General features: G+C 42.9%; 39 protein-coding genes and 1 pseudogene (1 of these 40 cut by a window edge). 22 read left to right on the forward strand and 18 right to left on the reverse strand.

Going from position 1 to position 42,885, the window contains the following annotated elements:
* From ACED59_RS14520 to ACED59_RS14530, 3 genes are all read right to left on the reverse strand, one after another.
* Positions 1-665, reverse strand: partial view of a protein-disulfide reductase DsbD gene (locus tag ACED59_RS14520; RefSeq protein WP_032499583.1) — the beginning only. Its footprint begins 1,399 nt before the window's first position; only the first 665 of its 2,064 coding nucleotides appear in the window; the start codon lies at positions 663-665; its stop codon lies beyond the left edge, outside the window.
* A gap of 95 nt (positions 666-760) precedes the next feature.
* The gene (locus ACED59_RS14525; protein ID WP_158008831.1) at positions 761-1,237 is read right to left on the reverse strand and encodes a hypothetical protein; all 477 of its coding nucleotides are present in this window, start codon (positions 1,235-1,237) and stop codon (positions 761-763) included.
* Positions 1,238-1,579: 342 nt separating this feature from the next.
* Positions 1,580-1,828 (reverse strand): hypothetical protein, encoded by a 249-nt coding sequence (locus tag ACED59_RS14530; protein ID WP_009844760.1) that lies wholly within the window; start codon positions 1,826-1,828, stop codon positions 1,580-1,582.
* A gap of 252 nt (positions 1,829-2,080) precedes the next feature.
* On the opposite strand from ACED59_RS14530, the gene ACED59_RS14535 reads away from it, so the two are divergent.
* Together ACED59_RS14535 and ACED59_RS14540 are read left to right on the forward strand one after the other, a co-directional pair.
* Positions 2,081-3,685: a mechanosensitive ion channel family protein gene (locus ACED59_RS14535; protein WP_371705016.1), complete on the forward strand. Its 1,605-nt coding sequence runs from the start codon at positions 2,081-2,083 to the stop codon at positions 3,683-3,685.
* A 376-nt stretch (positions 3,686-4,061) separates the two neighbouring features.
* Complete coding sequence (locus ACED59_RS14540) at positions 4,062-4,895, forward strand: RecX family transcriptional regulator (RefSeq protein ID WP_017098578.1); 834 nt, start codon at positions 4,062-4,064, stop codon at positions 4,893-4,895.
* A 110-nt stretch (positions 4,896-5,005) separates the two neighbouring features.
* Here ACED59_RS14540 and ACED59_RS14545 read toward each other — a convergent pair whose 3' ends face one another.
* Positions 5,006-5,800 carry a response regulator transcription factor gene (locus ACED59_RS14545; protein WP_017098579.1) on the reverse strand — a complete coding sequence of 265 codons (795 nt, stop codon included), beginning with the start codon at positions 5,798-5,800 and terminating at the stop codon, positions 5,006-5,008.
* 318 nt (positions 5,801-6,118) lie between these two features.
* On the opposite strand from ACED59_RS14545, the pseudogene ACED59_RS14550 reads away from it, so the two are divergent.
* From ACED59_RS14550 to ACED59_RS14560, 3 genes and pseudogenes are all read left to right on the forward strand, one after another.
* Positions 6,119-6,208: pseudogene (locus ACED59_RS14550) on the forward strand (DUF3187 family protein); the annotation flags it as partial.
* A gap of 155 nt (positions 6,209-6,363) precedes the next feature.
* Positions 6,364-7,404: a hypothetical protein gene (locus ACED59_RS14555; protein ID WP_009844765.1), complete on the forward strand. Its 1,041-nt coding sequence runs from the start codon at positions 6,364-6,366 to the stop codon at positions 7,402-7,404.
* Positions 7,405-7,568: 164 nt separating this feature from the next.
* On the forward strand, positions 7,569-7,880 hold the full coding sequence (locus tag ACED59_RS14560) for a hypothetical protein (protein WP_029222827.1): 312 nt from the start codon (positions 7,569-7,571) through the stop codon (positions 7,878-7,880).
* Positions 7,881-7,974: 94 nt separating this feature from the next.
* On the opposite strand, the gene ACED59_RS14565 is transcribed toward ACED59_RS14560, so the two are convergent.
* Positions 7,975-9,822 carry a M3 family metallopeptidase gene (locus ACED59_RS14565; protein WP_017098581.1) on the reverse strand — a complete coding sequence of 616 codons (1,848 nt, stop codon included), beginning with the start codon at positions 9,820-9,822 and terminating at the stop codon, positions 7,975-7,977.
* 221 nt (positions 9,823-10,043) lie between these two features.
* On the opposite strand from ACED59_RS14565, the gene ACED59_RS14570 reads away from it, so the two are divergent.
* The 3 genes from ACED59_RS14570 (at position 10,044) to dbpA (ending at position 13,291) form a co-directional block, all read left to right on the forward strand.
* Positions 10,044-10,637, forward strand: a complete 594-nt coding sequence (locus ACED59_RS14570; RefSeq protein ID WP_017098582.1) for a hypothetical protein — start codon at positions 10,044-10,046, stop codon at positions 10,635-10,637.
* A gap of 217 nt (positions 10,638-10,854) precedes the next feature.
* A complete protein-coding gene (locus ACED59_RS14575; protein ID WP_017098583.1) occupies positions 10,855-11,763 on the forward strand; it encodes an aldo/keto reductase family oxidoreductase in 909 nt (302 codons plus the stop codon).
* 148 nt (positions 11,764-11,911) lie between these two features.
* On the forward strand, positions 11,912-13,291 hold the full coding sequence (gene dbpA, locus ACED59_RS14580) for an ATP-dependent RNA helicase DbpA (protein WP_009844770.1): 1,380 nt from the start codon (positions 11,912-11,914) through the stop codon (positions 13,289-13,291).
* 140 nt (positions 13,292-13,431) lie between these two features.
* Here dbpA and ACED59_RS14585 read toward each other — a convergent pair whose 3' ends face one another.
* Positions 13,432-13,605: a hypothetical protein gene (locus tag ACED59_RS14585; RefSeq protein WP_009844771.1), complete on the reverse strand. Its 174-nt coding sequence runs from the start codon at positions 13,603-13,605 to the stop codon at positions 13,432-13,434.
* Positions 13,606-13,866: 261 nt separating this feature from the next.
* On the opposite strand from ACED59_RS14585, the gene ACED59_RS14590 reads away from it, so the two are divergent.
* Positions 13,867-14,703, forward strand: coding sequence for a DUF6279 family lipoprotein (locus ACED59_RS14590; protein WP_371705015.1), 837 nt, complete (start codon positions 13,867-13,869; stop codon positions 14,701-14,703).
* An 82-nt stretch (positions 14,704-14,785) separates the two neighbouring features.
* On the opposite strand, the gene ACED59_RS14595 is transcribed toward ACED59_RS14590, so the two are convergent.
* From ACED59_RS14595 to ACED59_RS14605, 3 genes are all read right to left on the reverse strand, one after another.
* Positions 14,786-15,409, reverse strand: coding sequence for a PolC-type DNA polymerase III (locus ACED59_RS14595; RefSeq protein WP_017098680.1), 624 nt, complete (start codon positions 15,407-15,409; stop codon positions 14,786-14,788).
* A 70-nt stretch (positions 15,410-15,479) separates the two neighbouring features.
* Positions 15,480-15,881, reverse strand: coding sequence for a PPC domain-containing DNA-binding protein (locus tag ACED59_RS14600; RefSeq protein WP_017098681.1), 402 nt, complete (start codon positions 15,879-15,881; stop codon positions 15,480-15,482).
* Between the two features lie 111 nt (positions 15,882-15,992).
* The gene (locus ACED59_RS14605) at positions 15,993-17,189 is read right to left on the reverse strand and encodes a DEAD/DEAH box helicase (protein WP_010431064.1); all 1,197 of its coding nucleotides are present in this window, start codon (positions 17,187-17,189) and stop codon (positions 15,993-15,995) included.
* 167 nt (positions 17,190-17,356) lie between these two features.
* Between ACED59_RS14605 and bluB the strand changes: the two genes are divergently transcribed.
* The 4 genes from bluB to ACED59_RS14625 all read left to right on the forward strand — a co-directional run bounded on the left by bluB (position 17,357) and on the right by ACED59_RS14625 (position 20,970).
* Positions 17,357-18,025 carry a 5,6-dimethylbenzimidazole synthase gene (gene bluB, locus ACED59_RS14610; protein WP_017098682.1) on the forward strand — a complete coding sequence of 223 codons (669 nt, stop codon included), beginning with the start codon at positions 17,357-17,359 and terminating at the stop codon, positions 18,023-18,025.
* A gap of 350 nt (positions 18,026-18,375) precedes the next feature.
* The gene (locus ACED59_RS14615) at positions 18,376-19,494 is read left to right on the forward strand and encodes an AAA family ATPase (RefSeq protein ID WP_029224024.1); all 1,119 of its coding nucleotides are present in this window, start codon (positions 18,376-18,378) and stop codon (positions 19,492-19,494) included.
* Positions 19,495-19,496: 2 nt separating this feature from the next.
* Positions 19,497-20,561, forward strand: coding sequence for a DUF4435 domain-containing protein (locus ACED59_RS14620; protein ID WP_017098684.1), 1,065 nt, complete (start codon positions 19,497-19,499; stop codon positions 20,559-20,561).
* 145 nt (positions 20,562-20,706) lie between these two features.
* Positions 20,707-20,970: a hypothetical protein gene (locus ACED59_RS14625; RefSeq protein WP_198928811.1), complete on the forward strand. Its 264-nt coding sequence runs from the start codon at positions 20,707-20,709 to the stop codon at positions 20,968-20,970.
* Positions 20,971-21,093: 123 nt separating this feature from the next.
* On the opposite strand, the gene ACED59_RS14630 is transcribed toward ACED59_RS14625, so the two are convergent.
* The gene (locus ACED59_RS14630; RefSeq protein ID WP_017098685.1) at positions 21,094-22,725 is read right to left on the reverse strand and encodes an NAD(P)/FAD-dependent oxidoreductase; all 1,632 of its coding nucleotides are present in this window, start codon (positions 22,723-22,725) and stop codon (positions 21,094-21,096) included.
* A 254-nt stretch (positions 22,726-22,979) separates the two neighbouring features.
* Between ACED59_RS14630 and fdxA the strand changes: the two genes are divergently transcribed.
* A complete protein-coding gene (gene fdxA / locus ACED59_RS14635) occupies positions 22,980-23,303 on the forward strand; it encodes a ferredoxin FdxA (protein ID WP_017098686.1) in 324 nt (107 codons plus the stop codon).
* A gap of 97 nt (positions 23,304-23,400) precedes the next feature.
* On the opposite strand, the gene ACED59_RS14640 is transcribed toward fdxA, so the two are convergent.
* From ACED59_RS14640 to ACED59_RS14650, 3 genes are all read right to left on the reverse strand, one after another.
* Positions 23,401-24,135 (reverse strand): RNA methyltransferase, encoded by a 735-nt coding sequence (locus ACED59_RS14640; RefSeq protein ID WP_017098687.1) that lies wholly within the window; start codon positions 24,133-24,135, stop codon positions 23,401-23,403.
* A gap of 191 nt (positions 24,136-24,326) precedes the next feature.
* Positions 24,327-25,379: an aldo/keto reductase gene (locus ACED59_RS14645; RefSeq protein WP_017098688.1), complete on the reverse strand. Its 1,053-nt coding sequence runs from the start codon at positions 25,377-25,379 to the stop codon at positions 24,327-24,329.
* Between the two features lie 348 nt (positions 25,380-25,727).
* Positions 25,728-25,874, reverse strand: a complete 147-nt coding sequence (locus tag ACED59_RS14650; protein ID WP_017098689.1) for a hypothetical protein — start codon at positions 25,872-25,874, stop codon at positions 25,728-25,730.
* A gap of 350 nt (positions 25,875-26,224) precedes the next feature.
* Here ACED59_RS14650 and pepT point away from each other — a divergent pair, with 350 nt between their 5' ends.
* The 3 genes from pepT to ACED59_RS14665 all read left to right on the forward strand — a co-directional run bounded on the left by pepT (position 26,225) and on the right by ACED59_RS14665 (position 29,055).
* A complete protein-coding gene (gene pepT / locus ACED59_RS14655; RefSeq protein WP_017098690.1) occupies positions 26,225-27,457 on the forward strand; it encodes a peptidase T in 1,233 nt (410 codons plus the stop codon).
* A 76-nt stretch (positions 27,458-27,533) separates the two neighbouring features.
* Complete coding sequence (locus tag ACED59_RS14660; RefSeq protein WP_017098691.1) at positions 27,534-28,001, forward strand: DM13 domain-containing protein; 468 nt, start codon at positions 27,534-27,536, stop codon at positions 27,999-28,001.
* A gap of 211 nt (positions 28,002-28,212) precedes the next feature.
* Entirely contained in the window at positions 28,213-29,055 is an 843-nt protein-coding gene (locus ACED59_RS14665; protein WP_009844787.1) for a mechanosensitive ion channel family protein, read from the forward strand.
* 115 nt (positions 29,056-29,170) lie between these two features.
* On the opposite strand, the gene ACED59_RS14670 is transcribed toward ACED59_RS14665, so the two are convergent.
* Positions 29,171-29,614: a dCMP deaminase family protein gene (locus ACED59_RS14670; protein WP_017098692.1), complete on the reverse strand. Its 444-nt coding sequence runs from the start codon at positions 29,612-29,614 to the stop codon at positions 29,171-29,173.
* A 259-nt stretch (positions 29,615-29,873) separates the two neighbouring features.
* Here ACED59_RS14670 and ACED59_RS14675 point away from each other — a divergent pair, with 259 nt between their 5' ends.
* From ACED59_RS14675 to ACED59_RS14685, 3 genes are all read left to right on the forward strand, one after another.
* Positions 29,874-31,010, forward strand: a complete 1,137-nt coding sequence (locus ACED59_RS14675) for an efflux RND transporter periplasmic adaptor subunit (protein ID WP_029224025.1) — start codon at positions 29,874-29,876, stop codon at positions 31,008-31,010.
* Between the two features lie 11 nt (positions 31,011-31,021).
* The gene (locus tag ACED59_RS14680; RefSeq protein WP_017098694.1) at positions 31,022-34,174 is read left to right on the forward strand and encodes an efflux RND transporter permease subunit; all 3,153 of its coding nucleotides are present in this window, start codon (positions 31,022-31,024) and stop codon (positions 34,172-34,174) included.
* 332 nt (positions 34,175-34,506) lie between these two features.
* Positions 34,507-35,193 (forward strand): MaoC family dehydratase, encoded by a 687-nt coding sequence (locus ACED59_RS14685; protein ID WP_009844790.1) that lies wholly within the window; start codon positions 34,507-34,509, stop codon positions 35,191-35,193.
* Between the two features lie 136 nt (positions 35,194-35,329).
* Here the strand turns inward: ACED59_RS14685 and ACED59_RS14690 are convergent, their stop codons facing one another.
* Positions 35,330-36,145 carry a phosphate ABC transporter substrate-binding protein gene (locus ACED59_RS14690; RefSeq protein WP_009844791.1) on the reverse strand — a complete coding sequence of 272 codons (816 nt, stop codon included), beginning with the start codon at positions 36,143-36,145 and terminating at the stop codon, positions 35,330-35,332.
* A 253-nt stretch (positions 36,146-36,398) separates the two neighbouring features.
* Between ACED59_RS14690 and ACED59_RS14695 the strand changes: the two genes are divergently transcribed.
* Positions 36,399-36,761, forward strand: a complete 363-nt coding sequence (locus ACED59_RS14695) for a DUF3024 domain-containing protein (protein WP_012600988.1) — start codon at positions 36,399-36,401, stop codon at positions 36,759-36,761.
* 220 nt (positions 36,762-36,981) lie between these two features.
* On the opposite strand, the gene ACED59_RS14700 is transcribed toward ACED59_RS14695, so the two are convergent.
* Together ACED59_RS14700 and rnb are read right to left on the reverse strand one after the other, a co-directional pair.
* Positions 36,982-37,788: an AraC family transcriptional regulator gene (locus tag ACED59_RS14700; protein WP_017098695.1), complete on the reverse strand. Its 807-nt coding sequence runs from the start codon at positions 37,786-37,788 to the stop codon at positions 36,982-36,984.
* 114 nt (positions 37,789-37,902) lie between these two features.
* On the reverse strand, positions 37,903-39,909 hold the full coding sequence (gene rnb / locus ACED59_RS14705) for an exoribonuclease II (RefSeq protein ID WP_017098696.1): 2,007 nt from the start codon (positions 39,907-39,909) through the stop codon (positions 37,903-37,905).
* 309 nt (positions 39,910-40,218) lie between these two features.
* Between rnb and ACED59_RS14710 the strand changes: the two genes are divergently transcribed.
* Positions 40,219-42,300: a DEAD/DEAH box helicase gene (locus ACED59_RS14710; RefSeq protein ID WP_017098697.1), complete on the forward strand. Its 2,082-nt coding sequence runs from the start codon at positions 40,219-40,221 to the stop codon at positions 42,298-42,300.
* A 367-nt stretch (positions 42,301-42,667) separates the two neighbouring features.
* Here the strand turns inward: ACED59_RS14710 and ACED59_RS14715 are convergent.
* Positions 42,668-42,885: hypothetical protein (locus ACED59_RS14715; protein ID WP_371731366.1), on the reverse strand; the 218-nt coding region annotated here is incomplete at its 5' end.

Here is a 42,885-nt window from a genome sequence, read left to right on the forward strand (position 1 = left end):
ACTTCTTGACCATCAATCAATACCATCGGTTTATCCCAGCCTTCCTTACTTGTTAGCTGAGTAACCAGTTGTTGTTTGCTTTTATCCCAGAACAGGCCGTTCACTGAAGTGCGGTTAGCTTCTCGTGGAGATTGGCTCATGCCTTGATTGAACAAGAACATCGCTTCTTCATCGAGCTCTAATGTTTGCGGATCAATCGGCAGTTCGATGTCGTAATCGGTTAATACACAGATATTGGTGCACGACGGAAAGGTGAACGACGCCTTGAACAGTGCTGGCTTCGTGTTGTCTTTCAGTATCAACGTAACGGGAAAGCTGACGTGTTTTTTGTAGCCTAACGTCATCACGTCAAGTTGTTCGTAGTACTTAGGGATCGGCCAATGCCACTCTACCGACTCTATGTTTGTTGAACCAGACCAGTCCCAACTTGGCGGGATACCACCTTCGCCGGGGCTACGCCAATAGGTTTTCCAATCGCCGTCGAGAACGACATCCAGCACGGTTTGAATCTTAGAACCGTCGTCCGATTGTTCACCCGTCGACATCATTCGCATCTTGACTGGTGGATGTTCAGGCACGCTGAGCCAGCCCGTCGTCTGTGCCAAGGCAGTAAATGACGTCATAACCAAAAGGGCAGTGACTAGCGTTTTCGCGCATGTACGCATGCAGAATGCCAACGAATCGACAAACTTAGTTAGTAGTGTGTTGTACACAAATGTATCTCCAAAAAATAAATAAAAGGGTGTAGTAGCCCGGTTATTTACTCTCTAAATATACAGTGCTTTAGATGTAAGCGGTGTTTTGTAGGTCGAGAAGAGCGATGGTTATCTCTAGACAATCTCGATATGTGCGGTGATAGGCTGTACGCAACAGCAATAAACAGGATAAAAGGAATCAGCCAACCTGTTTTAGGTGTCGCGAATGTGAGCATTTTGGAGCTTAGGCTGCACGCGCTAGAGTTTGGCGCTGACAGAGTTTTAGACGCTTCTGAACCAAAAACGCTGGCATAGAGCTCAGACATTTTATCGAAAGGTGCGACGATTGCTTGTGGGTGGCTGGTTTCTGCGCCGACAAGTATTGATTGTCCAGTTAGGGAAGCTGAAGTGGTTACTTTGTTTGCAGACAGCGTACTCGCCAGACAGATTACGATAACCAGTCCGGTAAGGAACAGCGCCCAAAGCGAATGCTTTTGTCGGCGGTTCTGTGTGGATAAGATAAGTAGCGATGTGTTCAGCAAATCAGTCAGTAATTGAATCAGTTAGTTGTTAATAGTTAATAGTTAATAGTTAAAGCGAGCTCATTGAATTACGGTTAGCTTAAATAAGATCTCTTCGAGTCACAAGTCATGAAATTGTTAAAGTGAAACGATGCATAAACGCGATATACCGTAGATACACGATGCATAAACAACAACTCACGCGAATACGACATTGAGTTCTAGATAAAGTTCACAACAACTGGAAGTTATCGCCAATTTATCCTGTATAGAGTGCTCTATTCATTATCAGGAGATACAAAAAAGCCCAACAGATCGCAGATGGACATATTGGGCTTTAACCATTGGTGCTATTGGAAAGATTTAGTGAGAACGGCGAGGACCGTTGCGCACAAGGTCTTTACCATTTTCAAAGATTTCTTTAGTGATCCAGCGAGCGAGTAAAACCTTGTGACTGCTGTTGAATACTGCAACGAAATGACGACCATCAGAATTATTGGTGGCCATACCTACGCCTTCAACGTCTTCAAGACCTAAGCCCCCTGCTTCTACTGAAATTAGGAATTGCTCTAGCTCTTCTAGAGACTCAATAACATCAAGTTCGTTGTTCATTTTTATGCTCTTTTGCTGTGAGCCAACATAGGATTTAAGGCGATTTAGTACATGCACCTAAATGACGATATTGGCTGTTGTTCTTTGTTGGTTGCGTACTCTACAGGTCATAAGAGGGGATTGGAACTCTCAAATATTAGATACAGGCTGATAATTTGCAAAGTTTTAACACAACATACGTTTAAATGCTTGTTATCCATCTTCTTTTTACTACTATTTATAGGGTCAATTTAGACAATAATAGGAATTAGTATGATGAAGGTTTGGCGTTGTCTATTGTTAATGTTGGCGTTTGTCGCATTTGGAAGTTTTGCGCAAAGCGTCGATAAAATAGCAGAAGTACAAGACCAGCTAATGCTGGACCTCGCTACATTAGAAACAGCGCACGATGCTGAAAAGCCGTTTCTAGAAGACATATTGCGAAGAAAGAACCAAGCACTACGCAAAGAGATATCCTCCCAATTATCATCTGCTAAGAAGCAAGGCTTAGACGCTGTTCTTGCCCAGCAAGTAGAGCTTTTACAGCATTTACTGTCATTGAACGAAGTTAAAATTGTCTCTATGAGCAAAGACAACCGTTCGGCTGAAGGGGATGCAAAAAAGCGTCTTGAATTGTTGATTCAAAAACGTATCGGAATGATGGATGACTACTATCAGCAACTTTCTAAGACCTTAAGTTGGTCAAAAGATCGAGGCGTTGATGTATCGGCTGCGGAAAGTCAGTTAAAAACCGCACTAGTTTCTCGTTCGCAATATCTGACAAATGCGATTCTCTACACAGACACGCAGCGTCAAGATTTAGAGCGCCGTTTGTCTTTTGTGAGTGAAGAAGAAAAGGCGACGATAAAAACTGAATTAATACGTTTCAGAGAACGAACCAGCGTTATGGTTGCCAGCTTAGAGAAAAGTATCTCCATGATGGTGCCATTTGGTGTGGATGTCACCTCGTACAAGCGTATTCTATTAGCGACCACCGGCGACATTAACGCTGATGTATTGGATGTTGATGTTGCACTGGAGTTGTTGGATGGTTGGCTTCGTTCATTCAGTTCATGGGCTTTTGAAAATACCCCTTCATTTATCGTTAAACTCGCGCTTTTCCTCGGTATTTTGTATGTAACTCGCCTTATTGCTAATGTGGCTCGTAAAACCGTTCGTAAGAGTGTTTCGCACTCTAAAATGGACTTCAGTGTATTGATGCAGGACTTCTTTGTATCAATTGCATCTAAAGCGGTCGTGTTTGTTGGTTTGCTGATCGCCCTGTCTCAAATAGGGATTGAGCTAGCACCACTATTAACGGGTTTCGGTGTTGCGGGTGTCATCATTGGTTTTGCATTGCAAGATACGCTGTCTAACTTTGCATCGGGCTTGATGATCTTGATCTACCGTCCGTACGATGTTGGCGACATGGTCAAAGTCGCTGGTGTTCAAGGCACTGTAAAAGACATGAGCTTAGTATCGACAACCGTTCAAACCATCGATAACCAACGCTTGGTGATCCCAAACAACAAGATCTGGGGTGACGTGATCAACAACATCACAGCAGAGCGTGTGAGACGTGTTGATATGGTTTTTGGTATCGGTTACTCAGATGATATCGATAAAGCAAAATCGGTATTGAACGACATCATTCTTGCTCACCCTCTAGTGTTGAAAAAACCAGAGCATATGATCAAGCTTCACACCTTGAATACGTCTTCAGTTGATTTTGTTGTAAGACCTTGGGTTAAGACAGATGACTACTGGGAAGTGTATTGGGATGTGACGGAAACCGTGAAGAAACGCTTCGATGAAGAAGGCATCACGATTCCATTCCCTCAACGAGATGTACATGTTTACAATCACGAAGAGAACTAATCCGGAAAAAGGCTAGTACGAGAATAGCTAATACGGAGAGAACTAAGTACGGCTTAAGGTCGATCTCTTCTTAATGTGATATCAAATGGACGCTGAATAAGCGTCCATTTTTATTGGCTGCCAGTTTATACCAATCACAGTAAGTAAGTGATCAGAAATAGCGCAGGAAAAAGGCTTGAGAACAAGGCAGAAATTTTTGATAAGTAGTTATTCTACAATCAAAAGTTCTAACGCCGTTATCGAGCGTTTTAACCAGCTAGGGTGAACAGTTATTTACTACGATTGGTATTATATTGAGCTTCACTCTTTTAGGTAATTCAACCACCTTAGAATTAAGTTATGATGGGGTAGGCTTAGTTTGGACAGTTGAAATCGAATGGATGATTCACAGCAAAAAACGAATGGTAGAAATACAACGGTAAGAAAAGCGACGCGAATCGAAAGCGTCATGAACTCTGCGATGTGGCATTTAACTCAGAGAGATATGACAGAAAGTGAGTTGGTAGCGAAGCTCAAAGTGAAAACCGACAATCAAGAATGGATCGATGAAACGTTGAATACTTTGAAGGGCTTTGGGTATCTCAAGTCTGACCAAGTGTTTGCTGAACAATTCGTAGAACAAGCGTTCTCAGGTGAATTTGGTTCTCGGTATATTGTTGAAAAATTGAAAAAGAAAGGCCTGATGGATTCAGTGATTTCTGATGCTATCCATAAGGTGTCTTTCGAAAAGTCTATTGATGAACAAACTATCTTGATAGACAGAATCAACCATTACTACACAAGCTTTACCATGAGCCGTGAAAAATTGGTTGCGACGCTGCAAAAGCGTGGCTTTAGCTATCAGCAAGTTAAGGTAGCGATTGACCAGCACCCACAAGCGCATGAACTGAAGAGTAATATTCAAATTAAGGCAGAGAAAGCCGATTTGGAAAAAGAAGTGCTTAAGTATGCTCGTAAAGGCAAAGGCTTGACTGCTATTCAGCAAGAGCTTAGACAGCGACAAATAGACACGAGCGAACTGCCACAATTGGTCGATCGGTTAATTAACGAAGAGCAACTGGATTTTTACTCTTCGTGTTTAGAACAGTTGCAGAAGAAGTCTTATGACCTCAACGATCATAAAGAACGCTCTAAGGCTTACGCGATGCTAAGTCGAAAAGGCTTTTCGTCGGATGAAATTAAATTTGCTCTGAGTGAAGGTAACGAGTAGCCAGTGTCCTTAAACCAAGAAATATAGAGCTTTCATAAATACAGACCCTTCAGATATAAATAGCTGAAGGTCATCGAACACAGAATGATTGACAGGGTTAATAGATTGTTTTAACGCGTTGTGTGCAGGTTTTCTGTAATACCTAACCCATTGCGCAACGCGAACTGAAGGAGGTCATTGTGGTTGTTCAAATCGAGCAACCCAAGCATTCTGTACTTATGCGATTCTATAGTTCGAGAGCTTAGATGGAGCTGTTCCGCACACTCTTTTGCACTTAGGCCTTGAGCAATAAGTGCCAACACTTTGGTCTGCTTCTTGGTGAGTAAGAGTAATTTGTCACTGTCATCTTCTAGCCGATTCTCATTTTGCTTTAATGTTCTGGCTAGTGTTGAGTGCTGCCAATAACAGAGCCAAAGCTCACAGACTAATTTTAAGCGCTGGATGTCTTCGAGATCGAAAGTGGTATCGTTGTCGTGAAAGTTAGTAAAAGACAGTGCTCCCCAGCGTTGGTTAAAGAGTTGCAAAGGAATGATGCAGTGCCATCGCCCCCCTTCTTTGTATAATTGCTTTAATACGTAATTCTGAGTGTTCTCGAGGTCGTCTTTCGAAAACGCGAGATAAGTTTTTTTGGTCTTTAGCAGCTTTAAATAATCAAGATAGTTGCCACCAATGAGACTCTGTTTATTAACCGGAGGTATGTTCGCTTTCGATACTGAAAAAGTCTTGCCGTCTTCGAGTAAGACCATTGAGTTAGGGTAGAGTGTTAAACGATCCATCCCAAACCAATCGAGTACGTCAAAGCTCGCTTCTGACCAAGTAGCTTGAAAACACTTAGGATCGCTATTGATGAGAGTCGTTGATTGCTTCATCAACAATTGTTCAAAATTTAGGTTAGTAGCCGACATACCTTTCCTCTATCAATATATTCATCAGGTTAATATCCCGAAGACTATGCGTTCGTAAAGCACAGTGCAAGATAAGATGTTTACATTTTCGAGAGGTTCTAATTTTCGTTTTTTTATAACTCTTTAATCTAAATGTTAGGATGATAAGCGGTAGATCTACTGCATTAATTGAACGGTGTTTTTTAATAAAATCGGGCATTTATACAACCGAGTAAACACTGTGATACGTTTTAGAGCCTTACTAATCATTTCAGTATCGATGCTGCTCTTTTGTCACCCGATGGTTAGCGCGGATGCATCGCCAATGTTTGTGTATTCGCAGTCGAAGCGCTGATGACAGAGAATATTCGCAATATGGATAACAGCACTGATATTGGGTTTACGATTGGGTTGCGCTTCTCAATATAAAAGCAATATCAACATATCATTATGTAATTAAATTCATCGCAACGATAAAATTCCAGTAGTTTTACGGTATATCCACAACACAAATTTTTGAACAATAGCGCTACTCCAAAAGGCCGGACTAACAAGGCCGAATCAATATATAGGTAGTGGTTATTATGAAAAAGACATTAGTAGCACTTGCGATTGCAAGCATTTCAAGTTCAGCTTTCGCGGTAAATACAAGCAGCCAAAACAGCCAAAATGAAGACATGTTCGCATTTGATTCAATGCATAAAGATCAATTCTCAGTATCTGGTGCTATGGGTGTTGGCGGTTACTACGACACTGGTTCTAAAGCATTCTACGATGACTGGGCTACAGGCCTAACACTTGCAGTAAACTACCGTAACAACCGTATTGTTGGTTACTTCGAAACAGACTTGATGGTGAACTACACAACAGACAATAACGTTTCAGCGAATGATTCAGTTAACTACAAGTGGACAAATGGCATCGATACTGGCCCTGCTGCTGATGTAGACAAAGCTTGGCTTGGTTTTGACACTGGTTTCGGTATCGCTTCATTCGGTTGGGAAAATGATACAGCACTAGATAAAGTTGACGGTGCTGGTGATAACACTTACGAGTTTGGCGCTTCTGCTGGTGATGCTTCTGACGGCTTCAATGTTGTTAAGTTCCAGGGTGCAACAAGCGGTATCGCTTACGGTATCTCTTACTTCGAAACGAAAGATTCTCGTAACAATGATAAGTTCGACAAAGGTGTGAACGGCTACATCGGTCTAGAGCAAGAAGTATTCAACCTATACGCAGGTTACGAAAACCGTGATTACGAAGCTAATTACGAAGTTTACACGGTAACTGGTAACGTAAAAATTGGTGACCTAACACTAGGTATGAACTCTTGGATTGATGACGCAGATTCTGAGAAAGACACGGGTTACTACGTTTCAGGTGGTTACGCGGTTTCTGAAGACCTAACAATTGCAGCTGGTTACGCCTCTAACAGCAATGAACTTGATGGCCAAGCGGACGTAGATGCTTCTTACATCAACATCGCGGCAATGTACCGTATTGCAGACAACGCTGACATGGGTATTGATATCAAACAAGATATTGATGGTGCACGCATGGGTTCAACTAGCGCACAGTACGACGAAGAAACACACGTATTCGCAGCAGCTTACTACTACTTCTAAGCTCTTAATAGCTTTGAGAGCTTAAGAACTTTAAATCTGATTGCTATGGTGTGTCGCATGCCCGGTCGTTACACCATGTTCTCTTCGTTTTGCCGTTTAAGTATCCAACCGATATGTGGTTTGGCACTCAGTGTTATGAGTGGAATGATAATCTGGAGAATGTAATGGTTAAGAGCATTACTGCCAAGGGTGTTATTTACGGAAATGACACTCTGTTTACATGTAAACCGAATCGAAATGGATTATTTGAATTGGCGCGTAAACATGGAAGAGTTGCAGGTACTCGCCCGCAAGATCTCAAGAACAAGGTTTATGCTGAATCTCTTGATGAAGCTTGGAATTTACTCAAAACAGAAAAGTTTTATATTGTTTTGACAGGGCAGATATGTGGTATTCATAGGAAATCACTAAGAAGCCTTGATTCTGTCGACATTATTTTTGATGTTCAATCTCGTTTAAATTGTGTCACTGTGTAGGGTCGATGCTGTAAATAAAAAGGACGATTAAATATCGTCCTTTTTTTCGTTTGAGTTTTTTGGTTCAACCTTGCTTACAGATGCTCAGCACCCGCTATCGGCCGTATTGCCCAACGATAAAGTGTTCAAACTCATCACACATTTGAGAATTTGATTTGTCGTTATTCGCTAATTCAGTTGCTCCATCGACGATCGATATCTTCGCATTCAAATCAGCGACTGGTGCTCGCTCTCTTGTCGACAGCTGTTTGATTTTTTGATCTTCAATAGCCCAAGCTTCTTCTGGCGATAAGTTGCACTCGTCAGCGAGGTACTTGGCATTAAAACCTTCCCCAGTCAGGCTTTCGATTGTCCCATTATGATTCACGCTATTTCCTTGGTGCCAATAGTGCTTAGCTAACAAAGGGCCGATCTCCGGGTTATCCGTTAAGTAACCAAACTTATCGGTGAAATATGCACGAGTTTGATACACGGCCATATGAGCTAATAAGTAACCCTGATATGCGCAAGAGGCTTCATCCGACAATAGATGAGGGATCGCCATTAATGGGCGAGGGCTACAAGCCAATCCCAGAATCGATTTCTCGCTGCTACGAGCAAGATCAGTGATTTTTTCAGGAGTGAGGTCTTCATCCGCCAATTCGTAAAGTGCTCGTTCGAAATAAGGAACAACAAGAATGCTTCGTTCTTGGTAGGCTCTGAACGGTTGTTTGTTATCGATGATGGCTTTGATTAGCTCATCAGGTACTGCTTGGCCTTCTGAATCCAGGGCATACTGTTTTAGCCAATCGGCGTCATTCAATAAGCTGTCACAGAACATGGATTGAGTTTCGGCATAAGCCATCGATGTTGGTGCAAATTCTTGAGAGAAACAAGGCGCATTCATTTTAACATTAGCGAAATGCGCAGCGTGGCCGCCCTCGTGAAATAGTGTGTTGATACCATCATAGCCGCTGCCGATTTGGTCGGGCTTGGCGTTGCTCGTGAAGTTAACTTGAGCCGATACCCATTTGTCTTGATCGTAGAAAGAAGGAACTGGTCCATGACAGAAACCGTTTGGATACTTTCCTTTACGATCAAGCAAATCTAATTTCAATGTTGCTTGTGAGTATTCGATATTAAGACGACCAAAAGACTCAACCCAGCGTCTCAGTGATTTTGAGAAGGGAACATAAGGGTCTAAGTCATTCATAACGTCACCAGCAAAAGAGTAGGTGAAATTATGGGCTTCTAGAGCGCTCTGACCTTTTTTCTGAGTTAAGCTCTCTAGGCTTTGCTGATGGCTATCTCGCGTGCGAACTTCAAAGTCATCCAGAATTGTAAACAGTTGCTCAGTTGTCATCTGCTCGGTTTTAACGACGGAATAATCAAAAAAGGTTTTGAAACCCAGCGATTGAGCAAACTGGTTGCGTTTTTTGATGAGTTCAATGAAGCCGTTAGCCAGCAGCCACTGCTCTAAACCTAATAGTGTTTGGTGAGCTGAAAGCCTAACTTTTTCATTACTATTGGTTCTTATTGTTGAACCTAGAACCGGTAACGACCCTTCAGTGTCGTCGCCCGCTTCATTCACGTAAGTCATTACATGATTCTGTTTTTTCTCAAACAGTTCAGCCTCAAACTTTATGAGTTCGGCTTTAAGCTTCTGTGATTGCTCAGACTCAATAGCGTGAGATCTAAAGGTCGCTAACCAACCATTCAAGCCTGTTAGCGTGCTCTCTTTTTCTTGAGGGTCTTGAATTTCTTCGATAGTAGCTAGCTGCGTTTCGATAGCAGCAATTTGCTCGGCAGAGCTAAGAAATTCAGTCCATTGGGTCTGCGCGAGTGTCGAGCCATCATGGTCGTCACTGATCCCCATATAAGTATCCCAAAAGAAGTCTTCTTTCGCTTTATGAGTCGCAAGATACTTTTGGTTCAATTGGTTGAGATAGTTCGTTGCAGTCATGGACGTTCCTTGTAAATTATTCATTAATTTCAACATTATGACACATTCATGGGGTGTATTGTGTGACGACAGATATAACAGAGTGCAACTCTTCTTAGTATCAAGTTTGTTAATCTTATCTTTGAGCAATATTTTTAGTTTTATAGATGTAAATCGAGCAGTTGTTTGTTGATTGGTCACGTATAATGCACGCTCCATACCGCGTGAAATAAGCACAAATAATGAGAACTCTTCCTAGCTTAATCCTACCTTTGTTATTGACTCTGAATACCCTTTCATTTTCTGCGCAGGCGAGTGAAAGCTGGTGGTTGCGAACGGTATTCAATAGCAACCCAACTCAACCGAGTTCTCAAAACTATATTAACGATATCGATCTTATGGATTGTGGCGAAGTTGAAGGCACTCTGTTGTGCAGTGACTTAACCCAATATTATGATTTGGATGTTTATGTTGAACTGGAGTTGGGTGACTCAAGTGTCGAAGTGGTTCGCTTAAATCTGCCATATTCGAACCTAAGTTACACAAAGCTTCAGGCGTACCTTCGCCAAGATGGCTTTACTATCAGCTCAATTCGCATTGGAGAGGATGAGTTTGATGTCGTCGCTCAACTTGAACAAGCAAAACGTGAGGGAGTTGGTTACAACAAGGTAGATAAACAACTCGTCGAATTTATCAATGCACCACATCATTCCTCTGAGCAAATGAGTGTATGGAATGTGCCTAGCTCTTCTTCATCTTCTTCTCGTTCTTCAGCTCCTTGGATTCAGTTACATAGTGATGGCGACAACTTAACGGTTGAACTAAATCGTCTTTAATTGCTCAAATTTATAGATGGTTTCGTCATTCATCAGAGTAAACAAGCCTTTCAGGAGAACGGCTCACGGGCAGACAGCAAGTTATAATTCATTTAAGTGTTCGTTTTTCTGTGGCTCTCACATTTTTAGTAAGCGTTTACCTTTGCCATTTGTTATACGTTGAGCCTTCGGTAAAACGAGCTTAGGATACGTTCAGTATTGATAAAGGAGACAACCCATGGTTGCAAAAGTAACGGTAGCGCCACAAGGCCCAGAACTTTCTGAGCTGGTGCAAGGATACTGGCGTACAGCTGAGTGGGGTATGACCCCGCAACAACGTCTGACTTTCCTAAAGCAGCACATTGATCTTGGCATCACAACGGTTGATCACGCGGACATTTACGGTAACTACCAATGTGAAAAGTTGTTTGGTGAAGCATTAGCGCTTGAGCCGAGCCTTCGAGATGATATTCAAATCGTCACCAAGTGCGACATCAACTTGTGTGGTGACCACACTCCAGATCGCAAGATCAATCACTATGACACCAGCGCGCACCATATTTACCAATCAGTAAATAACTCTCTAGAGCGTTTGGGTGTAACCGAACTTGATGTATTACTGATTCATCGCCCTGACGTATTGATGGACGCGGATGAAGTAGCAGAAGCGTTCGCTGAACTACATAAGGTAGGTAAAGTTAAGCACTTCGGTGTCTCTAACTTTTCACCGCGTCAGTTCGACTTACTGCAATCTCGACTAGGTAAGCCACTAGTGACTAACCAAGTTGAAATCAACCCATTGAACTTCGAAGTGGCTCATGATGGCACGCTAGATCAACTGCAGATGAACCGTATTCGTCCAATGGCGTGGTCTTGTCTCGGTGGTGGTAGCATCTTTAGTGGCGATTCAGCACAAGCGATTCGTGTTCGTGATGAACTAGAAGCCATTCGCCAAGAAGTGGGTGCAGATAGTATTGACCAAGTAATTTACGCTTGGGTTCGTCGATTACCGTCTAATCCGATTACTATTATTGGTTCAGGTAAGATTGAGCGTGTGAAAACGGCCGTTGATGCACTGAAAATCGAACTGACGCGCGAGCAATGGTATCGCGTTTGGGTTGCCTCTAAAGGTCACGGTGTGCCATAGAAAGCAATTCGTATAGAAGTCAAAGCCAGCTAACAAAGCTGGCTTTTTTGTGTTCGCCTAACCTATTTCTTCAAAACTGTGATTAAAGTGGAATAATTTTCAAAAACACTCATAATGCACTCTGTTTTTCACCAGTTGGATATTTCCATTGAGCACTTCAAAATTCTCTTCAATCGCCCTTAAACCAGAGCTTCTAAATACGTTAGATTCTCTTGGTTATACTGAAATGACGCCTATTCAAGCGTTAAGTCTTCCTACTATTCTGGATGGCAAGGATGTTATCGGTCAGGGTAAAACGGGTTCAGGTAAAACAGCTGCTTTTGGTTTAGGCGTGCTGCAAAACCTACGCGTTAAGCGTTTCCGTGTTCAGTCTTTAGTGTTATGTCCGACTCGTGAGCTAGCAGACCAAGTAGCAAAAGAGATCCGTACTCTTGCTCGTGGTATTCACAATATTAAAGTGCTGACACTATGTGGCGGTATGCCAATGGGCCCACAAATTGGTTCATTAGAGCATGGCGCACACATTCTTGTGGGCACTCCTGGTCGTATCCTGGACCACCTAGAGAGAGACCGCATTGACCTGTCTGAGTTGAACACACTTGTGTTAGATGAAGCCGACCGCATGCTGGAAATGGGTTTCCAAGATGCACTAGATGCTGTTATTGAAGCAGCACCAAAAGATCGTCAAACGTTATTGTTCAGTGCAACTTTCCCTAAACAGATTAAATCTGTTGCAGACCGTATCATGAATAACCCTGAAATGGTGAAGGTTGAATCAACACACGATCACTCAAGCATCCAGCAACACTTTTATAAGGTTGAAGGTACTGAAGCTCGTGATGACGCACTAGAGCTAATGCTTCTTCATCATCAACCAGAGTCAGCGGTTGTGTTCTGTAATACTAAGAAAGAAGTACAGAACGTAAACGACGAGCTAAGCCACCGTGGCTTCAGTGTTATTGAGCTTCATGGCGACATGGAACAGCGTGAACGTGACCAAGCTTTGGTTCAGTTCTCAAACAAAACCATCTCTATCTTGGTTGCAACAGATGTTGCTGCTCGTGGTCTTGATGTTGATAACCTAGATGCTGTGTTCAACTTTGAGTTGTCTCGCGATCCTGAAGTTCACGTACACCGCATCGGTCGTACTGGTCGTGCAGGAAGCAAAGGCGTCGCAATTAGCTTCTTTAGCGAAAAAGAGATGCACCGTGTTGCTCAAATTGATGAGTACATGGATATGCCAATCGAACCGTCTCAGTTGCCAGCTAAACCAATTGCCAAGCCGTACTACTCAAACATGGTAACTATCCAGATTGACGGTGGTAAGAAAGCGAAACTTCGCGCAGGTGATATCCTTGGTGCGTTGACAGGCCAAGGCGGTATTGATGGTAAGTCAGTAGGCAAGATCAACTTGTTCGCGATGCGCGCTTACGTTGCTGTAGAAAGATCAATGGCTAAGAAAGCATTAGGAAAAATCGAATCAGGTAAGATGAAGGGTCGTCAATTCCGCGCCCGAATTCTGAAATAATTCGAGACTGAATCCCTTTGCTGCGATATGTCTAACTAACGAGATTGTTACTTAATGACATTGCAGTAAAGGGTGTTCCACAAAATGCCACTCAAGTTTACTCTCTTAGGTTTATCGACCTAGTTCTCTATACCAAAGCATTATTCATCGGGTCTTATCGAATAAAGATCGTTGATATGTTTTCCCTCGCTAAGATACCAAGTCATCGCTTCCTTTCGATTGTGAACCAATATCGTGATTGTGGTTATTGAACCATCGTCAAAATAACAAAGCTCATATTCTAAATCGCTTGGATGATCAGGAATAGCGGCCATAGCTCCCCTCCCAAATATCAATCATTTGAAATACGCCAACCCAACTCATTTATAGGGTTCGTATTGCGTCAAATGAGCAATAAAAATCAAGTTACATCACTGCCATTAATTATTTTTAGTTTAATCATTTGCCGAAATAGTTAGATTAGCAAGTCTGAGTCTCAATTTATCCGAAAGTTTTTACGAGAACCCGATTTTGTAGCTAATGTTATAAGATCGTCTTGAGGTTCGTTGTTGAGTAAAATGTTGTGAGAGGGTGTAATGAGAAAGTGTCGTTGGTTAGTCTTATTAAGCTGTTTTCTATTCTCTGGCTGCGGGACTAAATTTGCCTATAACAATATAAGCTGGTTTGTCGTTAGCTATATTGAAGACTTTGTAACTCTTTCCAATAGTCAGGAATCAGAGCTCGAAGAGCGCCTCGACTTATTACAGCAATGGCATAAAGAAACTCAACTGCCGTTATATGTTTCGCAATTAGAAGTGATCCAAAACACAGATCGTTCTGATATGAATTCTGCTTTTATCACTGAACAAAGTGACCAAATTACAGACCATATTCGCTCAATCGTTAGTAAGTTCTCTCCCGATATTTACGCTTTAAGCATGCAGTTTAACCCTAAACAAGATAAGGAATTCTTAAAGAACTTTAGGGAAAAGCAGCAAGAATATTACGAAGAAAGATTATCATTGAATGATGAAGATTCGAGAGAGCGATATCGGAGTCGAATAGAAGATAGGCTAGAGCGATGGCTAGGATCGGTATCGAAAGAGCAAAAAAAGATTATTCTTGCTTGGTCCCAAAAGTGGGTAAATACCAACGATAACTGGCGCCAATATCAAAATAATACCTACCAAGATTTATCGACACTGATGGAAAAAAAAAACGACTTAGATATAGCTCAGCCGATTATTATGAACCTGCTTCTGAACAATGAAGCTTATTATCCTGAAGGACTTGAGCCTGAGCTTGATAAGAACATGCAGACATCAGCCAATTTTTTAGTCGATATCGTAGAAAGCAGCACTAATAAGCAGTGGGCTTATTTCATGAGTGAATTAGCAAGCCTTAAAGGAACATTTGAATCACTGCAGGAGTAGAGTCTTCTTTCGTTCTAAAGGCTAGTAGTTATCCATGCGACTAGCCTGTCAATCAAACTTGAAGGGGAGAGAGTTTAGATATTTAATTTCTGTTGCTCATCAGCAGCTTTGGAATAGAGCCTTTAGCGGTCTTAGATATTTTCTGCATCAGTTGAAAACTCGGCTGTTGAATGCCGTGGTCACTTTGAAGCTCATCAATCATCAATAACCACAACCGTGCTGTCATTTCTGAATCGGCTAACGCTCTGTGGAAAGTACCGTCGTTGTCGATATTCTTAAAGCGCACAAGGTCGCCTAGCTTATGAGTCGGCGCATCTTGGATTAGGCGGCGAGCAATCAACATTGAGCAAGCGAACTTGCCTGTGTAGTCTCGGCCAATAAAGTCTAATTCCGCATCGAGAAAGCGCTTATCAAACGATGCATTGTGAGCAACAAGTTGGCTGCCTTGGATAAAGTCTGCAAACTCATCCATCACTTCACTGCAACTGGCCGCTGTGCTTAACATACGGTTACTGATTCCGGTATAGCTTTCAATGAATCCACTAACACGAAACCCTGGGTTCATGAGTTGCTGAAAGGTGTCGACGACTTCGCCGTTAACTAATTTAACCGCACCGATTTCAATCGCTCGGTCACCCATGTTTGGTGATAAGCCTGTGGTTTCGAAATCGAGAACGATAACGGAGTCTGCGGAGTTTGGAGCCATCGTGTTTCCTAATTACTATTGGGTGGTATCGCTTTATATGAGGCGTTTGGTGCTGCTATCAGTGAAGCTATTATGTGTTACTGCTGATAGTGAGCTCAGTGTAACCCGTCGTATCATCATGCTCTCTGTTGAAGGTCAAAGTATCGTAACGGTGCACAATTAATTCAGCGGTGGTGGCGATAATCGTTCCCTCAAGCAGATGCCCACCAATCACATTGCCATTTTCATCAGCAACGGATAGGTGAACATGCTGGTGGTTCGGGGTTAGCGTCGCCATAAGTGACACAATTTCGAACGGAGCTATAATTAGCTTGGTGTTGTTTGCATTAGCCAGACGAATATTGAGTTGAGAAACACACCCGACACAAGACGCGACAGAGCCCGCTGAGATATTGTGCGCTGTCACTAGCTTTTGGATCTCAAGCTTTAGGTCTTGGCCTCGGGTTAATCTCGTTGCGATAGGAGTGATCATCTTATTGCCTCAATTTTATTTGTATTTCTAAGAGCAAAACGAAGCCACATGGGCTTCGTTTTATTTTCATTTTGGCTAATGCGACTTTTTCATTTCTATAGCTGAAATTACTTAGTCTTGTTGCTGCTCTCTTTTCTTCTTAGGAACGAAGTTCAATACAGAGATTGGCACTTCTTTGCGTGGTTCAAAACCTTCAACAACACGACGTTCAATCAAGTGACCAAGACGTTTTTCGATAATGCACAGGTTCTTGAAGTTGTCTTTCGATAGGAAAGAGATCGCTTCACCAGATGCATCAGCACGGCCAGTACGACCAATACGGTGAACATAATCATCTGCTGGGAATGGGATGTCGTAGTTTACTACGCGGCTTAGATTATCGATATCGATACCACGAGCAGCAACACCTGTCGCAACTAGATATTTTAGACGACCTTTCTTAAAGTCAGCCAGAATCTTTTCACGAATCGCTTGGCTACGTCCACTGTGGAAAGCTTCAGCTTGGATGCCACGTTTTTCAAGTTGGGCAACTAGCTTAGCCGCGCCGTGTTTGGTCTCGATAAAGATAAGCGCTTGGTCCCATTCACCGTCAGTGATCATGTGACTTAATAGCGCAGATTTGCGGTCTTTATCGACGGTTACCAACCATTGCTCAATGTTCGCTTTAGAAGCGTCAGTTTTGGCAATTGAAATCTCTTCCGCTTCACTGATTGCGCTTTTCGCTAGCGCACGAACTGGCGTTGATAGCGTTGCTGAGAACAACAGGTTTTGAATGTTTTGTGGCAAACGCGCGATAATCTTGTTGATGTCTTCGATGAAACCCATGTCTAGCATGCGGTCTGCTTCATCAAGAACCAGTACTTCAACTTCATCAAAATGAACGGCACGTTGTCCGTACATATCGATCAAACGACCTGGAGTTGCCACAAGAATATCGACACCTTCGATCAAGCGGTCTTTCTGGTGTTGGTAAGATACGCCACCGTACATCGCTAGTGATGTTAGGTTTAGGAACTTCGCGTACTTAGTAATGTTCTGCTCAACCTGAATCGCAAGCTCACGAGTTGGTGTCAGAATAACAGCGCGAATACGTTTTTTACGTTGTGTTTCACCTTTACTTAGCATTTCTAAGATAGGGAGAACAAAGCTCGCAGTTTTACCTGTACCTGTTTGTGCAGCAGCAATTAGGTTCTTACCAGAAAGCACAATCGGAATTGCTTTTTCTTGAATAGAGGTTGGCTTTTCATAGCCTTGTTTTGCAACGGCTTTAACAATAGGTGAGCTTAATCCAAGCTTGGAAAATGGCATAAGTTTCTCGGTATGATTTGGCTAAATAGCGATGGAAAGGTTCAACAATCTTATACAAGGATAAGATTAATGGCGGCATTCTACCATGTTGCTTGTGTACTACTAGCAACATAGACACTTTAGTTGGATAATACTGGCTCAATAAGACGACGATAAGACAGGGATGTATGGAAATTACGCCGAATGAACGCGATGCAGTATATAAAACGATTTTTTCTCGCCGAGATGTTCGTGGTCAGTTTCTTCCTGATGAGATCCCAGAAGACGTTTTGATGCGTGTGCTAACCGCAGCGCACCATGCTCCCAGTGTTGGCTTTATGCAGCCTTGGGATTTTGTCGTTGTCCGTGATATCGAAACCAAGCAACAGATCAAAGCCGGTTTTAATCAAGCGCATGCCGAATCAGCGGAAATGTTCACCGATGAAAAGCAGGCGATGTATAAGCGATTAAAACTTGAAGGTATTGTTGAATCGCCTATCGGCATCTGCGTGACTTGCGACCGCAATCGAACCGGAAAAGTAGTTTTAGGCAGAACCATCAAACAAGAGATGGATCTGTTCAGCACCGTGTGTGCGGTTCAAAACTTGTGGCTGGCGGCAAGAGCTGAAAACCTTGGCTTAGGTTGGGTGAGCATTCTCCATGATTCTGTCTTGCGAGACGCACTCGATATCCCAGAAAACATCGATATTGTGGCGTACCTGTGTATTGGCTACGTTGATCATTTCAAAGATAAACCGGAACTTGAAACCATGGGTTGGCTACCAAGAAGAGACGTCAATTCAGCGATTCATGAAGGTAAGTGGAATTCTAAACAGCTAGAGGCTGATGGAAAGTAACTGATTAACTGAATATTCTGACATCTATCTAGACATGCAAACTTTTAAGGCTGGTACTAAATGCTTGGCAGTTTCAGTTCGATTTGGGTTTTGTGTTTACGGTGCAATGGTTTAGACTGTCTAACAAGCATTTAAGAGCGATAGCCAACGCTTGGCATTACCAGTTTTGGTGAGCTTTAGTGTTCAGGGTGCATAATTTAAGCTAGGAGGCTACATTGTTCACTACTTAACGCGTTGTTGGAAGTGATGTTTGTGGCGTAAGCTATAATTTACAAAGCAGTTAAGAGTGGTTTTCAATGTTTGGAGTTTTTACTTCGAGCCAATATAGCGTTATTTATAGTAGGATAAACATGCGAATATCTGCAGCAGAAATATTGAATTTATGGGATGAAGGTAAAGGAATAACTATACCGTTTCAACATCAGGTTAGCTTTCTTACAGGAGGGAATGGCCTAGGGAAAAGTACCATACTAAATTTAATTCATGATGCAATAAATGTCGGTAATCCAGAAGATAAGCAAATATCTACATCTAAATTTCGTTTTTGTTCGACACGTGTGTTTTTTGACAAAGAATTTGAGATTTATAAAACGAAAGTAGTATTCCCCATCCTCAAAGATCACGAGAAAGAAAGGCTGATATTAGAGCGTTTTTCTGGTGAGGAATTGCATAGTGTTGAAGCTTTGCAGAGTGTTAAGGATGAGTTTCTTGATATATCAAATGATGTGGATGTTACAAATGTACTAACTTATAAAAAACGCTCTCTTGGTGAAATGTTTAGAGTAGGATTGAACCACCCTGTAGAGTGGGAAGAAGGAACTCCGGAATTAGACCGTTATCTAAACTGGGGAGCTGAAATTTATCAAGAAGATAGAATTATAAACTTAGATTCTGAAGGTGTCGATAACGAAGTCGACAGTGTTATGGATAAGTATTTTGGAATTATTGTTGATACGCCTTATAGAAAGGTAATAGATAGGTTTCAAAAGTTTGAGTCAAGATTGAACTCTAAATTATCTAAAGTATTATTCGAATCTTTGGGAAGAGACGTTCCTAATGAAGCTGAAGATGAAAGTTACAAATTGTTGATAGAACAAAAAAATGAAGTCGATAGATTGATAACAACACTTAACAAATATTTTAGAATTGATAATAAAGAAGTAGTAAGAAACGAAGAAGATAACAAGTTAACTATATCCAAAAATGACAAAATCCTCTCTCCAGACTCCTTGTCTCGTGGTGAAAAAGCATTGATTCACTTATTTTTGCTTGTTTTTTTGTCTAAAAATTCGATTAATGTGATGTTGTTAGATGAACCCGAAATTGGTTTACACATAGATTGGCAGAATACTTTAATTAGTGATTTGGTTCTAATAGCTCCAAACATGCAGTTTATTATTGCAAGTCACTCTCCAAGCCTAATTGAAGAATGGGATGAATCACATTGTATTGAATTAGTATCGGAGTAGATATGACGGTCAATGTAGGTCAATCAAATGTCCACAGAGGTGCTCGAAAGTCTGCAAGAATCCAAAAATCCAGTGTTTTATCAAGACGTGTGGATAGAAAAGGTATGCGAAAGGCTTGGGTTGAATCAAGAGCTGATGTTCAGTTTTGGAGAGGTGTACTTCGAACACTAGATATTAATGATATTATAGTTGAACCTATCCGAAAGCATTATGAATCTCAAGCTTCAGGTAAGGATGCCATTAAGTCAGTAGTTAAAAAGGAAGAGGTGGGTGAGTATTCACTTTACTTTGTTGATAGCGATTATGACTTTTTATTGAATGTCGATTATAATATTAATGACGGTGATGATTTTGATAGTTTTTATTGTTCTCCTTTTGTATTTCAAACATATGCATATGCGATAGAAAACTACCTATATGACCCTTTAGGGTTGGTTGAGGTTGTCAAAGATGCGGCTTGCACAAGTTCAGAAACTGTTGATAGTAATCTATTTATCGATGCATTAGAGAAATGGTCTTTTGAGCAGTATGGTAATTTTTTAAATTTGCTTTATCACATCAAAAATGGCGACAATTATCAGCGAGATTTATATAAAGGTAGGATTCAAAATTCATTTTTACGACTTTCATTAAGTGGGTATGATCTAGGGACTATTTCGGAACTAAACGCTCCTTCTGAGTTTGTTGAGAACCTCGAAAGTAAGGGACTTAATAATAAAAATATGTATCTTTATTTTTGTGGTCACGACATAGAGAATGTACTTCTTCCATTTCTAAAAGGGAAAGGTAAAAGAAATACTGATCCAAGCTATATTCATGGCCTCTATAAAATGTATCAAGATGAAGAGGTTGCAGGAATGCAAAGCTTGGATACAAAACCTAAAGAATTTGCGCAAATGAAAGGAGAGTATTTTGGAAAGTGTCGCGACGTAGAAACTTTATTGATGGCAAATAGTTGCAACTCTAAAGCAGAATGTTACCAATTTTTAATTAATGAATTGATTAAGTTTAAGAAGAAATACTCTAGCAATGAAAAGCCAGGTGGTGGAGTTCGTGTTAGTGTTTAAAACTTGAAAATTGTCTCTGAATACAGCACAAATTTTCAAAATGAGAAAATCTCGCCTAACTAGTGTTTTTTTCGTTTCTACCGTTTGTAACTGACAAAGCACCCCTTTCCATTGTGAAAGTCGGGTGCTTTTTTGTGGGAGTCATATGCAAGATAAACTCAGTTCATTCTCTTCATATCTCACTAGTGGTTTACTGGCTCTTACTGGGGCATTCAGCACCCAAGACTGGGCGGAGGTGTGTGGTGATGGTGTTTGTCACGTACTTCACCAACCGCGGCATTACACTCAGACGATAACGTCTAAAGATTCTCAAGGTAACTGGACTAGAGGTTATTATTACCAGAATGGGACAAGTCTGTTTGAGTGTTCAAATGATGGTGTGAATTGGTCAAAAGAGACTTGTAAGTAACGCTGACGAAGTCGTGACTTAATAACTCTAGATACCTTTATGCAATAAAAAATCCAGTGTCGACAAGACACTGGATTTTTAGTTTTGGTTGATTGTGATCTAGCTTTGCTTTATCGAAAGCGCTTAAGCGATCTCAATCTTCTCAGCTTGGTTCTGCTCTACCATAGACAGTGCTAGCGCTTCTGCAGCTTTAATACCATCGATACCAGCAGATAGGATACCACCCGCGTAGCCTGCGCCTTCACCAGCAGGGAAGAAGCCCTTAAGGTTGATGCTTTGGTAGTCTTTACCACGCTTGATACATACAGGAGAAGACGTACGAGTTTCAACACCGGTTAGTAGGCCATCTGGCGTAGAGAAACCTTTGATCTTCTTCTCGAACGCTGGGATTGCTTCACGAATCGCTTCGATAGCAAAGTCAGGCAGTGCTTTTGAAATGTCCGTTAGGTGGATACCCGGCGTGAACGATGGTTTTACTTCACCGATTTCACTTGGATCGCGACCTTTTAGGAAGTCACCAATTTTCTGTGCAGGGGCGTCGTAGTTCTCGCCACCTAGAACATAAGCGGCACTTTCTAATTCACGCTGTAAACGGATACCTGCTAGTGCGTCACCTGGGTAATCACGCTCTGGGTCGATACCCACAACGATGGCACTGTTTGCGTTACGTTCTGCACGAGAGTATTGGCTCATGCCATTGGTGACTACGCGGCCTTCTTCAGAAGTCGCTGCAACCACAGTGCCACCTGGGCACATACAGAAGCTGTATACAGTGCGGCCATTCTTACAGTGGTGTACGAGTTTGTAGTCCGCAGCACCTAGGATAGGGTTGCCCGCGTTCTTACCGAAGCGAGCTTCATCGATCATCGCTTGTTTATGTTCGATACGGAAACCAACAGAGAAAGGCTTAGCTTCCATGTAAACGCCACGTTCGTGCAGCATTTCAAACGTATCACGAGCACTGTGGCCAACAGCCAGTACTACGTGACGAGATTTAATCTCTTCACCGTTAGAAAGCGTCAAGCCAGTGATTTGACCGTCTTCCATGTGAACGTCATCAACGCGAGTGCTGAAACGGATTTCGCCACCTAGCTCAATGATAGAAGCACGCATCTTCTCGATCATGGTAACCAGTTTAAAGGTACCGATGTGTGGCTTACTTACGTATAGGATTTCTTCAGGTGCGCCAGCAGCTACGAATTCTTCGATTACCTTACGGCCGTAGTGCTTTGGATCTTTAACTTGGCTGTATAGTTTACCGTCAGAGAATGTACCTGCGCCACCTTCACCGAACTGTACGTTTGATTCAGTGTTCAGTGTACGCTTACGCCAGAAACCAAAGGTATCTTTCGTACGTTCACGAACTTCTTTGCCACGCTCAACGATGATTGGATTGAAGCCCATTTGAGCAAGCACTAGGCCTGCGAATAGACCACATGGGCCAAAACCGATAACCACAGGGCGCTCAGTTTGGTTCTCAACCGCTTTAGCCACGAATTTGTACTCCATGTCAGGAGTCACCTTTACGTGCGGGTCGCTAATGAATTGCTCTAACAATTCAGCTTCGTTTTCAACGAGAACATCAAGCGTGTAGATAAGTAAGATTTTTGATTTCTTACGAGCATCGTAGCCACGTTTAAAGATATTAAAAGAAAGTACCTGATCAGAATTAATGCCAAGCTTCGCTTCAATAGCGTCTTGAATGGCTGATTCTTCGTGGTCTAGAGGGAGTTTAATTTCGGTTAAACGTATCATTTCGATGTCTCGTCTTTATAGGTGTCTTAGCTAGACCGCTTCTAAACGCAGAGTTTGATGAAAACGCTGATGTTGAAAGAAGCGATAAGCTCACAATGGCGCGCATTTTACGAGAAATTGATTTATCTGTCATACTAATTTGGAAACATGGAGCAAATAGACACGATATTAGAGCCGTATGATGTTGAATTTTGCCTTGGGATGAGTATTATCCTCCATTCTTCAATTTTGACTAACTTATAGAGCAGAGCATCATGGCATTTGTCGTAGGCGATAACTGTATTCAATGTAAATACACGGACTGTGTGGCGGTATGCCCCGCAGATGCGTTCCATGAAGGCCCGAATTTCATGGTAATCAACCCAATCGAATGCATTGATTGTGGTTTATGTGTACCTGAATGCGATGCTCAAGCGATCTTCCAAGAAGATGATCTGCCAGAAGATCAAAAGATCTTTATTGAAGTGAATGTCGAGCTTGCCGAAATCTGGCCGGTACAAACTGAAGTCAAAGCACCGATGGATGAAGCTGAAAAGTGGAATGGTGTCGCTGATAAGTTGGCAATGCTAGAAAAGTAATTGTTGAAAAGAACTCAAATAAAAAGGCGTACTGATTTAATCAATACGCCTTTTTTAATATCTGAGCAGTGTCGACTGGCTCGTTAGCTTATGAAATTTAGCTATGCTGACGACGCATGTTGTCGAGAATAATGCCTGTCGCCATTGCTACGTTCAGAGACTCTGCGCCACCGAATGCAGGAATCGTAATCTTATCCGTTACGTATTTAGCCGCATGTTCACGAATGCCGTGAGACTCGCTGCCCATTAGCAAAATGCCATTGGCAGTAAATTCTGTCTTATGAACACTTTCGCCTTCTAAGAACGCGCCGTAAACCGGTAGGTTCGCTTGTTCTAAATAAGCAGGTAAGTCTGTTTGGCTTACGTGTACTCGGCCAAAGCTGCCCATGGTCGCGCTGATCGTTTTCGGGTTGTATGGGTCTGCACAATCGCTGCTCGCAACGATATGCTTAATGCCATACCAGTCTGCTACGCGAATAATCGTACCTAGGTTGCCCGGATCAGATACACCATCCAGTGCAATCATTAACTCAGTAGCTTTTGGTAATTCAAACGTTGGGATCTCAACAACAGCAATCGCCGCATTGTTACTCACCAAAGTACTCGCTTTGGTTAGGTCATCTAGTGAAGCTTCAACACAATCAAACTCAAACAGTGAAGCGTGATTTTCAGATAAGAAATCAGCGGTAGCAAAGACGTTCTTCACGACTAAGTCACTATTGAACAGCTCAAGAACGTTCTTTTCACCTTGAACTAGAAACAAGCCGTGGGCTTTACGTTGTTTCTTTTGGCCCAAAGCACGAAGGAGTTTTAATTGTTTTTTTGAAATCATGTTTTTATCCTAGATATAAGCCCGCGCATTATAGAGCAAAGGTTGGATAACCAAAAGCGTGATAACTCAATGCGATCCACTAAAAAGCAAAAGCAACCCACTTAAAAAAGAAAAGCGCACTAAATAGCGCGCTCTTATCTGAATTACTCATCTAATATTAAGCTGAACCCAAGATTAGCTGACCTGTATGATTAATATGGGGCAGGGTAGCGCTTAAACACTGTGTTGATATCAGTAAGGATCTCTTCTGACAACGGTTTGCTGAACGCTGCTACGTTCTCTTTCAGTTGTTCCATGGTGGTTGCGCCAATAATAGTGGAGGTGACACCATCAACTTGATTACACCACGCTAATGCTAGTTGGCTCGGTGTAAACCCGTGAGCGTTCGCAACTTCGACATATCCTTTTACGGCTTCATTGGCAGACTCAGTGTCGCGGAAAATGCCTTTACGCTGCATGTAAGTCCAGCGGCTGCCTTCTGGTCTCGCACCATCAATGTATTTGCCACTCAGCATGCCCGCTGCTAACGGTGACCATGGTAGGTAGGCGACGTCTTCATGCACACAGTTTTCAATCAAATAAGGCCAGTCTTTCGCGTGCAGCAGGCTAAATTCATTCTGAATAGAGACCATTCGCGGTAAATCATGCTTCTCACTGAGCTTAAGGTAAGTGTTAATACCCCAAGTGGTGTCATCAGACAAACCAACATGACGGACTTTTCCTGCTTTAATGCAGCTCGCCAGTGCTTGGAGGATCTCTAGCATCTCCGCTTCATGCTGCTTTCTGTCGATATCACTGAATCGAATATGATTCGGGAAATGTTTGCCAAAGTGAGGCGTCGTTCGGTTTGGCCAATGCAATTGGTAAAGGTCGATATAGTCCGTTTGTAAACGCGCTAATGAAGCGTCAACCGCTGCAATTACAGCTTCCCCCGTGATTGGCCCGCCATCTCGAACCCAAGGCAATCCCGGGCCTGCGATTTTGCTGGCGATGATGACTTCTTGGCGGCGCTGCGGATTGCGAGCTAACCAGTTACCTATGATTGCTTCCGTTTTACCGTAGGTGTCTGGAGACGGTGGTACTGCGTACATCTCTGCGGTATCGATAAAGTTAATACCTTGGCTTAGCGAGTATTCGATTTGTTGGTCAGCTTGTTGTTGCGTATTTTGCAGCCCCCAAGTCATGCTGCCAAGGCAGATTCGGGAAACGGGAATTTGACTACTTCCTAGTTTTGAGTATTCCATTAAATTCGGGGTTCCTGTAGTGAGGCTCGTTAGTGCTCGCAGTGTGGATATTGAAAAAGGGCGAGTGAGGAATGAAAACGAATATAAATTATTAGCACAAAATGGCAACACAGGGTATGGCTTGGGCAAGTTTAATGAGTCATTTCTCATTGCAACAAATGAGTCTGCTTTATGATTGAGAAGCAACATACAAAAGACGCGATAGATAACAAGGTGTTAATAGATCAGGCGCCTGAATGAAGCTGCATTTGAATAGGAGAAAGGTCCAGAGACAAAAGAGCTCTACATCAAAGTGAAGTAGAGCTCTTTTTTAGGGGTTCTATAAACAAGTTCTGAGTATTGATTAAGTTACGAGGTCGCGTTGGTGTCAAACCCACCTTGAGATTGCGCCTGTCTTAGAGCTTCCTGCCTTTGAACTTCTTTCTCAGTTAATGCTGGTTGAAGTGTTTCCTCAGAGGCTTGAGGAGAGAAAATGAAATATTTATTAATCGTCATAACTGTGTCTCCGTGTAACGTATGACAGATTCTGCATCAAGGATAAATTGTGATCATCAGCCACTTTGTACTTTTTTTAGGCTGAGAGCGGAGGGCGTAGAATGCGTACAAAGCGATCGCTTATCATCCGTATGCAATGTTGAACTGACGAAACCCTCTTGCTTTCAAGTATAGGAAGCTCGTCTAATTTCGCACAATAATGATTTAGAGCAATTACATACATGGTCAGGGGCGTAAGATGAAAAGCCTCGCGACTGACTCTGCGTACGTATTTACTTAACAATGCCTCGCTTATTTACATGAATAATAAAGTCAGTAAATCAATTACTTAATCCATGGTGAGATGAATTATGGAAAAGCTTGTCGAACGTTTTCTGAATTACGTTACTTTTGATACTAAATCCGATCCTTCTAATCAGCAATGCCCAAGTTCACCGGGTCAAATCACGTTTGCTGAAGCCTTAAAGTCAGAATTGATTGCATTAGAGTTAGTTGATGTTTCTTTAGATGAAAATGGCTATTTGATGGCGAAACTGCCGTCGAATGTCGATTATCCAGTGCCTGCGCTTGGCTTTGTGGCGCATATGGATACCGCTCCTGATGCTTCAGGAGCAAATGTGAAACCACAAGTGATTAAAGATTACCTAGGTGGAACGATTGAATTAGGTGAAAGTGGCGAGAGTTTGAACCCAAGCCAATACCCAGACCTTGATTCTTTACATGGTCACGACCTTATTACGACTGACGGCACAACTCTGCTTGGTGCCGATAACAAAGCGGGCATCGCTGAAATCATCAGTGCGATTGCTTACCTGAAAGCGAATCCAGACATCAAACACGGCGACATCTGCATTGGTTTCACACCGGATGAAGAGATTGGCCGCGGTGCGAACCTGTTTGACGTTGAAAAATTTGGCGCCGAGTGGGCGTATACCATTGATGGTGGGCCAGTAGGGGAGTTGGAATTTGAGAACTTTAATGCCACGAGCGCTGATGTTATCTGTCATGGTGTGAACGTTCACCCAGGTACCGCCAAAGGTAAAATGGTGAACTCAATGAACATTGCAGCGCAATTCCAACTGATGATGCCTGCGCAAGAAACACCAGAGTGCACAGAAGGTTATGAAGGTTTTTACCACCTGAAATCAGCTGAAATGGGTGTGGCTCGCTCTGAACTGGGATACATCATCCGTGATTTTGAACGTGAGGGTGTAGAAGCGCGTAAGGCATTCATGCAACAGAAAGTGGATGAGCTGAATGAGCGTCTTGAGAAAGGCCGTGTTGAGCTGGTGCTAACCGATAGCTACTTCAATATGAAAGAGATGGTTGAACCGCATCAACATATTATTGAATTAGCGAAGCAAGCGATGATTGAGTGTGATGTTGAGCCAATGATCAAGCCTATCCGAGGTGGTACAGACGGTGCTCGCTTATCTTTCATGGGGCTACCGTGTCCGAATATCTTTACCGGTGGCTACAACTTCCACGGTATTCATGAGTTCATTACCATTCAAGGCATGGAACAAGCGGTAGAAGTGATCGTGAAACTCTCTCAACGTACCGCTATTCACTATCAAAAATAGCCGTCTAAAACGCGATATCTCTTTGTATTTTTGAGAGTATTCATTAATACTCTCTTTAAGTATAAGGGAGTACGCGATGAAAAAGTTAGTTTTACTTTGCACCCACTTAGCCGTGGGTGCTTTTGGTTTTGGGCTTGGTGTCTATGCACTACCTATCTTGATTGAGCCTGATTCTCCTTCCTCAAGTTCTGTTGAAGCGATCAGTCAGCAGGCGATCTATACAGGTGAGTTCACCAAAGACCGACAAGACAGTGACTTTTTGCATTGGGGAGAGGGCATCGTCTCTGTCTCTGAAAGTGCGATAGCTTTTGAAGGTGAATTGGCGCCGGGGCCGGATTATAAGGTTTACCTATCACCTAAGTTTATTGAAACCGAACAGGCATTCAATGACAGCAAGAGTGAGTTACTGAGAGTCGGAGATGTAAAAACATTCGACCGATTTATGGTTAACCTCCCAGAAGGTACTGATCTTAATCGATTTAATACCGTTGTGATTTGGTGTGAAACTTTTGGCCAATTTATTACTTCTGCCAAGATAAAATGATAGCCTTACTAGGGCGTGTTGATCCTTCGAACAAAATTTAACCGCGAAAGGTCAACACGCCCTAATAGCTGATAAAAGCATGAAAAGGAGCGCTCTATTTTTGAGTGCTTTTTTATAATGCGTTTATTGGATTGAGTCAGTCGCTGTAAAGCTCATCGCTTTAATGCTCGTCGTTATAAAGCTTAATTGTTGTAATACAAAGGAATAAATAATGGAAAAGATGTGGCAAGTAATAGATTTCTTACTCGCTAATAAGTTTATTTTTAGTGTGCTGATCATCTGCATTATATTAATAATCCGACGAATCACTTTGTCTCGAATCCGTGGTGATGTCGCTTTTCTTAGTGAAGACCAACGTAACTGGATGTCACGTACCAAAAACGGCACATTCGCGATTATTGTTGTGACGTTATTCGTGCTGTGGAAATCCGAAATCAGCGAATTTGCGCTGTCTGTTACCGCTATTGCGGTTGCGATAGTCGTGGCCTCAAAAGAGATCATTCTCTGTTTTACTGGCTCTATTCAGCGTGCGAGTTCTCGCTCATTTCGAATTGGTGATTGGATTGAAGTGGGCAAAATCAGCGGTGAGGTGATTGAGCACAACTTGATGGCGACTGTGATTCAAGAAATCGATTTGTATCATGGGCAATATCACTTCACTGGCAAGACTGCCACGCTGCCTAATAGCATGTTCTTCACTTATCCGGTAAAGAACCTCAACTTCATGAAGCGCTATGTTTATCATAACTTTTTTGTGACGGTGAAAGACTTTGTAAACCTATACCCTATGGTGCCGGGTCTTATCGTGAAAATTGAAGAGCATTGTGAAGAGTTTATCGATGTTGCCCGTCGTTACAATGGTGTGATTGAGAAGCACGCTGGGGTTGACCTTCCTGGCTCTGAACCGCACATTCATATCACGAGCAGCTCAACGGGTGAGCAAGAAGTCCACTTTATGATCTTCTGCCCGACAGAGAAAGCGATTCACCTTGAACAGGATATCCGTAAAGATTTCATGGAAGCTTACGCGTTGGCATTTCCCTCAAGTGACTAATACGATGCTGGAAGCTAACAAGTCCGAATAAAAAGAAAGCCGAGAGCGATAATATCGACTCTCGGCTTTTTTGTATTTGAGATCTAGACTTAGACCTGAGACCTAGCGTTAGAGATTAATACAGGTCAGCGAGTGGCAACCAGTCTACTTCTACACCAGCTTGCTCAAACATATCTTGGCTTATCTTGATCTTATCTCCCCAACGAGAAAGGAAATCTTCACTTTGCTCTGGGCAATGTACCGCTGAAATTCCAGTTTGGATGATTTTTGCTGCACAGTTCGGACAAGGGAAGTGAGTGACCCAAACTTCACAACTGTCTAAATCACGTTTAGCAAACAAGATTGCATTTTCTTCAGCGTGAAGTGTCTTGAGGTATTTCATCTCGCGATCGTCAGTATCCGCACTATCAGACACGCCATGTGGGTAGCCATTAAAGCCAACTGAAACAATACGGTTGTGCTTCGTGATGACGGCGCCGACTTGAGTTGAAGGATCTTTACTCCAAGAACCGACCAATTCCGCCATTTGATAGAAACGTTTAGCCCATTTTGAAATCATGAGAATTCCTTAACAATTAAATGTGAATGCTTATCTGTCTGACAATACATGATGTTAGACAATATCCATAGAGAACAAAAGCTGAGAGGTTGATTTACTTAGAAATTGTAACGCGTTTGTAATTACTTTATAAGCACTTAGTTTCAATTAACATATTGATACACTTTGGTTCGTTATAATTGATATTCCTCGGACAATAGTAACGGGTGTGTTACGTAAATTTTATACTGTTCAAATACTAACAAGTGACGGTATAACCATGCGTAAAAAGTTGATCCTTACGGCTCTTGCAAGCTCTCTTATTCTTGTTGGATGTGGGCAAGATGCTCAAAATGCCAAGCAAGCGCCTCTACCTCTCGTAGCAGTACAGGATGTTAGCGTTGTTTCTCACCAGCAAAGTAAGTCGTACATCGGTCGTATTGAAGCCGTTGAAGACACGGCTATCACAGCGCAGGTTTCTGGCTATCTACAAAGCCGTCATTTCAATGAAGGTCAAATGGTCGAAAAGGGCCAATTACTGTACTCCATTGAACCCTCTTCATTTGAAGCTGAAGTAGCAAGCGCAAAAGCGTCTGTTGCTCAAGCGAACGCGAACCTTAAAAAAGCCGAGCTTGATTTTAACCGAGGTAAGAACCTTCTCCCTAAGGGGAGTATTTCTCAATCGGAATTTGATGCATTGACAGCAAACTTATTGGGTTCTCAGGCACAGCTTGAAGCAAGTCAAGCACAACTCAATGCAGCCAATGTTCAGCTTTCTCATACCAAAATTATTGCGCCTTTCTCTGGACGAATTAGTGACACCAAAGTGAGCACGGGTGACTTGGTTTCACCGTCGTCAGGTGTATTAACTACGTTGGTTAGCCTAGATCCAATCCATGCATCGTTCAGCATCAGTGAGCGTGAGCGTATTGAGCTGGGTATGGATCGCATCGAAGGAGATGGCAGCAGCGATTCTGCAGGTGTTGAAGTTCAGATCATGCTTGAGAATGGTGAAGCGTTCGAACATCTAGGTCAGCTTGATTTCTTGGGTAACCGTATCAACCTCAATACTGGTACGATCGCGATGCGCGCAATTGCTGATAACCCGAACCAGCAATTACTTCCAGGCCAACACGTTCGCGTTGATCTACGTGAAAAGCAATCTATTGATGTTGTGACTATTCCGCGTCGTGCAGTTCAAACCGACCTAGAAGGTGACTTTGTGATGGTATTGGTTGAAGGTGAAGCCGCACCCGTTGCTGAGCGCAGAAACATTGAGATGGGGCGACAAGTTGAAGGTGGTGTGATCGTTCATTCTGGTCTAGAGAAGAACGACGCAGTGATCACTCAAGGCCTACAACGTGTACGTAATGGTATGTCTGTTCGTATTCAAGCTTCTGCTGAACAAGCTGAGTAAGGGGGCTATTTATGTTAAGTCGTTTCTTTATTCAAAGGCCTAAGTTTGCCCTTGTCATATCCATAATATTAACGCTGGCGGGTGCGATCTCTCTCGCTATCTTACCAGTGGCCGAATATCCAAAAATTAGCCCACCATCGGTCAGTGTGTCGGCATTCTACACGGGTGCGAGTGCTGAAGTGGTGGAACAGGCGATAGCCGACCCCATAGAGACATCGGTGAATGGCGTAGAAGATATGATCTACATGTCTTCTAAAAGTGCTAATGATGGTTCATACAACCTTAACGTGACCTTTGATGTCGGTACTGATGCTGATATGGCTCAGGTCAACGTTCAGAACCGGGTTGCTCAGATCGAATCGAAACTTCCACAAGAAGTAAGAATGGTGGGTGTAACGGTCAAGAAGCGTTCACCTGACCTATTGATGGTATTGAACTTCTACTCGCCGAACGGAGAGTACAATGACCAATTCCTTATCAACTACGTGAACTTGAACATTAAAGACCAATTGGCTCGTGTAAAGGGCATTAGTGAAGTTAACGTGTTGGGTGGTGGTGAATACGCGATGCGTGTTTGGTTAGATCCTGAAAAAATGGCTAACCTCAATATAACTACCTCTGATGTGAATCGCGCTTTGGCGGAGCAGAACGTTCAAGTCGCAGCTGGCCGTATTGGAGCTGCACCTTATAACAACGCGCAAGAAGTGCAATTCAACTTGGTAACAAAAGGCCGATTAGAAACGGCTGATGAGTTTGAAAATGTTGTGCTTCGTGCAAATCAAGACGGTTCAACGGTTTATTTAAAAGACGTTGCACGTGTTGAGCTAGGTAAAAAGTTCTACGATGGTAACGGTAAGTACCGTGGTCAAGACGCTTCAATCGTAACGCTGTCACTTCAGTCAGACGCTAATGCGCTGGAAAGTGGTAAAGCAGTCATGGCGATGCTAGACAACCTAAGCAAAAATTTCCCTGAAGGCGTTGCTTACGAGGCGAGTTACGACACCACACTCTTCGTTGCTGAGTCGATTAAAGGTGTAGTTAAAACACTCATCGAAGCAATTTTGCTGGTTATCGCAGTAACGTACTTGTTCTTGGGCAGTGCTCGTGCAACCTTGATTCCTGTGGTTGCGATTCCGGTATCTTTGATTGGTACTTTTGCGGTCATGCAGATGACCGGCTTTACCATTAATACAGTAACCCTGTTTGGTTTGATTTTGGCGATTGGTATCGTAGTAGATGATGCGATCTTGGTTATCGAGAACGTCGATACTACGATGGCCAAAGATCCTACCATTTCACCGCGAAAAGCAACGCTTATCGCAATGAAAGAAGTCACGGGGCCAATTGTTACCTCAACCTTGGTTCTGTTAGCGGTATTCATCCCTGTAGCGATGCTGCCAGGTATTACCGGCATTATGTATCGTCAGTTCGCTCTGACCATCTGTATTGCGGTTGTGATCTCTTCTATTAACGCTCTAACGCTGTCACCAGCATTGTGTTCATTGGTTCTTAAGCAGGGCGGTGGTAACACAGCACGTTGGTACCAAGCGTTTAACCGTGGTCTTGAATCTGTAACCAACAAATACGGTCAAATTGCAGGCTTCCTTGTGAAAAAGGGTGTTCTGCTGTTTACCTTCTTTGTTGTGGCACTAGCAGCGGTAACTTACTTTGCGAAAACCACGTCTACGGCTTTCGTACCTCAAGAAGATAAAGGCATCTTGCTGGTTAACGTGCAGCTTCCTGACGCGGCATCGCTGTCTCGTACAGAAGATGTGACAGAGCAGTTACTAGAGATGGTTGAGCAAGAGCCGGGCGTAGATGGTGTGACACTGGTTAACGGCTATGCATTCATGACGGGCGCTTCAGCTTCGAATGGTGCGTCGATGTTCATCAAGCTCCACGATTGGGACATGCGTAACGCACTGGACGGTCAACATTCAGCGCAAGCTATCTCACAACGTATTAATGGCCGAGCGGCAACAGAACTGCCTCAGGCGATTGTATTTGCAATGGGACCTCCAGCTGTACCGGGCATGGGTGCTGCGTCTGGTTTTGAGTTTGTTCTCGAAGATACATTAGGTCGTAGCCGCACTGATCTAGCGATGGTCATGAATGACGTGATTGCTGAGGCAAACAAACAGCCTGAGATTTCACATACCTTCAGTACCTTCCGCGCTAATGTACCTCACTACTATGTCGATATTGATCGTGAGAAAGCGCAACAACTTGGTATTCCGCTGTCGGAAATATTCCAAACGCTACAAGGCAATCTTGGATCAATGTACGTGAATGACTTTACCATGTTTGGTAAGAATTTCCGTGTCACCATGCAAGCAGACAGTGAACACCGTAGCAGCATGGATGACCTACAACGATTCCACGTACGTTCGTCTAATGGCGAGATGATCCCGTTAAGCACATTGGTGACTTACGACCAGATCTTCGAGCCGGACGTAGCATGGCGTTACAACATGTACCGCAGTGCGGTGATTCAAGGCCAACCAGCACCGGGTTACTCAAGCGGTGATGCGATTGCTGCAATGGAACGTGTTGCGGCTGATGTACTGCCGCAGGGTTATCATTACGAATGGACAGGCATGGCTTACCAAGAAGTACTAGCAGGTAACCAAGCGATCTTTGCTTTTGCACTTGCTTTGATCTTCATCTACCTGTTTATGGTGGCTCAGTACGAGAGTTGGACAATCCCTATAGCGATTATCTTAGTGGTACCAGTTGCAACCTTAGGTTCCTTCTTAGCGTTGAACCTGACTGGTACACCGTTGAACCTCTATGCACAAATTGGTTTGGTTCTCTTGATAGCCTTGGCCGCGAAGAACGCAATTTTGATTGTGGAGTTCGCTAAGGTGGAGCGTGAAGACAAAGACGCATCAATCGAAGATGCAGCAGTGAAGGGCGGTACGCTACGTTTTCGTGCTGTGAACATGACGTCTTGGTCATTCATTTTAGGTATATTCCCGCTTATCTTTGCTGCGGGTGCTGGTCACGTGAGCCAGAACTCATTGGGTATTTCACTGATCGGCGGTCTGTTATGTGTGTTGCTAGCGGGTACGTTCCTAATCCCAGGATTCTATGCATTTGTGCAGCGTAAGCGTGAGAAGGCACACGGTGGCAATACCAAGTTGATTCCACTGGACGATGAATAGAGAAGTAAGTGTCTTGTAGGATGAGCCCTTTACAAGGTTTCTCCTTGGTAATTAATTTCTTGTAAAAACGAAGGCTTAGCATTGTGCTAAGCCTTTTTTATTCCACTTGTGAATAAAGAATCTGTTTATATAATGAAATGTTTATTATAAGGTAGAGCTAATACTCCAATTAAAGCTCTCCAATAAAATGGTGTTTTATTCTTAAGTTGTTGTTTTTGTTGGATGTATAAGTGTTCGGCTAACACTTGTATGCTCGAAAGTATTTGCACAATAGTGTGAAGTGTTTCAAAATTACCAAGTTATATTGAAATATTTTGTGCATTGAGGTTCTTATGAAAGTCATTGATTTATTTAAACACCGAGGCGACAGCGTGTCTTCGCAACACTCAGAGTTTATGCAATGGATGTCTCCAGCTCTTAGAGATTACTGGGGAGACTTTCTGAATCGCACGCAAAATAGTCATTTCTTTGCGTGGGTTCGTGATCACCACAAACCTGCTGTCAATGAAGATGCGCCAGAGATGCCTGTCGAACCACAGATCGTACTTAAGCCAGAAGCACAACTTGTATTTGATGAGCTTGAACAGCAGATCGGTGAAGTGATCCATACTGGTGATTGGATCAATGTAAGCCAAGACAGAATCAACCAGTTTGGTCTCGTTACTGAAGACATGCAGTGGATTCATACAGAGCCTTCTAAGGCTGAAACAGATTCTCCGTTCAAAACAACCATTGCACATGGTTTTCTGACTTTGTCTCTGCTTCCTCGACTGACAGACAGTGTTGATCCTGACAAATCTCAATTCCCAACGGCGAAGATGGTTGTAAACATTGGTCTTAACCAAGTACGTTTCCCATACCCTGTAAAATCGGGCAGTAACGTTCGCGCTAAAAGTACGCTAACAAAAGTAACGCCAATTAAGAAAGGCCTAGAGATTGAACGCGAAATCCGTGTAGAAATCGAAGGCATCCGTCGTCCTGGTGCTGTGATTGTTTCGGTGATTCAACTTCACTTCTAGAGCTTTTTTATAAGTAGAATTGCTTTTAGCGAAGATTATAGATTCAAAAAAGAGAGAGCTTAAGGCTCTCTCTTTTTGTTTTTGTCTATCAAGGCGATATCATCAACATCCTAACAACATCACAAAAGTCGTTATCTTACTTGATACGCGTGTAGCCGTACTCTTCGATAAGATCTTGCCCTTGTTTTGACTTCACGAACTTAATGAAATCTTTGCTCTCGTCAGAAACTGATTCAGTTTTGTGCAGCAATAAGAATGGGCGAGCCAATTCATAACTGTGGTTGGCGATGTTCTTAGATGTCGGCTCAACGCCTTCAAATGTGATTGCTTTGATCGAACGGTCGATAGAGCCAACAGAGATGAATCCAATCGCATGTGGGTTATGGTTAACAATCGTTTTTACCATGCTGTTGCTGTTTACAACCAAGTTATTTGGGTTGATGTCAGACACTAGACGGTCGTTAATGATTTTTGTCAAACCAAGTAAGCTCTCGAAGCTGTAACGTGAACCAGAAGAAGCTTCACGAGTTACAACTGCGATAGGTTGATCCGCACCACCTATGGCTTTCCAGTTTGTGATTTTTCCTTTGTAGATATCGAATAGCTGTTCACGTGTAACGTTGCTTACACCGTTTGAACGGTTAGTCACGACGGCTAGGCCGTCAAAGGCAATTGGAAATACCTTCAATTTTTCGCCCTGTTCGCGGTCAGTTAAGTAACGTGAGCTCATACCAATATCAGCGACACCTTTATTGACCATGGTAATACCCGCTGTAGAACCGATGCCTTGAACCGCAATATAGTTATCAGGGTGAGTCTTGTTGTACTCCTCAGCCAATACATCCATCACACGTGATACCGAAGTGGAGCCCGAAATATTGGTTTCTTGTGCAAAAGCAGCATGAGAAGACAGGGCTAAGGATAAAAGAGAGGCAAGCGCGACTCGTAACATAAACAACTCCTAGTTAATAACATTTGGTGGTTATGATAGGTCGGTTATATGACAATTTTGTGAAATTCTATCCGCTCAATGTGTCGCTATTAGCTTGATGAGTGAAAGCGAGTTGGGTTTACAAAAACAGGATTCGTTTCTGGAAGCAGGACGGGTATTTTGTTTGCGCTAGTTCGCTAAAATGTTGGTTGAGTCCTAAGCTAAACAAAGGAATTCACTACTTAGAAGTTTCTATGAAGTTACAAGAGGTGTTATGTCCGTCATTCATATCGAACTGAATCGTCTTTTAATTGGAGCTGAGAAGCTCTGTACATCTCGAAATCGCAGTTTACCTGTCGAGCTAGGCAAATCCCTTTATGAAGAGTGTGAGGGTGGTGTGCTGTTTTCTCAGGCTCATTATCTGCTCGACTCATCTCATAGCGATTACACAAATGAGATCGCCTGCGTTAGTTTTGATGAGTCACTGTCATGTTGGTTGGTAATGGTGCCGCTAGAAGGTGATGTAGAAACCGATTCAGTAAATTGGGGGCCTTATCCTTACTTACCTCAATCGAAGGATCTTGATGCTATTTTGTCTGAAATAGAAAAAGACCCTAAATCGTACTTCTGGTCGTGATTATTCTGTCGAGATGTTTGCGAGGGGCTTGATACCTAAAACGAACAACTTTTTTAAACTCACATCATTGCAACCTATCTGCGTCACTAAAAACGGTCTATGTTACTAAAACTATCCGCATCACTATAAATGATGGATGTCACTTCAAATTATGCCAATAAGATTGCGTAGTTATACCAATCACAGTGAGTAAGTGATCAGTGATTTACTACGATTGGTATTAATAAGATTGTGAAACCAAAGACCGGAAATCTTTTGGTGTTTTGCCGTGATAGGTTTTAAAGGCGGTACTAAAATGCGCCGCACTTTTAAATCCGGATTCATAAGCAATTTGAGTAATCGATTTGTTCGATGTTCTGAGCTGTGTGGCTGCGTGGGCGATTCGCTTTATCTTCAAGAGGTTTGAAAACGAAAGGTTTTCCGCCGATAAACGGCGTTTAAGTGTGGCTGGTGACATCCCCATATAGCTGGCTAGGGTATCGAGTGAGATATTATTTTCTATATTCTGTTCAATGTAATGAATGACCTTTTGTGTCACCGTCAATCTAGAAATTCGGCTAATAATCGTTAATAGTTCCGGATACTGCTCAACCATTAAAGACAGCAAACCTAAGCCTAGCTGGGTGAGTGCGTAATCATTCTGAGTCGATGAATTGGTCAGGGACATGATGAGCTCTTTCAATTGGCAGATTTCGGTATCCGTTTGATTGAACTTAATGTACTTATCTGGAGTTTGAGTGGACTCTAAATCACTGAACTGATTTATGAACTTTTGGAAAATTGCCAAATCAAAATCTAAGCAAATCGCACTAAACTCACCATTTTCAGTGTCGACCGTGATGTCTTTAATCTGACCAGAATTGTAAAGCGTGAAATCTCCCGCTTTTAACGAGGCTTGGGTGCCATTGGGCAGCATAAAAGATATGCTTCCTTTCGATACCATAAAGATACCGTTTTTAGAGGCGGGGTAGCGTTCGCGTTTCCTGGGAATAAAGTTTCTGAATTGAGTGACCGTGATTGATGGCATAGTGAACTTCTTTGGCGTTGTAGATTAATTGCTTTTTTAAGTATTGTTTAAGCATGAGACATTTACAAAAAAGGCGCTAATAATTAGCGCCTTTAGAAGTAAACCTATTAGAAATTAGGCTTCGGTTTCATTTGTTGTTTCAGGCTCGCTAGGCAAGTCCGCAAAAACTTGTGTAGGTTTTGCTACCAAGTTACGGTTTTCCTGATTAACTTCTGAGAGAACTACTTCTAAAACGTCTCCCAGTTTGTATACCATTTCTTTATCGATAGATACAGTACCCATATCACCGTTGCACTCTATTCTCTCTTTATTATCAAGAATGAGAGAGCCAGGGATAAACGCCGCTGCACCATTGTCAAGTAGGCGTACACGCATACCTGCGCGGTTAATATCGAAAATCTCTGCTTGGAAACGAGTTTCTTCAACTGGAGCGTTCGCTAGAGTACGAGCATACAACCAATCGCCAACGTTACGTTCAGCCATACCGTGGTGACGGCGGTGCAGGGCAAGTTCATCACCAATGGTTTCGTCTGGTGTTTGAATCGGCGCTTTACCTAATATGTGTGCTTTAAGCATACGGTGGTTAATCATGTCACCGTATTTACGAATTGGAGAAGTCCAAGTTGCGTAAATGTCTAATCCCATTGCGTAGTGCGGCGCAGGTTCATTGCTGATCTCGCTGTATGCTTGGAATTTACGAATACGGTTGTCGTAGTAGCTGTTGTCTAAAGAGCCTAACCAACGACGCAGAGTAGCAAAACCTTCCAGAGAAACGATCTGCTCTTCTGTAAACGGCGTTTCTGCTTCTGGGTTAACTAGCTCCAGAACGTCTGTTAATTTCTCAGCTTTAAAACCAGAGTGACAGTTAAAGACACCTTGGTTAAAGCGCTCTTTTAATACTCGACCCGCACAGATGTTCGCGCTGATCATAGATTCTTCAACCAACTTGTTCGCACTGCGACGCATGTCCGCGTGGATAGCAACAACATCGTTATCTTCGCTAAGCTCAAAGCGGTAGTCAGGGCGGTCTGGGAACACAACCGCATTGGCAGAACGCCACGCTGAACGTGCTTGAGCAAATTGGTGAAGGTCAGAAACAACTGCAGCGATCTCTTCTGACGGTTGCCATTTCTCTGATGCACCTGTTTCTAGCCAGTCTGATACGTGGTCGTAAGCAAGACGAGCGTGAGATTTGATGTTTGCAGCGAAGAAGTTAATGTCATCACCGATAACACCATCTTTAGATACCGTTACTGTGCAGCAAAGTGCCGGGCGAACTTCGTTCTCTATGAGTGAACATAAGTTGTCAGCTAGATCGCGAGGCAACATTGGGATGTTACGACCAGGCAGGTAAATAGTGAAACCACGCTCGCGAGCCACTTTATCCATTGCATCATCTGGAGAGATGTAAGCGGTAGGATCAGCAATTGCGATAGTCAGTTCAAAATCACCGTTCTCTTTCTTCTTAGCGTAAAGCGCATCGTCCATATCTTTTGTGCTTTCGCCATCGATAGTCACAAAAGGGACGTGAGTCATGTCTACACGTTCAAGATCAGCGTCGTCTTTGATCTGCCAGTCGTCGATGCCTTCAGGTTCGCTGTTTGGTAGGTCATTTTGCGCTAGCGTTACCCACCAAGGCGCGATTTTGTCGTCAGCGTCTGTGATTTTCTCAGAGATTTGAGCCAAGAAGCCGTTGTCACCTTTTAACGGGTGTTGAACGATATGAGCAACAACCCAGTCGCCTTCTTTAAGCGTTTCAGGGTTCAAGCCCTTCTTTGCTTTCGCTTTAAGCTGCAGTTTTTTCAGTTGCGGGTGATCTGGAACAACGTTCAATCGACCTTTGAAAAGCTTAACTCGTGCAATAAAGCGAGTAAGACCCTGTTCAATCAACTCCTCTGGCTCTGCAACTTCGCGCTCTTTCTCTGTGCGAATGATGGCAATCACCTTGTCACCGTGCACACATTTTTTCATGTACGGCGGTGGGATGAAGAAGCTAGTTTTGCTATCGACTTCGAGAAAACCAAACCCTTTTTCAGTGGCTTTGATCGTACCTTCCTTTTTAGGGAGGGTTTCTTGGATTTGCTGTTTGAGTTGAGCGAGTAGAGGATTATCTTGAAACATTTTGACTTTTATCTATCGAGGACAATTGAGCACACTATAATCATTGCGAGGCTTGATTACTACTTAAAGGCGAAGTGAGCGTTAATTAATTGCCCTCTTATTTAACTAGGTCAATTTGCTAGAAGTTTGGTGCTGTGACGAGATATTCATCAAGTTTTGACGATATGATAGCCAGTGTTGATGTGAAACCGAAAAATATGTGATGTATTTCAATTTTTTCTGGCTTTTTTTATGCATTTAAGGAATAATCCGCCTCCCTTAGACGTCCCTAATGGCTTGAAGTGTTTTATTACTGCTTCGTAACTCTGAATGGAATCAGTATCTGATTGGATCAGTATTGGAATTGATAGAGCTCCCGGGACCTTTTGTTTACTTATATTTAGTGGGATCCCAATGTCCGAATCTGTAATTCAATTTAATGAATTAGCCCTAAACGAAAACATTCTTTCAGCTCTTGATAGCATGGGTTTCGTTTCTCCGACTCCAATCCAAGCAGCAGCTATTCCTCTTCTTCTTGAAGGCCGTGACGCACTAGGTAAAGCACAGACTGGTACTGGTAAAACAGCAGCATTCTCTCTGCCTTTACTTAACAAAATCAACCTGAACCAACATAAACCACAAGCAATCATCATGGCTCCTACTCGTGAGCTAGCGATTCAAGTTGCTGCGGAAATCAAAAACCTAGGCCGTGATATCAAAGGTCTTAAAGTTCTTGAAATCTACGGTGGCGCTTCAATTGTTGACCAAATGCGCGCTCTAAGCCGCGGTGCTCACATTGTTGTTGGTACTCCAGGTCGTGTTAAAGACTTACTAACTCGTGACCGTCTACACCTAGATGAAGCACATACATTTGTTCTTGATGAAGCAGATGAAATGCTAAAAATGGGCTTCGTAGATGACGTTACTTGGATCCTAGAGCAAGCTCCAGAATCTGCACAACGTGTACTTTTCTCTGCGACTATGCCTCCAATGGTTAAGACTATTGTTGACCGTTACCTACGTAACCCGGCTAAAGTTGACGTTGCTGGTACTAACCACACAGTTGACAAAGTAGCGCAGAACTACTGGGTTGTTAAAGGCGTAGAAAAAGACGAAGCAATGTCTCGTCTTCTTGAAACTGAAGAAACTGACGCGTCAATCGTATTCGTACGTACTCGTCAAGACACTGAGCGTCTAGCTGATTGGCTATCTGCACGTGGCTTCAAAGCTGCTGCACTGCACGGTGATATTCCTCAGTCTCTACGTGAGCGCACTGTTGATCACATCAAACAAGGTGTTATCGATATCCTAGTTGCAACTGACGTTGTAGCACGTGGTCTTGATGTTCCACGTATCACTCACGTATTTAACTACGACATCCCATTCGATGTTGAATCTTACATCCACCGTATTGGCCGTACTGGTCGTGCTGGACGTAAAGGTAAAGCGATCCTACTAGTTCGTACTAACCAAATTCGTATGCTTCGCACTATCGAGCGTGTAACTAAGTCTCAAATGGAAGAAATCCAACTTCCACAACGTGACGAAGTTGCTGCTGCACGTGTTGCTAAGCTTGGTGCTGAGCTTGAAACTGAGAAAGAGAGCAAAGCTCTAGAAAACTTCGCAGGTTTAATCTCTACACTACAAGAATCTCTAGAAGTTGATGCTGCTACTCTAGCTGCAATGCTTCTTAAGCGTCAGCAAGGTAAGAGCCCTCTATTCTACGTTGGCGAAGACCCAATGATCGCTGCTATTGAGCGTGATAAGAACCGTCGCAAAGAGCGTCGTGAAGATCGTGACAATGGCCGTGACGGTGGTGGTCGTAACTTCAATACTCAAGATTGGGATACATACCAACTACAAGTTGGCCGTGAGCAAGGCGTTCAGGTTAAAGACATCGTTGGCGCACTAGCAAACGAACTAGGCCTAACTAAAGGTTCTATCGGTGCTATCAAGCTAGACCAAGGTTCTACTTACGTTCAACTGCCAAAAGCAATGAACTCTGAAACTGCTGGTAAGCTAAGCAAACTTCGCATTCGTCAAAAAGAAGCTGGCGCTGTAGTTGTTGATTTCAATGACTTCCGTGAGCCTCGTCGTGGCGGCGGCGGTCGTGATGGCAACCGTGGCGGCGGTCGTGGCGGTCGTGATGGTGGCGGCTACCGTGGTAACCGTGAAGGCGGTAATCGCGAAGGTGGTAACCGTGAAGGTGGCAATGGCGGTCGTGGTGGCTACCGTGGCAACCGTGACGGCGCACGTGATGGTAACTCTGCTGGTGGTCGTGATGGCGAACGTCGCTTTGACCGTAACCGTGGTGGCGATCACCGTGGTAACCACCGTGGCGAACGTGGCCATGGCAACGCAGCAGGCAATGGCGGCAACCGCGGTCGTCGTCCAGAGCGCAACGAAGGTTAATCAACCTTTAGTTTTAAGTGAAACTTACAAGCCAAGTGCTTATAGGTGAATAGCTTAAATAGCGAATTTAAAAGCCGAGCTTAGTGCTCGGCTTTTTTGTGCCTGTTATTTGAACTTTAGCTTTGGTTGGTTCTATATATGCGGCAGCTTACTTCAACTAAACTTCGTCCCTATATTTAATGTTAGCGCTTAAACTTAGCTGTATCGTGTTCTAAGTCTATATTGAAATAACGTGCTACAAAGATACTAAAACAATGAGTGAAGGCTATCTAAGCAACGTTACCGTTCATTTATTCGTAGAGTTGTACTCGAATGCGATTAAAAGAAGACCGGATTTTGTCGTTCACTATTCCCAACTCTTGTGATCTTATTGATGCAAACATTGAGCAATTGAGAAATCGAGCAAAAAGTTATCGGTAATGATAAGCAGAGAAAAGGGAAGGGGGCTAGGCGGAGTACGTGCATTGGTTCGATTCACTCTAGTTAACTTAATCGAGTAGAAATTAGGGCGTGTTGATCTTTCGAGCTGGTTTTTGCAGCGAGTTGCTGGGTATTTATACAAGGCAGAGGCTTTGATGTGTAGCT

The organism is Vibrio sp. FF266 (assembly GCF_041439695.1).
In the GTDB taxonomy this organism is placed as follows: domain Bacteria; phylum Pseudomonadota; class Gammaproteobacteria; order Enterobacterales; family Vibrionaceae; genus Vibrio; species Vibrio tasmaniensis_A.

Excerpts from the sequence above, each read along its gene's own strand:
- ACED59_RS14530 (WP_009844760.1), bottom strand. The coding sequence starts at position 1,828 with ATGAACAACGAACTTGATGTTATTGAGTCTCTAGAAGAGCTAGAGCAA.
- ACED59_RS14535 (WP_371705016.1), top strand. The coding sequence starts at position 2,081 with ATGATGAAGGTTTGGCGTTGTCTATTGTTAATGTTGGCGTTTGTCGCA.
- ACED59_RS14540 (WP_017098578.1), top strand. The coding sequence starts at position 4,062 with ATGGATGATTCACAGCAAAAAACGAATGGTAGAAATACAACGGTAAGA.
- ACED59_RS14545 (WP_017098579.1), bottom strand. The coding sequence starts at position 5,800 with ATGTCGGCTACTAACCTAAATTTTGAACAATTGTTGATGAAGCAATCA.
- ACED59_RS14555 (WP_009844765.1), top strand. The coding sequence starts at position 6,364 with ATGAAAAAGACATTAGTAGCACTTGCGATTGCAAGCATTTCAAGTTCA.
- ACED59_RS14560 (WP_029222827.1), top strand. The coding sequence starts at position 7,569 with ATGGTTAAGAGCATTACTGCCAAGGGTGTTATTTACGGAAATGACACT.
- ACED59_RS14565 (WP_017098581.1), bottom strand. The coding sequence starts at position 9,822 with ATGACTGCAACGAACTATCTCAACCAATTGAACCAAAAGTATCTTGCG.
- ACED59_RS14570 (WP_017098582.1), top strand. The coding sequence starts at position 10,044 with ATGAGAACTCTTCCTAGCTTAATCCTACCTTTGTTATTGACTCTGAAT.
- ACED59_RS14575 (WP_017098583.1), top strand. The coding sequence starts at position 10,855 with ATGGTTGCAAAAGTAACGGTAGCGCCACAAGGCCCAGAACTTTCTGAG.
- ACED59_RS14585 (WP_009844771.1), bottom strand. The coding sequence starts at position 13,605 with ATGGCCGCTATTCCTGATCATCCAAGCGATTTAGAATATGAGCTTTGT.
- ACED59_RS14590 (WP_371705015.1), top strand. The coding sequence starts at position 13,867 with ATGAGAAAGTGTCGTTGGTTAGTCTTATTAAGCTGTTTTCTATTCTCT.
- ACED59_RS14595 (WP_017098680.1), bottom strand. The coding sequence starts at position 15,409 with ATGGCTCCAAACTCCGCAGACTCCGTTATCGTTCTCGATTTCGAAACC.
- ACED59_RS14600 (WP_017098681.1), bottom strand. The coding sequence starts at position 15,881 with ATGATCACTCCTATCGCAACGAGATTAACCCGAGGCCAAGACCTAAAG.
- ACED59_RS14605 (WP_010431064.1), bottom strand. The coding sequence starts at position 17,189 with ATGCCATTTTCCAAGCTTGGATTAAGCTCACCTATTGTTAAAGCCGTT.
- bluB (WP_017098682.1), top strand. The coding sequence starts at position 17,357 with ATGGAAATTACGCCGAATGAACGCGATGCAGTATATAAAACGATTTTT.
- ACED59_RS14615 (WP_029224024.1), top strand. The coding sequence starts at position 18,376 with ATGCGAATATCTGCAGCAGAAATATTGAATTTATGGGATGAAGGTAAA.
- ACED59_RS14620 (WP_017098684.1), top strand. The coding sequence starts at position 19,497 with ATGACGGTCAATGTAGGTCAATCAAATGTCCACAGAGGTGCTCGAAAG.
- ACED59_RS14625 (WP_198928811.1), top strand. The coding sequence starts at position 20,707 with ATGCAAGATAAACTCAGTTCATTCTCTTCATATCTCACTAGTGGTTTA.
- ACED59_RS14630 (WP_017098685.1), bottom strand. The coding sequence starts at position 22,725 with ATGATACGTTTAACCGAAATTAAACTCCCTCTAGACCACGAAGAATCA.
- fdxA (WP_017098686.1), top strand. The coding sequence starts at position 22,980 with ATGGCATTTGTCGTAGGCGATAACTGTATTCAATGTAAATACACGGAC.
- ACED59_RS14640 (WP_017098687.1), bottom strand. The coding sequence starts at position 24,135 with ATGATTTCAAAAAAACAATTAAAACTCCTTCGTGCTTTGGGCCAAAAG.
- ACED59_RS14645 (WP_017098688.1), bottom strand. The coding sequence starts at position 25,379 with ATGGAATACTCAAAACTAGGAAGTAGTCAAATTCCCGTTTCCCGAATC.
- ACED59_RS14650 (WP_017098689.1), bottom strand. The coding sequence starts at position 25,874 with ATGACGATTAATAAATATTTCATTTTCTCTCCTCAAGCCTCTGAGGAA.
- pepT (WP_017098690.1), top strand. The coding sequence starts at position 26,225 with ATGGAAAAGCTTGTCGAACGTTTTCTGAATTACGTTACTTTTGATACT.
- ACED59_RS14660 (WP_017098691.1), top strand. The coding sequence starts at position 27,534 with ATGAAAAAGTTAGTTTTACTTTGCACCCACTTAGCCGTGGGTGCTTTT.
- ACED59_RS14665 (WP_009844787.1), top strand. The coding sequence starts at position 28,213 with ATGGAAAAGATGTGGCAAGTAATAGATTTCTTACTCGCTAATAAGTTT.
- ACED59_RS14670 (WP_017098692.1), bottom strand. The coding sequence starts at position 29,614 with ATGATTTCAAAATGGGCTAAACGTTTCTATCAAATGGCGGAATTGGTC.
- ACED59_RS14675 (WP_029224025.1), top strand. The coding sequence starts at position 29,874 with ATGCGTAAAAAGTTGATCCTTACGGCTCTTGCAAGCTCTCTTATTCTT.
- ACED59_RS14680 (WP_017098694.1), top strand. The coding sequence starts at position 31,022 with ATGTTAAGTCGTTTCTTTATTCAAAGGCCTAAGTTTGCCCTTGTCATA.
- ACED59_RS14685 (WP_009844790.1), top strand. The coding sequence starts at position 34,507 with ATGAAAGTCATTGATTTATTTAAACACCGAGGCGACAGCGTGTCTTCG.
- ACED59_RS14690 (WP_009844791.1), bottom strand. The coding sequence starts at position 36,145 with ATGTTACGAGTCGCGCTTGCCTCTCTTTTATCCTTAGCCCTGTCTTCT.
- ACED59_RS14695 (WP_012600988.1), top strand. The coding sequence starts at position 36,399 with ATGTCCGTCATTCATATCGAACTGAATCGTCTTTTAATTGGAGCTGAG.
- ACED59_RS14700 (WP_017098695.1), bottom strand. The coding sequence starts at position 37,788 with ATGCCATCAATCACGGTCACTCAATTCAGAAACTTTATTCCCAGGAAA.
- rnb (WP_017098696.1), bottom strand. The coding sequence starts at position 39,909 with ATGTTTCAAGATAATCCTCTACTCGCTCAACTCAAACAGCAAATCCAA.
- ACED59_RS14710 (WP_017098697.1), top strand. The coding sequence starts at position 40,219 with ATGGAATCAGTATCTGATTGGATCAGTATTGGAATTGATAGAGCTCCC.